Source organism: Streptomyces sp. NPDC005811 (assembly GCF_040630405.1).
Classification (GTDB): Bacteria; Actinomycetota; Actinomycetes; order Streptomycetales; family Streptomycetaceae; genus Streptomyces.
Genome location: NZ_JBEXXK010000002.1, coordinates 256,966 through 312,301, shown reverse-complemented (window position 1 = coordinate 312,301; position 55,336 = coordinate 256,966). Strand labels below are relative to the sequence as shown.

The 55,336-nt window shown below is 73.1% G+C and carries 54 protein-coding genes and 1 pseudogene (1 of these 55 cut by a window edge); 34 read left to right on the top strand and 21 right to left on the bottom strand.

From position 1 onward, the window contains the following. Positions 1-197, top strand: the final stretch of a protein-coding gene (locus ABZ490_RS03415; RefSeq protein ID WP_340384220.1) for a geranylgeranyl reductase family protein. 1,054 nt of this gene lie to the left of the window's left edge; the window shows 197 of its 1,251 coding nt (coding positions 1,055-1,251); the start codon falls outside the window, past its left edge; its stop codon occupies positions 195-197. Positions 198-215: 18 nt separating this feature from the next. Here the strand turns inward: ABZ490_RS03415 and ABZ490_RS03410 are convergent, their stop codons facing one another. Further along, on the bottom strand, positions 216-668 hold the full coding sequence (locus ABZ490_RS03410; protein WP_358983493.1) for a nitroreductase/quinone reductase family protein: 453 nt from the start codon (positions 666-668) through the stop codon (positions 216-218). A 148-nt stretch (positions 669-816) separates the two neighbouring features. Between ABZ490_RS03410 and ABZ490_RS03405 the strand changes: the two genes are divergently transcribed. Further along, a complete protein-coding gene (locus tag ABZ490_RS03405; protein WP_358983491.1) occupies positions 817-1,509 on the top strand; it encodes a TetR/AcrR family transcriptional regulator in 693 nt (230 codons plus the stop codon). On the opposite strand, the gene ABZ490_RS03400 is transcribed toward ABZ490_RS03405, so the two are convergent. Continuing rightward, positions 1,506-2,018: a MarR family winged helix-turn-helix transcriptional regulator gene (locus ABZ490_RS03400; RefSeq protein ID WP_358983489.1), complete on the bottom strand. Its 513-nt coding sequence runs from the start codon at positions 2,016-2,018 to the stop codon at positions 1,506-1,508. The genes ABZ490_RS03405 and ABZ490_RS03400 overlap by 4 nt on opposite strands. 78 nt (positions 2,019-2,096) lie before the next feature. On the opposite strand from ABZ490_RS03400, the gene ABZ490_RS03395 reads away from it, so the two are divergent. The 3 genes from ABZ490_RS03395 to ABZ490_RS03385 all read left to right on the top strand — a co-directional run bounded on the left by ABZ490_RS03395 (position 2,097) and on the right by ABZ490_RS03385 (position 4,575). Next, positions 2,097-2,540: a MarR family transcriptional regulator gene (locus ABZ490_RS03395; RefSeq protein ID WP_358983487.1), complete on the top strand. Its 444-nt coding sequence runs from the start codon at positions 2,097-2,099 to the stop codon at positions 2,538-2,540. Positions 2,541-2,650: 110 nt separating this feature from the next. Continuing rightward, complete coding sequence (locus tag ABZ490_RS03390; protein ID WP_358983485.1) at positions 2,651-3,913, top strand: sensor histidine kinase; 1,263 nt, start codon at positions 2,651-2,653, stop codon at positions 3,911-3,913. Further along, positions 3,910-4,575: a response regulator transcription factor gene (locus tag ABZ490_RS03385; RefSeq protein WP_358983483.1), complete on the top strand. Its 666-nt coding sequence runs from the start codon at positions 3,910-3,912 to the stop codon at positions 4,573-4,575. Before ABZ490_RS03390 ends, ABZ490_RS03385 begins: the two co-directional genes overlap by 4 nt. Here the strand turns inward: ABZ490_RS03385 and ABZ490_RS03380 are convergent. Further along, complete coding sequence (locus tag ABZ490_RS03380; protein WP_358983481.1) at positions 4,536-4,820, bottom strand: DUF6332 family protein; 285 nt, start codon at positions 4,818-4,820, stop codon at positions 4,536-4,538. The genes ABZ490_RS03385 and ABZ490_RS03380 overlap by 40 nt on opposite strands. Positions 4,821-4,891: 71 nt before the next feature. Next, positions 4,892-6,382, bottom strand: coding sequence for an MFS transporter (locus ABZ490_RS03375; protein ID WP_358983479.1), 1,491 nt, complete (start codon positions 6,380-6,382; stop codon positions 4,892-4,894). 86 nt (positions 6,383-6,468) lie between these two features. Here ABZ490_RS03375 and ABZ490_RS03370 point away from each other — a divergent pair, with 86 nt between their 5' ends. Next, positions 6,469-6,885 carry a MarR family transcriptional regulator gene (locus tag ABZ490_RS03370; protein ID WP_358983477.1) on the top strand — a complete coding sequence of 139 codons (417 nt, stop codon included), beginning with the start codon at positions 6,469-6,471 and terminating at the stop codon, positions 6,883-6,885. Positions 6,886-6,887: 2 nt separating this feature from the next. Here the strand turns inward: ABZ490_RS03370 and ABZ490_RS03365 are convergent, their stop codons facing one another. The 4 genes from ABZ490_RS03365 to ABZ490_RS03350 form a co-directional block, all read right to left on the bottom strand. Then, positions 6,888-7,637, bottom strand: a complete 750-nt coding sequence (locus ABZ490_RS03365) for a maleylpyruvate isomerase family mycothiol-dependent enzyme (RefSeq protein WP_358983476.1) — start codon at positions 7,635-7,637, stop codon at positions 6,888-6,890. Between the two features lie 51 nt (positions 7,638-7,688). Beyond that, positions 7,689-9,053, bottom strand: coding sequence for an MFS transporter (locus tag ABZ490_RS03360; RefSeq protein WP_358983474.1), 1,365 nt, complete (start codon positions 9,051-9,053; stop codon positions 7,689-7,691). A gap of 82 nt (positions 9,054-9,135) precedes the next feature. Next, a complete protein-coding gene (locus tag ABZ490_RS03355; protein ID WP_358983472.1) occupies positions 9,136-9,711 on the bottom strand; it encodes a carboxymuconolactone decarboxylase family protein in 576 nt (191 codons plus the stop codon). After that, positions 9,708-11,081, bottom strand: coding sequence for a hypothetical protein (locus ABZ490_RS03350; RefSeq protein ID WP_358983470.1), 1,374 nt, complete (start codon positions 11,079-11,081; stop codon positions 9,708-9,710). The genes ABZ490_RS03355 and ABZ490_RS03350 overlap by 4 nt, the downstream gene beginning before the upstream one ends. A gap of 148 nt (positions 11,082-11,229) precedes the next feature. On the opposite strand from ABZ490_RS03350, the gene ABZ490_RS03345 reads away from it, so the two are divergent. The 8 genes from ABZ490_RS03345 to ABZ490_RS03310 all read left to right on the top strand — a co-directional run bounded on the left by ABZ490_RS03345 (position 11,230) and on the right by ABZ490_RS03310 (position 20,063). Next, positions 11,230-12,066 carry an SDR family NAD(P)-dependent oxidoreductase gene (locus ABZ490_RS03345; RefSeq protein WP_358983468.1) on the top strand — a complete coding sequence of 279 codons (837 nt, stop codon included), beginning with the start codon at positions 11,230-11,232 and terminating at the stop codon, positions 12,064-12,066. Then, positions 12,059-12,985, top strand: coding sequence for an amidohydrolase family protein (locus tag ABZ490_RS03340; protein WP_358983466.1), 927 nt, complete (start codon positions 12,059-12,061; stop codon positions 12,983-12,985). The genes ABZ490_RS03345 and ABZ490_RS03340 overlap by 8 nt, the downstream gene beginning before the upstream one ends. 100 nt (positions 12,986-13,085) lie before the next feature. Next, positions 13,086-14,453, top strand: coding sequence for an FAD-binding oxidoreductase (locus ABZ490_RS03335; protein ID WP_358983464.1), 1,368 nt, complete (start codon positions 13,086-13,088; stop codon positions 14,451-14,453). Positions 14,454-14,516: 63 nt separating this feature from the next. Then, complete coding sequence (locus ABZ490_RS03330; RefSeq protein WP_358983462.1) at positions 14,517-15,524, top strand: ABC transporter substrate-binding protein; 1,008 nt, start codon at positions 14,517-14,519, stop codon at positions 15,522-15,524. A gap of 2 nt (positions 15,525-15,526) precedes the next feature. Further along, entirely contained in the window at positions 15,527-16,294 is a 768-nt protein-coding gene (locus ABZ490_RS03325) for an ABC transporter permease (RefSeq protein ID WP_358983460.1), read from the top strand. Between the two features lie 5 nt (positions 16,295-16,299). After that, positions 16,300-17,133 (top strand): ABC transporter permease, encoded by an 834-nt coding sequence (locus ABZ490_RS03320; RefSeq protein ID WP_358983458.1) that lies wholly within the window; start codon positions 16,300-16,302, stop codon positions 17,131-17,133. Continuing rightward, positions 17,130-17,927 (top strand): ABC transporter ATP-binding protein, encoded by a 798-nt coding sequence (locus tag ABZ490_RS03315; RefSeq protein WP_358983456.1) that lies wholly within the window; start codon positions 17,130-17,132, stop codon positions 17,925-17,927. The genes ABZ490_RS03320 and ABZ490_RS03315 overlap by 4 nt, the downstream gene beginning before the upstream one ends. Positions 17,928-18,080: 153 nt before the next feature. Continuing rightward, a complete protein-coding gene (locus ABZ490_RS03310; RefSeq protein ID WP_358983454.1) occupies positions 18,081-20,063 on the top strand; it encodes a hypothetical protein in 1,983 nt (660 codons plus the stop codon). A 61-nt stretch (positions 20,064-20,124) separates the two neighbouring features. Here the strand turns inward: ABZ490_RS03310 and ABZ490_RS03305 are convergent, their stop codons facing one another. Together ABZ490_RS03305 and ABZ490_RS03300 are read right to left on the bottom strand one after the other, a co-directional pair. Beyond that, entirely contained in the window at positions 20,125-20,907 is a 783-nt protein-coding gene (locus tag ABZ490_RS03305; RefSeq protein WP_358983452.1) for an SDR family oxidoreductase, read from the bottom strand. 56 nt (positions 20,908-20,963) lie between these two features. After that, positions 20,964-21,704, bottom strand: coding sequence for an SDR family oxidoreductase (locus tag ABZ490_RS03300; RefSeq protein WP_358983450.1), 741 nt, complete (start codon positions 21,702-21,704; stop codon positions 20,964-20,966). A 106-nt stretch (positions 21,705-21,810) separates the two neighbouring features. On the opposite strand from ABZ490_RS03300, the gene ABZ490_RS03295 reads away from it, so the two are divergent. Genes ABZ490_RS03295 through ABZ490_RS03275 form a run of 5 tightly spaced genes read left to right on the top strand, consistent with a single transcriptional unit; the run spans position 21,811 to position 26,723 of the window. Then, on the top strand, positions 21,811-22,695 hold the full coding sequence (locus ABZ490_RS03295; RefSeq protein ID WP_358983448.1) for a fumarylacetoacetate hydrolase family protein: 885 nt from the start codon (positions 21,811-21,813) through the stop codon (positions 22,693-22,695). A gap of 7 nt (positions 22,696-22,702) precedes the next feature. Beyond that, on the top strand, positions 22,703-23,524 hold the full coding sequence (locus ABZ490_RS03290; protein WP_358983445.1) for a fumarylacetoacetate hydrolase family protein: 822 nt from the start codon (positions 22,703-22,705) through the stop codon (positions 23,522-23,524). After that, positions 23,521-24,741 carry an amidohydrolase family protein gene (locus ABZ490_RS03285; protein ID WP_358983443.1) on the top strand — a complete coding sequence of 407 codons (1,221 nt, stop codon included), beginning with the start codon at positions 23,521-23,523 and terminating at the stop codon, positions 24,739-24,741. Before ABZ490_RS03290 ends, ABZ490_RS03285 begins: the two co-directional genes overlap by 4 nt. Continuing rightward, the gene (locus ABZ490_RS03280) at positions 24,738-26,201 is read left to right on the top strand and encodes a carboxylesterase family protein (RefSeq protein ID WP_358983441.1); all 1,464 of its coding nucleotides are present in this window, start codon (positions 24,738-24,740) and stop codon (positions 26,199-26,201) included. The genes ABZ490_RS03285 and ABZ490_RS03280 overlap by 4 nt, the downstream gene beginning before the upstream one ends. A gap of 18 nt (positions 26,202-26,219) precedes the next feature. Then, a complete protein-coding gene (locus ABZ490_RS03275; RefSeq protein WP_358983439.1) occupies positions 26,220-26,723 on the top strand; it encodes a carboxymuconolactone decarboxylase family protein in 504 nt (167 codons plus the stop codon). Here the strand turns inward: ABZ490_RS03275 and ABZ490_RS03270 are convergent. Then, positions 26,720-27,676 carry an alpha/beta hydrolase gene (locus tag ABZ490_RS03270; RefSeq protein WP_358983437.1) on the bottom strand — a complete coding sequence of 319 codons (957 nt, stop codon included), beginning with the start codon at positions 27,674-27,676 and terminating at the stop codon, positions 26,720-26,722. The genes ABZ490_RS03275 and ABZ490_RS03270 overlap by 4 nt on opposite strands. Positions 27,677-27,830: 154 nt before the next feature. Here ABZ490_RS03270 and ABZ490_RS03265 point away from each other — a divergent pair, with 154 nt between their 5' ends. Continuing rightward, positions 27,831-28,574, top strand: a complete 744-nt coding sequence (locus ABZ490_RS03265; RefSeq protein ID WP_358983435.1) for a GntR family transcriptional regulator — start codon at positions 27,831-27,833, stop codon at positions 28,572-28,574. 17 nt (positions 28,575-28,591) lie between these two features. Here the strand turns inward: ABZ490_RS03265 and ABZ490_RS03260 are convergent, their stop codons facing one another. Beyond that, the gene (locus ABZ490_RS03260) at positions 28,592-29,365 is read right to left on the bottom strand and encodes an SDR family oxidoreductase (protein ID WP_358983433.1); all 774 of its coding nucleotides are present in this window, start codon (positions 29,363-29,365) and stop codon (positions 28,592-28,594) included. A 244-nt stretch (positions 29,366-29,609) separates the two neighbouring features. Between ABZ490_RS03260 and htpG the strand changes: the two genes are divergently transcribed. Together htpG and ABZ490_RS03250 are read left to right on the top strand one after the other, a co-directional pair. After that, positions 29,610-31,508 carry a molecular chaperone HtpG gene (htpG, locus tag ABZ490_RS03255; protein ID WP_358983431.1) on the top strand — a complete coding sequence of 633 codons (1,899 nt, stop codon included), beginning with the start codon at positions 29,610-29,612 and terminating at the stop codon, positions 31,506-31,508. Between the two features lie 197 nt (positions 31,509-31,705). Continuing rightward, entirely contained in the window at positions 31,706-34,054 is a 2,349-nt protein-coding gene (locus ABZ490_RS03250; RefSeq protein WP_358983429.1) for an MFS transporter, read from the top strand. 409 nt (positions 34,055-34,463) lie between these two features. Here ABZ490_RS03250 and ABZ490_RS03245 read toward each other — a convergent pair whose 3' ends face one another. Continuing rightward, positions 34,464-35,243, bottom strand: a complete 780-nt coding sequence (locus ABZ490_RS03245; protein ID WP_358983427.1) for a DeoR/GlpR family DNA-binding transcription regulator — start codon at positions 35,241-35,243, stop codon at positions 34,464-34,466. A gap of 84 nt (positions 35,244-35,327) precedes the next feature. Between ABZ490_RS03245 and ABZ490_RS03240 the strand changes: the two genes are divergently transcribed. Together ABZ490_RS03240 and ABZ490_RS03235 are read left to right on the top strand one after the other, a co-directional pair. After that, on the top strand, positions 35,328-36,203 hold the full coding sequence (locus ABZ490_RS03240) for a sugar isomerase (RefSeq protein ID WP_358983425.1): 876 nt from the start codon (positions 35,328-35,330) through the stop codon (positions 36,201-36,203). A 30-nt stretch (positions 36,204-36,233) separates the two neighbouring features. After that, on the top strand, positions 36,234-37,070 hold the full coding sequence (locus ABZ490_RS03235) for a class II fructose-bisphosphate aldolase (RefSeq protein ID WP_358983423.1): 837 nt from the start codon (positions 36,234-36,236) through the stop codon (positions 37,068-37,070). On the opposite strand, the gene ABZ490_RS03230 is transcribed toward ABZ490_RS03235, so the two are convergent. Then, complete coding sequence (locus ABZ490_RS03230; RefSeq protein ID WP_358983612.1) at positions 37,057-38,199, bottom strand: methyltransferase; 1,143 nt, start codon at positions 38,197-38,199, stop codon at positions 37,057-37,059. The two genes, ABZ490_RS03235 and ABZ490_RS03230, sit on opposite strands and share 14 nt — an antisense overlap. Before the next feature lie 78 nt (positions 38,200-38,277). Between ABZ490_RS03230 and ABZ490_RS03225 the strand changes: the two genes are divergently transcribed. Both ABZ490_RS03225 and ABZ490_RS03220 read left to right on the top strand, forming a co-directional pair. Next, complete coding sequence (locus tag ABZ490_RS03225; RefSeq protein WP_358983421.1) at positions 38,278-38,949, top strand: alpha-ketoglutarate-dependent dioxygenase AlkB; 672 nt, start codon at positions 38,278-38,280, stop codon at positions 38,947-38,949. A gap of 27 nt (positions 38,950-38,976) precedes the next feature. Further along, a complete protein-coding gene (locus tag ABZ490_RS03220; protein ID WP_358983419.1) occupies positions 38,977-40,221 on the top strand; it encodes an ROK family protein in 1,245 nt (414 codons plus the stop codon). Between the two features lie 298 nt (positions 40,222-40,519). Here ABZ490_RS03220 and ilvY read toward each other — a convergent pair whose 3' ends face one another. After that, positions 40,520-41,374 (bottom strand): HTH-type transcriptional activator IlvY, encoded by an 855-nt coding sequence (gene ilvY, locus ABZ490_RS03215; RefSeq protein ID WP_358983417.1) that lies wholly within the window; start codon positions 41,372-41,374, stop codon positions 40,520-40,522. 83 nt (positions 41,375-41,457) lie between these two features. Between ilvY and ABZ490_RS03210 the strand changes: the two genes are divergently transcribed. Continuing rightward, a complete protein-coding gene (locus ABZ490_RS03210) occupies positions 41,458-42,927 on the top strand; it encodes a ketol-acid reductoisomerase (RefSeq protein ID WP_358983415.1) in 1,470 nt (489 codons plus the stop codon). A 36-nt stretch (positions 42,928-42,963) separates the two neighbouring features. On the opposite strand, the gene ABZ490_RS03205 is transcribed toward ABZ490_RS03210, so the two are convergent. Next, positions 42,964-43,932 (bottom strand): LysR family transcriptional regulator, encoded by a 969-nt coding sequence (locus ABZ490_RS03205; protein WP_358983413.1) that lies wholly within the window; start codon positions 43,930-43,932, stop codon positions 42,964-42,966. A gap of 160 nt (positions 43,933-44,092) precedes the next feature. On the opposite strand from ABZ490_RS03205, the gene ABZ490_RS03200 reads away from it, so the two are divergent. After that, positions 44,093-44,608 carry an SRPBCC domain-containing protein gene (locus ABZ490_RS03200; RefSeq protein WP_358983411.1) on the top strand — a complete coding sequence of 172 codons (516 nt, stop codon included), beginning with the start codon at positions 44,093-44,095 and terminating at the stop codon, positions 44,606-44,608. Between the two features lie 9 nt (positions 44,609-44,617). Continuing rightward, positions 44,618-45,508: an NAD(P)-dependent oxidoreductase gene (locus ABZ490_RS03195; protein WP_358983409.1), complete on the top strand. Its 891-nt coding sequence runs from the start codon at positions 44,618-44,620 to the stop codon at positions 45,506-45,508. A gap of 36 nt (positions 45,509-45,544) precedes the next feature. Here the strand turns inward: ABZ490_RS03195 and ABZ490_RS03190 are convergent, their stop codons facing one another. Continuing rightward, positions 45,545-45,730 carry a DUF1272 domain-containing protein gene (locus ABZ490_RS03190; RefSeq protein ID WP_358983407.1) on the bottom strand — a complete coding sequence of 62 codons (186 nt, stop codon included), beginning with the start codon at positions 45,728-45,730 and terminating at the stop codon, positions 45,545-45,547. Between the two features lie 263 nt (positions 45,731-45,993). Between ABZ490_RS03190 and ABZ490_RS03185 the strand changes: the two genes are divergently transcribed. The 3 genes from ABZ490_RS03185 to ABZ490_RS03175 are packed head-to-tail and all read left to right on the top strand — an operon-like array spanning position 45,994 to position 49,579. After that, complete coding sequence (locus ABZ490_RS03185; protein ID WP_358983405.1) at positions 45,994-46,275, top strand: SHOCT domain-containing protein; 282 nt, start codon at positions 45,994-45,996, stop codon at positions 46,273-46,275. After that, a complete protein-coding gene (locus tag ABZ490_RS03180) occupies positions 46,272-47,021 on the top strand; it encodes an ABC transporter ATP-binding protein (RefSeq protein ID WP_358983403.1) in 750 nt (249 codons plus the stop codon). Before ABZ490_RS03185 ends, ABZ490_RS03180 begins: the two co-directional genes overlap by 4 nt. After that, positions 47,018-49,579 carry an ABC transporter permease gene (locus ABZ490_RS03175; RefSeq protein ID WP_358983401.1) on the top strand — a complete coding sequence of 854 codons (2,562 nt, stop codon included), beginning with the start codon at positions 47,018-47,020 and terminating at the stop codon, positions 49,577-49,579. Before ABZ490_RS03180 ends, ABZ490_RS03175 begins: the two co-directional genes overlap by 4 nt. A 74-nt stretch (positions 49,580-49,653) precedes the next feature. Here ABZ490_RS03175 and ABZ490_RS03170 read toward each other — a convergent pair whose 3' ends face one another. Continuing rightward, positions 49,654-50,193, bottom strand: coding sequence for an ATP-binding protein (locus ABZ490_RS03170; protein ID WP_206189699.1), 540 nt, complete (start codon positions 50,191-50,193; stop codon positions 49,654-49,656). Between the two features lie 208 nt (positions 50,194-50,401). Then, a complete protein-coding gene (locus tag ABZ490_RS03165) occupies positions 50,402-50,725 on the bottom strand; it encodes a hypothetical protein (RefSeq protein WP_055634135.1) in 324 nt (107 codons plus the stop codon). 366 nt (positions 50,726-51,091) lie between these two features. On the opposite strand from ABZ490_RS03165, the gene ABZ490_RS03160 reads away from it, so the two are divergent. After that, positions 51,092-52,216 (top strand): PLP-dependent cysteine synthase family protein, encoded by a 1,125-nt coding sequence (locus tag ABZ490_RS03160; RefSeq protein WP_358983398.1) that lies wholly within the window; start codon positions 51,092-51,094, stop codon positions 52,214-52,216. A gap of 75 nt (positions 52,217-52,291) precedes the next feature. On the opposite strand, the gene ABZ490_RS03155 is transcribed toward ABZ490_RS03160, so the two are convergent. After that, positions 52,292-52,768, bottom strand: coding sequence for an SRPBCC family protein (locus ABZ490_RS03155; protein WP_358983610.1), 477 nt, complete (start codon positions 52,766-52,768; stop codon positions 52,292-52,294). Positions 52,769-52,820: 52 nt separating this feature from the next. Further along, entirely contained in the window at positions 52,821-53,651 is an 831-nt protein-coding gene (locus ABZ490_RS03150; protein WP_358983396.1) for a DeoR/GlpR family DNA-binding transcription regulator, read from the bottom strand. Positions 53,652-54,006: 355 nt separating this feature from the next. Between ABZ490_RS03150 and ABZ490_RS03145 the strand changes: the two are divergent. After that, positions 54,007-55,336: pseudogene (locus tag ABZ490_RS03145) on the top strand (hypothetical protein); the annotation flags it as partial.

Genomic DNA, 55,336 nt, shown 5'->3' with positions numbered 1-55,336 from the left:
AGCGCCGTCCCGGCCTCTTCCACGCCGCCCTCACCGGCTTCCGCCCGGCGTGGCGGGCGTTCGCCGACATCACCCGGGGCCGTACGACCCTCGGTGAGCTGGTCCGTTCGCATCCGATGGCCCAGCGCGCGCTGACCCTGATGGACCGCAGGCAGGAGCCGGCCGCGACACCGGCCGAGGAGCCCGAGGAGGCCTGAGCCGGGGCCGGGCGGTGGTCAGCCCTCGACCGTGATCCGGAACACCGGGTGGTCGGGGGCCGCCGCCACGATCTCCTCGTCGGTGGACTTCGCCGTGACCCCGTTGAAGTACTGGTTGACCTCCCAGCCCCACTTCTCCAGGTAGGTCCGCAGGATCGCGGGCTTCTCCTCGTCCGGGACCTCCACCGCGGTGAACGTGCGCACCTTGCGCCCCACCCGCAGCTCCCCGCCGCCGGCCACCCGCATGTTGCGCACCCACTGGGAGTGCCCGCGCGCCGAGACCAGGAACTGCACCCCTTTGTACGTGTGCGGGTTGACGGGAATGCGCTGCATCTGCCCGCTCTTGCGGCCCCGCACGGACATCTCCGCCGAGCCCATGAGGCTCACCCCGTGCCGGGCCAGCCAGCCGATGACACTGTTGAAGCGGACGTTGATCGGGCTGCCCTTGAGGTAGTACGGCTGCGACGACATCGGTGACCCCAGTCATGTGGGAGAGCGGTGCTCTCGCTTGCTTCGAGTGTGCCGGAGATTGGCGATCCAATGCAAGAGCGGTGCTCTCGAATTTTTGCGTCGCTCTCGAATGTGTGCACTGATCTGCCCGCGTGGGAGACTGAGGAGCATGAGCACCAACGCCGCCCAGGGGGCCCGCGCCCGCGCCCGGATCGAAGTCACCGCCGCCATCAAGGAGGAGGCGCGCAGACAGCTGGCCGCCGAGGGTGCCGCCAAGCTCTCGCTGCGGGCGGTGGCGCGCGAGCTGGGCATGGTCTCCTCCGCCCTGTACCGGTACTTCCCGAGCCGCGACGACCTGCTCACCGCACTCATCATCGACGCGTACGACTCCCTCGGCGAGCGCGCGGAGGCCGCGCACGCCGCCGTCGCCGGGGCGGACCCGGTGCGGCGCTGGGTGGCGGTGTGCGAGGCGGTGCGCGGCTGGGCGCAGGCGCATCCGCACGAGTACGCGCTGATCTACGGCACGCCCGTCCCCGGATACAGCGCCCCGCAGACCACCGTGCCGGCCGCGTCCCGGGTCGGCCTGCTGCTCATCGGCATCGTCCGGGACGCGCACCGGTCGCAGGCCCTGGAGGTGCCGCTGCTCAGCGACGAACTCGTGCCGGAGGCCGTGCGCATGGCCGGCGACTTCGCCCCCGACCTGCCCCCGGGGGCGGTCGCGGCGCTCGTCGCGTCCTGGGCGCAGCTGTTCGGACTGGTCGGCTTCGAGCTGTTCGGCCAGTTCAACCGGATGGTGGAGGAGCGTGAGCCGTTCTTCCGGCACGCGGTGACCCGGCTGGCGTACGGGGTGGGGCTGCGCTAGTCGCCTTCGGGGCGCTCGGTCAGATGGGTGAAGTCCCGCACGAACCGGGTCAGCAGCCGGGCCAGCGCCTCGCGGTCCCCGGCCGGCCAGTCGGCGACGGTCTCGGCGACCACCCGGTGCCGGAAGTCATGCATGCGGGCGAGGGTGGCGTGCCCGTCGGGGGTGAGGGTCAGCAGGGACCGGCGGCCGTCGCGCTGATCGGCCTGGCGGCGCAGCAGTCCGGCCAGCAGTGCCTGGGCGGCTAGGCGGCTGGCGCGGGGCTGGTCCACGGCCAGCGCGGCCGCTGCCTCGGTCACCGTCAGGGTCTCGCCCCGCTCGGTCGCGGACTCGACCGTGTCCAGCAGATCGAAGACGCCGTCGGGCAGGGCGGCGTGCGCGCCGCCGCGCTCGCCGCGCCGCTCCGCGAGCCGGGCCAGGTTCCGGCGCCGTTGCGCCCGTCGCAGCGCCACGACGGCCCGCTCGATCGCCGCCGTCTCCCGGTCCGACCCCGCAGCCGCCTTGCCGCTCACGAGCCCTCCTGTGCATAGTGAAAGACAATTGCATGTCACGTTACATGGAAATTGGTGCGCTCTCTTCCGGAGGTCTCCGTGTCCGCGACCGTCCCCGCCGCCCGCCCCATCGGCTACTGGCTCAAGCACCTCGACAACCTTCTGGAACAGCACTTCGATGCCACGCTCTCGGGCCTCGGCGTGAACCGTCGCTCTTGGCAGGTGCTCAACACCCTCGCCCTGCACGGCCCCCTCGGCAGCGCCGGGCTCACCGACGCCCTCGCCCCGTTCTGGACGGAGGGCGGCCCCACCTCGGACGAGGTGCTCGCGTGGCTCACCGCCCGGCACTGGATCCACGCCGACGCCGACGGGCGGCGCGCCCTCACGGACGCGGGCCGCGCGGCGCACACGCAGGTGCGGGCAGGCGTCGAGAGCACCCGGGCCAACCTTGTCACCGGCCTGACCGGCGAGCAGTACACGGAGACGGTCCGCGTGCTGTCCGTGATGGCGGGCAACGTGGAGGCGGCACTCGCGGCCCGCTGACGAGACCGCCCGCACGGGGGGCCGGGCGCGGGCCTACTTCCTGGGGAGTACGGCTGATCACCTCGCCCGGCGGACGTCCGGCGCGGCTCCCGGCGTCTAGCGTGGCCGACATGGACGGAGAGCGGGAGCGCGGGGGCGGGCCGGGGTGGTGGCAGGGGCACGGACCGCTCCGGCCGCGCCGGTGGGCGGGGGAGGGCGCGGACGGCGACGGCGGTCGTTGGCCGTGGCGGTCCACGCTGCTGCTGACCGCCTTCGTCCTCGCGGGCTCGACCTTCGCCGCCCATGTGCAGGAGGGCGAGCGGGCCGCACTGGACGTCTTCGCCCGTGTCCTCCTGTTCCTCTCCTGCGCACTCCTGCTGTGGCGGCGACGGCATCCGGTGGGCGTCGTGTTCGGCACCGCGGTGGTGGTCGCGCTCTATCTGGGCGCGGGCTATCCGTACGGCCCGGTGTTCTTCACGGTGGCCGTGGCCTGCTTCTCCGCCGTCGTCGCCGGGCACCGGCGGGCCGCGTGGACCGCGCTCGGGCTGCTGTGCGCCGTCCATCTGCTGGTCGCGTACTGGCTGTACCGGTGGCTGCCGCCGGCCGGGGACCGGCCGGCGTCCCTCGGGCAGGAGATCGTGGTCACCGGCTGGGTCGTCGCCATCGTGGCGGTCGCGGAACTGGCCCGGGCCCGGCGAGAGCAGTGGTCACGGGAGCGGGCCGAACGCGCCCAGGCCGCCCGGCGCCGCGCCGACGAGGAACGGCTGCGGATCGCCCGTGAACTGCACGACGTCCTCGCGCACAGCCTCTCCGTCATCAACGTCCAGGCGGGCGTAGGTCTCGCCCTCCTCGACGCCGACCCGGATCAGGCGCGCACGGCGCTCACCACCATCAAGTCCGCCAGCAAGGAGGCGCTCGGCGAGGTGCGCCAGGTGCTCGACACCCTCCGTACGCCGGGAGACGCGCCGCGCGCCCCGGCACCCGGCCTGGACCGGCTCCCCGAACTGGTCGAGCAGGCGGCACGCGCGGGGCTCACCGTCGAGGTGACCGGGGAGCCGCCCCGGCTGTCGCCCGGCACCGATCTGGCCGCGTTCCGCGTCCTTCAGGAGGCCCTCACCAACGTCGTGCGCCACTCCGGTTCACGGCACGCGCGCGTACGGCTCGACGGGCACGGTGGGACGCTACGGCTGCGGATCGACGACGACGGGCCGGCGACCGGTGCGGATGCGGGCGGCAGTGGCAACGGTCTCGCCGGGATGCGGGAGCGTGCCGCGGCGCTGGGTGGCACGATCGAGGCGGGGCCGCGCGCCGACGGCGGCTTCCGTGTGCTCGCCGTCCTGCCGGTGCAGGCGCCGGCGGGGGCGACGAGGGCCGAGGGTGGGGAGGGCGAGTGATCCGGGTACTGCTCGCGGACGACCAGTCCCTGGTTCGGGCCGGGTTCCGGGCGCTGCTCGACGCACAGCCGGACATCGAGGTGTGCGCGGAGGCGGCCGACGGCGAGGAGGCCGTGCGGATGGTCCGTGAACGGGGCCCGGACGTCGTCCTGATGGACATCCGCATGCCCCGGCTGGACGGCCTCGCGGCCACCCGCCGTATCACCGGGGACGAGGCGCTCGCCCGGGTCAGGGTGGTCATGCTGACCACGTTCGAACTCGACGAGTACGTCTTCGAGGCGATCCGGTCGGGTGCCTCCGGCTTCCTGGTCAAGGACACCGAACCCGAGGAACTCCTGCGCGCCGTGCGGGCGGTGGTGGCCGGTGACGCGCTGCTCTCGCCCGGTGTGACGCGCCGGCTCATCGCCGAGTTCGCCGCCCGCTCCAAGGAGCCCGCCGCGGCGGAGGAGCTGGGCCGGCTCACGGAACGCGAGCGGGAGGTGATGGCGCTGGTCGGCATCGGCCTGTCCAACGAGGAGATCGCCCGCCGCCTGGTCGTCAGCCCCCTGACCGCCAAGACCCACGTCAGCCGCACCATGGTGAAACTGGGCGTCCGGGACCGCGCCCAACTGGTCGTGCTGGCCTATGAGTCGGGCCTGGTGCGACCGGGCTGGCTGGGCTGAGCCGCCCGGGGGAAGCGCCACAGCACGCCCACCACACGGACCACGAACAGCACGGCGGCCGACACCAGCCCCGCGCCCAGTATCAACCGGTCGACGAACGGGGGCAGTTCGAACAGCAGCACCGGACCGGCGACCGCGCAGAACGTGACCCCCGCCGCGAACGCGGCGCTGAACAGGGCGTATCCGATCTCCACGGTGATCGCATCCCGCTCGGCAGGGCTTCGCCGTCCCCCGTGACCGCTCATCCCGTGATTCTCACCGCCCCGCGCCCGGCGGGGCAACCACCCCCGCCGGGCGCACGCTCGAGGTGAATCCCTCAGTCGCCGACCGGCACGCGGTCCGGTCGTGCCGCCTCCACCGTGGAGCCCGCGACGACGACCGATCCGCGGGCGCGGCGGCTGCGCAGGCCGGGGAGGGTGATGAGGAGACCCGCGGCGGCGATCGCCGTCACCACCGCGAGGCCGGGGCGGTAGCTGTCCAGGACGGCCTGCGGGGTGGGGTCGGCCGGGGCGCCTGCGGTCACCACCGCCGTCACCACGGCGAGGAAGATCGCGCCGCCGACCTGCACGGACGTGTTGAGCAGACCGGACACCATGCCCTGCTCATGGTCCGCCACACCATTGGTGGCCTGGATGTTGAGCGAGGGGAAGACCAGCGCGCAGGCCGCGCCGATCAGCAGCATGGTCGGCAGGATGACGACCGCGTACACCGGGTCGAGGTCGACGCGCAGGAACAGCGCGTACCCGGCGACCATCAGGGCGAAGCCGGCCGCGATCAGCCGGGGTGTGCCGAACCGGTCCACGATCGCGCCGACGTTGGTGGAGGACACGGCCACCAGCGCACCCGCCGGCAGGAACGCGAGCGCCGTGTGCAGCGCCGACCAGCCGAGCAGCGACTGCATGTAGAGCGTGGCCAGGAACTGGAAGCCGACGTACGACCCGAAGAAGGCCATGGCGCCGAGCTGGGCGCGGATCTGGTTGCCGGAGCGCAGCACACCGAGCCGGATGAGCGGTCCGGCGGAGCGCCGCTCGACCCGCACGAACACCGTCAGCAGGACGGCGACCGCGAGGAACGAGAGCAGTGTGCGCGCGGACGTCCAGCCCGCCTCCGGTGCCTGGACGACCGTGAACACCAGCAGCAGCATCGACAGGGTGCCGAGGACGGCACCGGGGACGTCGTACCCGTTGTGGTCCCGTTCGCGCCCGCTGCGCGGCAGCAGCCGCATTCCCGCGAACAGCGCGATCAGGGCGATCGGCGCGGGCAGCAGCATGGTCAGTCGCCAACTGGCCTCCGTGAGCAGGCCGGAGAGGACCAGGCCCATGGAGAAGCCGGTGGCGGCGCAGGTGGTGTAGATGGACAGGGCCCGGTTGCGCAGCGGTCCCTCGGGGAACGTCGTCGTGATGATCGACAGTCCGGCCGGCGCGGTGAACGCCGCGCTCAGGCCCTTGATGAAGCGGCTGGCGATCAGCAGCGGGCCGGAGTCGACGAGCCCGCCCAGCAGCGAGGCGAGCGCGAAGACACCGAGGGCGACCAGGAAGACCTGGCGCCGGCCCAGGAGATCGGCGGTCCGGCCGCCCAGGAGCAGCAGTCCGCCGTAGCCGAGGATGTAGCCGCTGACGATCCATTGCAGCGTCGAGGTGGAGAGGCCCAGGTCGGAGCCTATGGACGGCAGGGCGACGCCGACCATCGACACATCGAGTGCGTCCAGGAACATCGCGGCGCACAGCACCAGCAGGGTGCCCCACAACCGGGAGGTCCAGCGTCCCTCGGGCACGCCGGGGACAGGTGAGGTGAGCGGAGAGGTCATGGCGACGACAGTACATGTGCACGCATTGAATGCAAGTGCATTTAATTCCGATGCAACAAAAGTGTCTCTCTGCTACGGTGCGGGCCATGGCGGCGAAGAACGGCGAGGTGGACAGAGCCGAGCGGGCGCTGGTCGAGCAGTGGCGGGACATGCTGGCCCTGCATGCCCGGACCCAGTGCGAACTCGACCGGGTGCTGCACCGGCACGGTCTGTGCGCCAGCGACTTCGAGGTGCTGGACGTCCTCGCCGAGTCGGCGGAGAACGCGGCGTGCAGCTACCGCCTCCAGGAGATCGCCGAGCGCGTCCATCTCACCCAGAGCGCGCTCTCCCGGCTGATCGCCCGCCTGGAGAAGGACGGCCTCGTCGAACGCGGCCTGTGCGCGGAGGACCGGCGAGGCGTCCGGGTCGCCCTCACGGGCAAGGGGCGGGCGCTGCACGGCGATGTCCTCCCGGCACAGCGAGCAGTGCTCACCCGCATGCTGGCGCCGTCGGACGCCTCCTAGTTTCAGGTGATGGCGGACTTCTCCCGCCACAGGGCCGTGAGTTCCGTGTCGCCGGTGACGGCGGGGAACGGCAGACGGTTCCACAGGGCCAGATAGAGCTGCGCCGCCGGTCCGGTGATCTCGCAGTCCGCGTCACCGTCGGCGGTGCGCTCCGTCACGGGAGGTTCGGGGGACAGCCGTACGGTCCACACGGCGTCCTCCGCGAGATCCGTCGCCCGTAGCCGCAGCACCCGGGGCTTCTTGGTGCGCACCCTGCTCCGGTCGCGGGCGTGGAATCCGCTCAGCAGCTCGTCGATGCCGTCGGCGGCGAAGGCGGCGGGCAGACTTCGCGCGCTCTCCTGAGGGGTGCGGCCCAGCGCCGAGTCGGCGTCCGCGCGGTGGACGGCCGTCTCGTGCGCCTGCCGCCGGGCCCAGAACGCCAGCGGCGACGGAGCGGGCAGGAAATGCCAGCACGTGACGTCGGGCGGTGCGCTGCTCAGGGTGTCGACGAGCATGCGGTGTCCCTCGCGGAACCAGTCCAGCAGTTCGGGCCCGTCGAGGTCCGGCTCGCCCTCGCCGGGGTGGTACTCCGTCCTGGCCTCGGCGACGCACGACCGCGCCCACCGGTGCACCATGCCCGTGTGCCGCAGCAGGTCCCCGACCTGCCAGCCCGGGCAGGCGGGCACGGCGGCACCGGTGCCCGCCCCGGCCGCCGCTTCGGCCAGCGCACGGCCCTCCCGGTCGAGCGTGCTGATGAACTCGGCAGTCTCCATGAGGGTGAGTGTGCCGGACGGAGCGCGGCCCGGGCCGGGTGTTTCGTGGGCTCAGGTCGCCCGGCGGGTGGTGAAGCCGATCAGCGCGGCCACTCCGGCGAGGGCGGCCACGCTGGTCAGGGCGAGGGACAGGGAGAGCCACTCGGCCAGGAAGCCGATGGCGGGCGGGCCGAGGAGCATGCCGCCGTAGCCGAGGGTGGAGGCGGTGGCGACCCCGCTGGGCCCGGCCAGGGCGCCCGCGCGTTCCACGGCCACCGGGAACAGGTTGGCGAGGCCGAGGCCCGCGATCAGATAGCCCAGCAGGGCCGCCCACAGCGCGGGGGCGAGGGCGCCGAGCAGCATCCCGGCGGCCGCGACGGAACCCCCGGCCACCACGGTGCGGGTGCGGCCCAGCCGTTCGAGGAGCGTGGTGCCGGTCAGCCGGCCGACGGTCATGGCCAGTGCGAAACACGAGTACCCGATCGCGGCGGCTCCGGCGGAGGTACCGAGGTCCTGCCGCAGGTGCAGCGCGCCCCAGTCGGCCAGGGCGCCCTCGCCGTACGCCGTGCACAGGGCGATCAGACCGAAGACGAGGACGAGTCGGCGGGTGCGGGGGGCTGCCGCCGAGTCGGGGGAAGGCTGCGGCAGTCGCACGGGGGCACCGGCTTCCTGCGGCGCGGGCGCGGGCGCAGGCGAGGGCAGCGGGGAAGGGGGGAGCGTCGTGCTCACGGCCGTTTCCCGCGAGGGCTGTGACAGCGTTGTCGGGGCGGTCGGTTCCGGCGTGGGGCGTGGCGGACGTGGCCGTCCCGTCGGCGTGGGGCGTCCCGCCGGGGCGGACTCGGCGGTGATCGCCGTCGGTGACCCCGCGGCCGAGGCCGGGGCCTGGCGCAGCAGTGCCGGTCCGGCGACGGCCGTCACCGCCAGGCCGACGAGCCCGAGCCCGACCAGGTGGACGGTGGGCGACAGCGCCCCGGCGACGAGCGCGCCGAGCCCCGCGCCCAGCATGCCGCCCAGGCTGAACGCGGCGTGGAAGGTCGGCATGATCGGCCGGCGCAGGGCCGCCACCAGGTCGACGGCGGCACTGTTGAAGGCGACGTTGATGCCGCCGTACGCACTGCCGAACACGAGGAGGACGAGGCCGAGGGTGAGGGCGGAGTGGGTGAGCGGGGGCAGCATCACGCCGAGGCAGAGCAGCACGGCGCACACGACCGTGACCGGATGGCTGCCGTAGCGGCGGCACAGGCGCCCGGTCAGGGTCATGGTGACGACCGCTCCGGCGGAGACCCCGAGCAGGGCCAGGCCGAGGGTGCCGGCGGTGGCGTCGGTCTGCTCCTTGATGGCGGGGATGCGGACGACCCACCCGGCGAAGACGAAGCCGTCGAGTGCGAAGAAGGCGGTGAGGATGATCCGGAGACGGGTGAGGGTGTGGCCCGGCACGACACTGTGCGTTCGGGGTTTGTTTATTAGCGGCACAAACTCAGGCTAGGGGTGCGCCGGGCTTCGGACAAGGTGCGGATTCTCAGGGTGGCGGGGCCGGAACGGCGAAGACGCGCAGCTGGAGGGCCAGCGTGCCGTAGTAGCCGGCCAGTGTCGACAGTTCGAAGAGGGTGCGTTCGCCGAGGACGGCGCGGGCTGCCGCGTACTCCTTCTCGCCGAGCGCGCCGGACCGGTCGGTGAGCGCGCGGATGAACGTCCAGGCGGCCCGTTCCACCGGGTCGGACAGCTCCGGGTCCGCGCCCTGCCGCAGGGTCAGCAGCTCGGCCTCGGTCAGGCCCGCCGCGGCGCCGACGCGTTCGTGGGCGTGCCGTTCGAACGCGCTGTCCCAGGCCTGGGCCACCACGAGGATCGCGATCTCGCGGACCCGGGCCGTGAGTCCGGTCCGGTAGCGGAGGGCGGCGCCCAGCTCCTGGAGCGAGCGCCCGAGAGCGGGGCTCAGCAGCATGGCGTTGAACGGACCCAGCAGGCGCCCCCCGTCATCGGTGAGGGCGAAGTGCTGCGGCCCTGCGGCGCGCGGACCGCCGGTGATCTCCTCGTACAACTTCCGCTGCTCCGGGTCCATTTCGACGGGTGGGAGCAGCCGCAGGCGCGGGTTCATCGCACCTCCTCGGCCAGCGCCGCGAGTTCCTCGTCCGTGGGCAACCGGCCTTCGCGCGCCATGAGTTCACGGGCCCGGTCGAGGACGTCGTCCACCTGGGCGCGGCCGAGGGCGAGGCCCCGCGCGGCCAGCTTGTCGGCGAGGGTGTAGGGGCCGCTGTCGAGGGTGAACGGGACGCGGCGGGCATTGCCGACCAGGGCGGGCTCCACGCAGTTGTGGAGGAGGGGGTCGATCTCCGTCTCCTGGGTGATGAAGTCCAGTCCGCCCCAGCAGAAGGCGTGGCTGCCGGTGACCGGGTGGTTCCAGGCGGTGTGATAACCCGTCAGTTTCTCGCCCATCCGGGCCAGTTCGGTGAGCCGTTCCGTCCGGACGCCGGTGCGCACCCCGTACAGCGCCTCGAAGGCGAGCGCCGTGGCCGCGAGGTCGGCGTTGCCGGGGCCGCCGCAGTAGCCGTTGACCGAGAGCTCGACGGTGCCGGCGCCCGCGCGCACGGCGGCGACCGCGCAGGCGACCGCCAGGCCGAAGGTGTTGTGCGGATGGAGGCCGACCTCCACCGCGGGGGCGAGGGCGCGGGTCAGCCGGACCAGATGCGCGTACGCCTCGGGGCTCATCGCCCCCGGCCCGTCGAACAGGGTGAACTCGCCCGCGCCGGCGGCGGTGAGCACGGTGACCGACTCCTCGTGGCTCTCCTCGGTCGCGTACGACACCATCAGCAGCGGCACGATCACGGTGAGGCCGCGTTCGCGGGCGTACGACACGAGCCGCGCGGCCCGGGCCAGTACGGCCGCCCGGTCGCGCGGGGTGTCCCCGGTGCGCCACTCCTCGCCGCGCCAGGCCCGGGCGTACGCCTGCGGCTGGTAGAGCAGCGCCGCCTCGCCGAACGCCTGCACCCACACCTGTACGGCGTCGTAGCCGGCCGCGGCCGCGCGGTCGACGTCCTCCGTGGACCGCATCAGCGGGCAGATCACCCGGCACGCGTCGTCGGCGCCCTTGACCAGCTCCACCTCGCCCTTGAGTGCCGCGTCGGTTCGGTCGCCGAGCCCCGCCGTGACGACCTCGGCCACTCCGCCGGCCACGAGCCCGCGCAGGAACGCCTCCTTCGCCGCGGCGGACGCCACGACCCCGGGCAGGGTCTCCACCGAGCGCAGGGTCGCGTCCCGCAGCCGCACCGACGCGGGCAGCGGACCCGCCACGTCCGGGCGGCGGTTGAGCGGGCTCACCGACCAGCGGCCGGGTTCGTGGGCGCCGGGCGTGCGCCGTGCCGCCAGCTCCGCGCGGAAGCGGGCGATCTCCTCGGGGGTGAAGACGGGTGGCTTGCCGGTCCGCTCGTCGGTCTTCCTGTCGGTCCTCTTGTCGGTCCTCTTGTCCATGGGCCTCCTTCGGGATTCCTGTCCCTGCCATGCAGATGACCTGTCGACACTATTGGCATTGCCTTCGCATTGGAGCCTTAGATGTTTACTTCGTGTCGACACTTGGTTAGAACTGTCGACAGTTTAGCCCTTCGAGCGAGGAGCATCCATGACGCAAGACCTGTCCGACGATCTGCCCGGGCCACGGCTCGGCCGTCTCGCGGGACGGATCGCCGTGATCGGCGGAGCCGGCAGTGTGGGTCCGGGCTGGGGCAACGGCCGTGCCACCGCGGTGATCTTCGCCCGTGAGGGCGCCACCGTCTTCCTGGCCGACCGGGACAAGGAGTCCCTGGAGGTCACCGCGCGGCAGATCCGCGAGGAGGGCGGCACCGCGCACACGGCGGTCCTCGACGTGACCGAACCCGAGGCCCTCCAGGACTACTTCGCCGAGTGCGAGCGCCTCGCGGGACGCATCGACGTCCTCGTCAACAATGTCGGCGGCTCGCGGGCCGGCGGTGCGGTCGACCTCAGTCTGGAGGACTGGGAGAGCCAGCTGCGCACCAACCTCACCAGTGCCTTCCTCGCCTGCAAGTACGCCGTGCCCGCCATGCGGCGCGCGGGCGGCGGCGCCATCGTCAACACCGCCTCCGCCTCCGGTCTGCGCTGGACCGGCGCGGCCCAGGTCGGTTACGCGGCGGCCAAGGCGGCGGTCATCCAGCTCTCCCGGGTCACCGCCGTGGAGGTCGCGCCGGACAACATCCGGGTGAACACCGTCGTGCCCGGACAGCTGCACACCCCGATGGTGGAGGCGCGGCTCGCGCACCAGCGCGCGGGCGGCGACGTGGAGAAGCTGCTCGCCCAGCGGCAGGCCCGGATCCCGCTCGGCTTCATGGGCGACGGCCGCGACACGGCGTACGCGGCGCTGTTCCTGGCCTCCGCCGAGGCCCGCTTCGTCACCGGCACGGAGATCGTCGTCGACGGTGGAATGACGGCGCGCTGTGACTGAACATGCCGTCCACGAGCCGGAGTTGGTGCCGTCCCTGGGCTGCCCCCCGCCGCATCCCGCCCCGCGCACCCCGTCCCTGGCGCTCCCCAGGGACAGCTGCGACGCCCATTGCCACATCCTCGGGCCCGCCGACGTCTTCCCCTACGCCCCGGACCGCACCTTCACCCCCCTGGACGCCCCTAAGGAGCAACTGCGGGCTCTGCACGCCCACTTGGGTCTCGACCGGGCGGTGGTCGTGCAGTCCTCCTGCCACGGCTACGACCACGCCGTGCTGCTGGACGCCCTGCGGGCCGGCGAAGGGCGGTTGCGCGGGGTGGCGCTGATCGGTGAGCGGACCTCCCGGGCCGAGATCGAGGAGCTGCACCAGGCCGGTGTGCGCGGCTTCCGGCTCAACTTCCTGCCGCATCTGCGCACCCCGCCCACCCGCGACGAGATCGACGCGGTGCTGGAGCGGGTGGACGGCCTCGGCTGGGCCGCCCAACTGCACGTCAGGGGTGAGGAGATCGCCGTCCTCGAAGACCTCGTCCGGGCCCTTCCGGGCCGCGTGGTCGTCGACCACATCGGACGCGTCGACCTCGCGGCCGGCCGCGACGGCCCGGCGCTGCGCAGTCTGCGGGCGCTGCTCGACACCGGGAACGTGTGGGTCAAGGTCAGCGGCGTCGACCGGGTCTCCCGGCAGGGTCCGCCGTACACCGACGCGGTGGAGCTGGCCGCCTCCCTGGTGGCGCACGCCCCGGAGCGGGTCGTCTGGGGCACCGACTATCCGCACGTCAACATCACCGGCGAGGCCCCCGACGACGGGCTGCTCGTCGACCTCGTCGAGCAGCTGGCACCCGACCCGGCCCATCTGCGGCGGCTGATGGTCGACAACCCCGCGGAACTCTTCGACTTTCCGGCCGTTCACCGGACCGTTTCATAGTGTCGGCAGAAACCCACAGGTTTTTCCCTGTCACCTCCCTTGAACGCCCAAAGTGTCGACAGTAGTGTCCCGACTCGAACCCCTTGAGAGGAGGACCGCCATGGCTGTGCCGCCCCCCGCCAGGCTGCTCAGGCGCGGCGAGGCCGCGTACGAACAGGCCCGGCTCGACGCCGTCTGGAACGAGCGCAAGCCCCACCGGTATCCCGAGGTCATCGTGCTCGCCGCCGACGAGCAGGACGTGGTGGCCGCCGTACGGCTCGCCCGCAGCGAGGGGCTCACCATCGGGATCCGCTCCGGCGGACACAGCTGGGTGGGCAACGGGGTGCGGGACGGCGGCATGCTGCTCGACCTCTCCCGGCTCCAGGACATCACGGTCGACCCCGCCGCGCGCACGGCCTCGGTCCAGCCCGCGGTCAAGGGGCCCGCCCTGCTCGAACAGCTCGCTCCACACGGCTTGTTCTTCCCCGCGGGACACGCGCCCACCGTCGGCGTCGGAGGTTTCCTCCTCGGCGGCGGCTACGGCTGGAACTCCCGCCGGCTCGGCCCCGCCTGCCTGAGCATCCGGGCCGTCGACGTCGTCCTCGCCGACGGCACCCTGGTGCACGCCACCGACGCCACCCACCCCGAGCTGCTGTGGGCGGCCCGGGGGAGCGGCCCCGGCTTCTTCGGCGTGGTCACCCGCTTCCACCTCACCGCGCACGACCTGCCCCGCCGGTTCCTGCGGACCGTGCACAGCTACCCGCTGGAGCTGCGCGACCAGGTGCTCGCCTGGTCGTACGACACCCTCGAACGCCTCGCGCCCGAGGTGGAGTTCTCCGCCAAGGTCGGTTTCACCCCCGGCCTCGACCGGCAGACGGTCTCCGTCACCGCCACCGCGTTCTGCGAGGGCGACGACAACCCCCTCGCCCCGCTGGAGGACGCCCCCTTCCGCGACCGTGCGGTCCGCGCGCTGGTCGCGCGGGAGACCACCATAGCCGCGCTGTACGAGCACGCCGACCGGCTGACCCCGCCCGGCATGCGCTGGGCGCTCGACGGGATCTGGACCGACGAGCCCGTGGACAAGGTCCTGGCGGCCGCCCGGCCGCTGTTCGACACCATCCCCGACACCACCAGCCATGTCCTGTGGATGCTCTGGGGCGGCTTCCCCGAGCGTCCGGACGCCTGCTGGTCCAGCCAGGCCAAGCTGTACCTCTCGCCCAACGCGGGCTGGACCGACCCCGCCGAGGACCTCGCCCACGAGCGGTGGGCGCACGGCCGGCTCGCCGAACTCCCGCACCTGTCCGCCGGGTTGCAGTTCTCCGACAACAACCTCGCCGACCGCTTCGACCACGGGCTCAGCCCCGCCCACGCCGCGCGCCTGGAGGAGATCCGGGCCGTGTACGACCCCGAGGGCCGCTTCCGCACCTATATGACCCCCGGGGAATCCACCACCGCCTACGCCGCCGCGGGACACGCGCGGACGCAGTAGCTCGCCACCAGCCGACCTGAACCCGGCTGGTTCGTACGTGAGTCATCAAGGAGAGCCGTTTTCATGGAAACCTCGAGAACCCCGCGGCGTCGTGGTCTCATCGTCCTGTCCGCACTCGCCGTCACCGCCTCCCTCACCCTCACCGCCTGCGGAGGCGACTCCGCCGGTGACACCACCGCCGACGGCAAGGCCAAGGTCACCGTCCTGCGCTCCAACGGCGCCATCTTCGAGCCGCTCTACATAGCCCAGCAGCAGGGCTACTTCACCTCCGCAGGCCTCGACGTCACCATCAAGGCCGGCGCCCAGGACACCTCGCAGAACGCGCCCTCCGTCCTCAACGGCGAGGCCCAGTTCGCGATGACGGACAGCTCCGGCTTCCTCAAGGGCGCCGCCCAGGACATGCCGATCCGGATCGTGACCGGGCTCCAGTCCGCGACGACGAAGACGGACCCCACCGACGGGCTGCTGGTCAAGAAGGACAGCAAGATCGAGTCCTTCGCGGACCTGGAGGGCAGGACCGTCGGCATCTCCGCGCTCGGCGGCACCATCCAGTTCATCTGCGAGTACCTGGTGCAGAAGGCCGGCGCCGACCCCTCCAAGGTCAAGTTCGTGGCCCTGCCCACGACGTCGCTGACCGACGCCGCCACCTCCGGCAAGACCGACGCGATCTTCTCCTTCGGCCCGTTCTACTTCGCCGGCAAGGACAGCGGACTGCGCTCCATCGGCAACGGCATGAACGACGTGCCCGGCATGGTCCAGGGCCTGCTGTTCTCCAGCCAGGAGTACCTCGCCAAGAACGCCGGCACCGCCAAGAAGTTCATCGACGCCGTCGCCAAGGCCATCGACTACGCCAACGCGCACCCCGAGGCCGTCAAGGCCATCGACAAGAAGTACACCCAGGTGCCCGCCGACTTCATCGACAAGCACGACACCAACCACTACGACAAGAACCTCAACACCACCGTGATGCGCACGGTGATCACGAAGATGCACGAGTTCGACCTGCTCGACAAGGAGCCCAAGGACGACGCCCTCTACTGGGACCAGGCCCCGACCTCGGCCGGGGAGTAGCGGTGCTCAAGGTCCGTCTGCTCCAACTGGGCGCGCTCGCCGCCGTGCTGGCGCTGTGGGCGCTGATCACGGCGGCCGGCGTGGTCAGTTCGACCGCGCTGCCGGGGCCACGAGCCGTCCTGGTCGCCTTCGGGGACCTCCTCGGCAGCGGCGGCTTCTGGCAGGCGGTGGGGGAGACCCTGCGCGGCGCGGTCACCGGACTGCTCCTGGCGATCGCCGTGGGCATCCCGGTCGGCCTGCTCACCGGCGTGTACCGGGCAGCCGAGGAATCCTCCCGGCTGCTCCTGGAGATCCTCCGGTCCTTCCCCGTGATCGCCCTGCTCCCGGTGTTCCTGCTGGTCCTCGGCTCCACCCCGGGCATGAAGGCCACGGTCGTCTTCATCGCCTGCGTCTTCCCGGTGCTGCTCCAGGCCCAGTACGGGGCGCGCGCGGTGAGCCAGGCCGTCCACGAGACCGTGCGCGGTTACCGCATTCCGAGGCTGCTGCGGCTGCGCCGGGTGGTCCTGCCGGCCGCGGTCCCGTCCATCACGACGGGCCTGCGGCTGGCAGCGACCACCTCGGTCCTGGTCGCCATCGGCGTCGAGGTGCTCACCACACTCCCCGGCATCGGCCACATGATCATGGAGTCGCAGCAGGCGGGCGCCTCCGCCCGGGCCTACGCCTACATCCTCACCGCCGGGGCCATCGGATACACGATCACCCTGCTCGCGCAGTTCGCCGAGCACCGGCTGCTGCGCTGGCGGCCGCCGACCCGGGCCGGAGAGGAGTGAGCCGCATGCCCTGGAAACCGATCGTCCGTCAACTCTGGCTGCCCGCCCTGGTGTTCCTCGTCCTCCTGGTGTCGACGGCCGGCAGCACCAGCTTCTACTTCCCCCCGCTCACCGAGGTGCTCGCCGCGCTGTGGCGCGAGCTGGTGCACGGCGACCTCCTCGGCGACCTGCTGTTCAGCCTCCGCAACATCCTCTGCGGCCTCGCGCTCGCCACCGTCGTCGGCGTCGGCGCCGGGCTGGTCATCGGCGAGATCCGCACCCTGCGCCTGGCGACCGGCCCGCTCCTGGACTTCGCCCGTGCCACCCCGACCGTCGGATTCGTGCCCGTCATCATCCTCACCCTGGGCATCGGCTCCGGACCGAAGATCTTCCTGATCTTCCTCGGCTCGGTCTGGCCGATCCTCCTGAACACGGTCAGCGGCGTCCAGGCCATCGGCCCGGCCGTCCACGAGACCGCCCGCAGCTACCGCGTCCCCTGGCCGCTCCGGCTGCGCCGCGTCATCCTGCCCGGCGCGCTGCCGCAGATCCTCGCGGGCATCCGGGTCGCCCTGTCCGTCGCCGTCGTCCTCATGGTCGTCAGCGAGATCTACGGCTCCCCGATCGGCCTCGGCAACTTCATCCTGCAGAGCGGCTCCAGCTTCCACGTCGCCGAGACCTGGGCCGGCACCATCCTGATCGGCGTCCTCGGCTACGGCCTGAGCGTGCTGCTCCTGCTGGTCGAGCACCGCCTCCTGGGCTGGTACCACCAGCGCGCTCCCCGAGTGCGCTCACCACGCCCCGTCCCGGCCGGGGCCACCGACAGCACCGACAGCGTCAAGAGCAACGGAGTCGTCGTATGACACGCGGATCGAGCCTGCACGTCGAGGACCTCGGCATGTGCTTCGGCCAGGGACCGCAAGCGCACCGGGTCCTCGACGGACTGTCCCTGCGCGTGGACCCGGGGGAGTCGGTGTGCCTGGTCGGGCCGTCCGGCGCGGGCAAGACGACCCTGCTGCGCTGTCTCGCCGGACTCACCAGGCCGACCTCCGGCCGGGTCCGGTACGGCGACCAGCCGCTGACCGAGCCGCACGCCGACATCGCCGTGGTCTCGCAGGACTACCGGGGCTCCCTGCTGCCCTGGCTGCGCGTCTGGGACAACGTCGCCTTCCCGCTCCAGGGCCGGGGTGTGAAGAAGGCCGTCCGCAAGCAGCGCGCCCTGGAGTGCCTGGACGCCGTCGGCCTGTCCGGCGTCGGCGACAAGTACCCCTGGCAGCTCTCCGGCGGGATGCAGCAGCGGGTGGCGATCGCGCGCGGACTGGCGTACGACGCCCCCGTGCTCCTCATGGACGAGCCGTTCGGCTCGGTGGACGCCCAGTCCCGGTTCGAACTCGAGGACCTCACGCTGGAGTTGCGCCGCCGGCTCGGCATCACCGTGGTCGTCGTCACCCATGACATCGACGAGGCGGTCTACCTCGGCGACCGGGTCGTCGTCCTCGGCGGGAAACCCACGGCCGTGCTCGACACGCTCACCATCCCCCTCGGCACCGAACGCGACCAGCTCACCACCCGCTCCGACCCCCGCTTCGCCGAACTGCGCACCCGCGTCCTGGCGTTGATCCGGGGCGAGATCGAGCTGGCGCCCCGCGCGGTCTGACCCACCGCGCGCACCCCACAGACCCACCCCCCTCCACCGGCCGACGCGCCACGCGTCGGTCCGGCCTGCCCGAAAACAGGCCCCACCCCCGTCCGAATCCCCCGGACACCCCCCTGCACCCCCGACCGAACACTGAGAACAAGGGAGTTCACCGTGACACACACCACCAGCAGGCAGGGTCCCGAGATCAGCTACCGGAACCGCCCCCGTGCCCTGCTCGTGGCGGTGGCCGCCGCCTTCGCGCCCACCCTCGCGGCCCCGGCCGTCGCCCGGGCGGCGACGACCAAGGCCGGCAAGCGGATCACCGTGGCCTCCGGCGAGACCCTGACGCTGACCGAGACCACCACCGCCACCCGGCTCACCATCGCCGAGGGCGGCGTCATCGCCGTCCCCGACGGCTACAGCCTCAGCCTCACCGTCAACGGCGTGGAGACCGGCAGCGAACTCGCCGCGCTGACCGACGGCTACGGCGGAGCGGCCACCGCCATCGCGGCCGGCACCTACCGCGGGACGATCGTCCTCACCGTCGCCGAGGCCACCGAGGTCGCCTACAGCACCCTCACCTTCCCCTTCCGCCAGGCCATCTACGTCGACGCGGACGGCGTGGACGAGGCCAAGTCGGTCCCCTCCGACGTCAGCGGCGGCACCGTCACCGACACCGGGGCGAGCGGCATCACCCTCGCCTCCAACGGCGAGGCGTTCAACGGCGTCTACGTCACCGGCGGCGGCAGCTACACCCTCACCGACCCGAAGATCCTCTTCGACGGCAACGGCCGCTGCGACTTCATCGGGTACGGCGCCTCCGTCGTCGGCACCGGTGCGGGCACCACCCTCGTCCTGGACGGCGCGACCATCAGCAACGTGGGCGTGGTCCGTACGGCGGTCATCGCCGACGCCACCGCCAACGTGATCGTCAAGAACTCCACCCTGCACTGCGCCGACGGAGTCGTGCCCGACGAGTACCCGACGGCCGGCACCGGTGACACCCGGTACATGATCACCGTGCCGTGGATGCTGGGCCTGTCCGGCAACGTCCGCACCACCAACCTGCTCGGCGCGAACACCAAGGCGTCGTACATCAACTCCACCATCTCCTCGGAGAAGTGGGGCGCGCTCTCGGTCGACGGCGGCAGCTACTGCACCCTGACCGCCATCAACAGCACCATCGCCAACACCGGCGGCCAGGGCTACGGTTCGTACGCCATCGGCAACGTCACCGAGCACTTCCTGGGCTGCACCTTCGACGTCGGCGACTACGCCCTCATCCACTGGGGCGCCTCGGCCCACTACGGAGACAGCACCGCGGATGCCGTCGCCGCCCTGAACGACTCTCTGGAACTCGGCCTGACCAGCGCCGAGTTGGCCGACCTCCCGGTCAAGTCCACCGTGATCGACGCCGGCCGTTTCATGGTCATGTGGTACGCGGCCGGCTCGGTCACGATCGACGGCGGCACCCAGGTCAACACCGGCGAGACCACCTTCATGAGCAAGGCCGTCGCGGGGACGGTCACCGTCGACGGCTCCGACGGCGCCACGATCAACCCCGGCAACGGCGTCATCTTCCAGCTGATGGACACCGACCGGCCGAGCAGCGTCTCGGTCTCCGGCAAGGCGTGGAGCAGCGAGACGACCGGTACGTACACCGAGCCCACCGGTTCGCCGACCAGGTCCTCGAGCTGGGTGACCACGTCGTCGCAGTCCACCGACTCCAAGGGCACCTTCACCGACATCGACCTGACGGGCGACTTCTACAACTCCGTCTGGGGCGGCGGCAACGCCAGCATCCAGGGCCAGAACCTCAGCCTGTCCTTCACCCGTTCGACCGTGGAGGGCGTGATCTCCGCGAGCACGGCCAAGCACGCCGTGTCCACCATCACCTCCGCCGAGTACCGGCAGATCAGTGAGGTCACCAACACCCCGGGCGCGGTCGTCAACAACGGCGTCCTGGTCACCCTGGGCACCGGCTCCACCTGGACGGTCACCGGAACGTCGTACCTGAGCGCCCTCACCCTGGCCTCGGACGCCACGGTGACGGCCCCCTCCGGCAAGACGGTCACCTTCACGGTCAACGGCACCACCACCACCCTCAAGGCGGGCACCAGCTACACCGGCGCCCTCACCCTGACGGTGGCGTAACCACACAGATACCGGCCCCCGGGACGCGAACCAAGTCCCGGGGGCCGGTATCTGCGGAGCGCTACGCCCCGAGCATGTTGTAACCACCGTCCGCCACCAGGAACCCACCCGTGATGTGGTTCGCGTCCTCGGTCGCGAGAAAGAGCGCCGCTCCGGCAAGCTCCTCCGGACCGGGAATCCGCCCCATCGGCGTCGCCCGGCGCAGGGTGTCACCACGACCGTCCTGCCAGTCCCGGCGCCCCAGCGTGGCGGCCGTCTCGATGAACCCCGGCGCGAACACGTTCACCCGCACCGCCGGAGCGAACGCGTGCGCGTACGACTTGGTCAGCCCGATGATGCCGTACTTGGCGGCCGCGTACTGCGGAGCCCGCGCACTGCCCCGGACGACGACCGTGGAGCCGATGTTGACGATGGCGCCGCCACCCTCCTGCTCCAGCATCCGCGCCCCGAACTCATGGGTGCACAGCAGCGTGCCCTTGACGTCCACGGCGAGGACGTGGTCGATGGACTCCTCGGTGATGTCCCGCCAGGACATCTGCTCTCGGGCCACGTCGCCGACGTTGTTGACCGCCACGTCGAGGCGCCCGAAGTGCCCCCACACCTCGTCGGCGAGGCGCTTGATCTGGTCGTGCTCGGCGATGTCGGCCTGGACGAGGACCGCCTTGCGGCCCAGCGCCGTGACCCGCTCGGCCGTCGCCTCGGCGCCCGCGCGTGAACCGCGGTAGTGGACGGCGATGTCGGCGCCCTCCCTCGCGGCGCGTACGGCGATCTCGGCGCCGAATCCGGTGCCCGCGCCGGTGACGAGGACGGTCTTGCCGGCGAACCGTTCGGGTACGGGGTTCATGGGGTGGTCTCCGTTCATGAAGTCTGGGGTGTCGCGGGGGTGTTCGGCGGGCGAGGTCATACGAGGGTCCGCCCGCCGTCGGCGTAGAGCACCTGTCCGGTGACGAACGCGGACTCGGCGGAGGCGAGGAAGAGCACCGGTCCGGTGAGGTCCTCGGGGCGGCCCAGGCGCCCGGCGGGCACCAGGGACTCCAGGGAGTCGCGGACGCCGGGGCGGGCGAGGTAGGCGCGGGTCAGGTCGGTCTCGGTGTAGCCGGGGGCGACCGCGTTGACGGTGACCCCGTCGGCCGCCCACTCACGGGCCATCACCCGCATCAGCTGGTTCACCCCGCCCTTGGTCGCCGCGTACGGCGCGTGGTCGCGGTGGGCGAGCAGCCCGGAGACGGAGGAGAGATAGACGATCCGCCCGTACCCGCGCGGCACCATCACGGCTCCGGCCGCCTTGCCCAGCCAGAACGCGCTGTCGAGGTTGACCGAGCGCAGCCGCTCCCAGACCTCGTCCGGTGTCTCCAGGACGGGTCTGCGGTCGTTGACGCCCACCGCGTGGACGAACACGTCCAGTCCGCCGAGGAGCCGTACCGCCTCCTCGACCGCCGCCCGGCAGGCGTCGGCCGAGGTGAGGTCGGCCACCAGGCCCGTCACCCCGTCCTGGGCGATCTCGTCGAGCCGGTCCTTGTCCACATCGAGGACGACCACGTCCGCGTACGCCTCGGCCAGTGCCCGGGCCACCGTCGCGCCGATCCCGCCGACTCCGGCGATCAGGGCGCGGGTACCCGCGAAGTCCCACGTTGTCCGCATGTCCGGACCGTAAGCCACGCTCCGCTTTTGTGTCCACACTTTGCACGCCTCTTGACGGTCTACGGTGTGATCGGCAGGCTGAGTGTCGACAGTTAGGGAGGTTCGGATGAAGCTGGTGACGTTCGACGCGGGACCGGAGGCGGGTCTGGTGGGCCGGCTCGACGGGGACACCGTGGTGGAGCTGGAGGTGCCCTCCACGCGCGTGTTCTTCGAGTGGGAGGGACGGGTCCCGGAGACGGGACGGACGTTCGCCCTGGCCGCCGTACGGCTGCGGGCGCCGATCGTGCCCAAGAAGTTCTTCCACACGGCCGGCAACTTCCGTGAGCACCACGAGGACCTGGTCCGCGTCGACTGGTCCCACCCCGTCAACAAGGGCATCGTGTTCTTCCAGAACGTCGATGCGATCATCGGCCCCGACGAGCCGATCGTGTACCCGGCGAACCTGACCCGTGAACTCGACTACGAGCTCGAACTCGCCGTCGTCATCGGCAAGCCGGGCCGCTTCTTCTCCGCCGAGCAGGCCGCCGAGCACATCGCGGGCTATCTGGTCTTCAACGACATCACCGCCCGCGACATCCAGCGCAAGGAGATGGAGTCGGGGGTCTTCTCCTTCTCCAAGGCGATCGAGACGTTCTGCCCGATCGGCCCGTACATCGTGACCGCCGACGAGATCGGCGACCCGCACGACCTCGACATGGAGCTGAGGGTCAACGGCGACGTCCGGCAGAAGTCCAACACCGCCCGGATGTCGGTGTCGATCCCGCAGCTGGTCGCCTACCACTCCCCGCAGACCTACAGCGCCGGCGACCTCGTCACCACCGGCACCATCGCGGGCGTGGCGGCGAGCACCGAGGACCCGTTCGCGAACTACCTCAAGCCCGGCGACGTGGTCGAGGCGGAGATCGAGGGCCTCGGGGTGCTGCGCAACCAGGTGATCTCCTGGCGCGACGCCTACGGCACCGAAGAGCCGCCCGCGGAAAACTGGGTGTGAGCGGCCGATGCGTATCGCACGACTCGCGGGCCGTACCGTGCTGCTGACCGAGGACGGCGCCCTCGACATCCCGGCAGACTTCGAGGGGCGGCTCTTCGACCGCTGGGACGCACTGCTCGACTGGTCCCGGGGTGCCACAGGGGGGCGTCCCTACGACGAGTCCGAGCTGGAGGCACCCGTCCCCGCCCCCCGGCAGGTCTTCGCCGTCGCCCTCAACTACCGCCCCCACACCGCCGAGGCGGGCTACGAGGAACCCGAGGTCCCCCTCGTCTTCACCAAGTTCCCGACCTGTCTCACCGGTCCGTGCACGACCGTCGAGCTGCCGCCCGGACATGTCGACTGGGAGCTGGAGCTGGTCGCCGTCATCGGCCGGGAGGCGCGCCGGGTGCCGGTGGAGAAGGGCTGGGAGCCGGTCGCGGCGCTCACCGTGGGCCAGGACCTCTCCGAGCGTCTCGCCCAACTCGCGGGCCGCCCGGCGCAGTTCTCCCTCGCCAAGTCGCATCCGGGCTTCGGTCCGGTGGGCCCCGCGCTGGTGAGCCTCGACGAGATCCCGGGCCGTGACGACCTCGAACTGACCTGCGCGCTGAACGGCGACACCGTGCAGCACGACCGCACCGGCAACATGATCTTCCCGATTCCCCGACTGGTCGCGTACCTCAGCGAGTTCTGCACCCTGCTCCCCGGCGACCTGATCTTCACGGGCACCCCGGCGGGTGTCGGCAACCGGCGCACACCGCAGCGGTTCCTGACCCCCGGCGACGAACTGGTCAGCCGGATCGGGGGAGTCGGCGAGATGCGGCACCGCTTCCGGAAGGCGACGACGGCATGACCCGCACCCTCTTCACCGACGTCCAGGTCTTCGACGGCACCGGACGCGACCCCTTCCCCGCCCAGGTCCTGGTCGAGGACGGCCGGATCACCGAGGTCTCCGACCGGCTCCCGCGCGACCTGCGGACCGACGCCCGGGTGATCGACGGAGGCGGCGGCACCCTGCTCCCCGGTCTCGTCGACGCCCACGCCCACCTCGGCTTCGGCTCCACCGTCGAGCACCTCTCGCGCCGCCGCGACGAGCCGGAGGAGGAGAAGGCGCTGCTCGTCGCCCACGCCGGCCGGGTCCTGCTGGACCACGGCATCACCAGCGCCTACTCCGGCGGCAACCGGCTCCCCGGGACCGAGACCGCGGCCCGCAAGGCCTTCGCCGAGGGCTGGATGCCGGGACCGCGGCTGAAGGCCGCCTCCTGGGAGGGCACGGCCGGCATGGTCGAACCCGGTGTCTACGACTTCCCGGGCGTCGAAGGGCGGCCCTCCGACCCGGAGTCGGTCGCCCGCTTCGTCGGCGACATGGCCGGACTCGGCGTCGACATCGTCAAGGTGTCCCTCTCCGGGGAGAGCGCGGTCGTCCAGGGCACCTCACGGATCGTCCAGTTCACCGACGAGGAAGTGGCCGCGGCCGCCGCCACCGCCCAGAAGCACGGCGTATGGCTCACCGCCCACGCCCACGCGGCCGAGTCGGTCAAGATGGCGGTCCGGCACGGCATCCGGGCCGTCTACCACTGCACCTTCGCCGACGAGGAGGCCCTCGACCTCCTCGAAGCCGCCCGCGACCGGATCTTCGTCGCCCCGACCCCCGGCATCATCCACGCCAACCTCCACGAGGCGGGCGGCGAACCCGAGCCGGGCATGGAGGTGGAGGCGACGGCGGCGGCCGTGCGCGAGGTGGTGCCGGAGCTGGTGCGGCGGGGCGTACGGGTCCTGCCCGGCGGCGACTACGGCTTCGCCTGGAACCCGGTCGGCCGCAACCTGCGCGACCTGGAGCTGTTCGTCGACTGGTTCGGCTTCACCCCCGCCGAGGCCCTGCGCGCCGCCACCCGGTACGGCGGGCAGATCATGGGCATGGAGAACGAACTCGGCCTCGTGCGGCCCGGGTTCCTCGCCGACCTGGTCCTCGTCGACGGCGATCCGCTGGCGGACATCACGCTCCTCCAGGACCGCGACCGACTGACGGCGATCATGAAGGACGGCCGGCTCCACAAGGCGCCCGCGTGATCCGGGCCAGGACGGACGGCGGACGCCTGGCGGGGGAGTGGCAGGCCGGGGTCGCCGTCTTCCGGGGCGTCCCGTTCGCCGAGCCGCCCGTCGGCGACCTGCGCTGGCGGCCGCCGCGGCGCGCCGCGCGCTGGGACGGCGAGCGGCGCGCCGACGCCTTCGGCCCGGCCCCCCTCCAGCCGCAGCCGCCCCGCGACTCGATCATGTACCACACCAACTTCGCCGACCGGCGGGCGCTGGTGATGAGCGAGGACTGCCTCTACCTCAACGTCTGGACCCCCGACCCGGCGCCCGGCGCCGCGCTGCCGGTGATGGTCTGGATCCACGGCGGCGGCAACCGCTACGGCCACGGCGGCCAGGAGATCCACGACGGAGCCGCCCTGGCCGGCCGGGGCCTCGTCGTGGTCACCCTGAACCACCGGCTCGGCGCCCTCGGCTTCCTCGCCCACCCCGAGCTGGCCGCCGAGGACGACCTGGACGCCACCGGCAACTACGGGCTCCTCGACATCGTCGCCGCGCTGACCTGGGTGCGGGAGAACATCACGGCGTTCGGCGGCGACCCGGACCGGGTCACCGTCGCCGGCAACTCCGCCGGAGCGGCCCATGTCTGCCACCTCATGGCGGCGCCGGCGGCCCGGACCCTGTTCCGGGCCGCCCTCGGCCAGAGCGCCTCGGGCGTCGGCCGCGCCGAAGGCCCCCTCACCGACCGCGACGAGGCCCAGAAGCAGGGGCTGCGCTGGGCGGAGGCGTTCGGCGACCGCGATCTCGCGGGCCTGCGGCGGCTGGACGGGGTGGAACTGGTCCTGCGGGGCCACTTCGGCCCGGTCGTGGACGGCCGGGTCCTCACCGAGCCCACCGACACGGTCTTCGCGGCCGGCCGCCAGCACCCGGTCCCGCTGCTCGTCGGCAGCAACACCGACGAGGGCTCCGTGTACACGACCCTGGACGTGCTGCGCCGGCTCCCCGTGGAGCCGGGCACCGACGAGGTGTACCCCGTACGGGACGCGGACGAGGCCCGCCGGACGGCCCGGCGGTTCACCGGGGAGAGCCGCTTCACCTACCCCGTCTGGCACTGGGCCACCACCCACCGCCGGACCGCGCCGACCTGGCTGTACCGCTTCACGCGCAGGCCCCCGCTGCCCGACGACCTGGTCCTCGCACCCCCGCGGGACGGCCTGCCGGGATACGGCGTCCATCACACCGCCGAACTCCCGTACGCCCTCGACACCTTGGACTGCCGGCCCTGGCCCTGGACCGAGGCCGACCGCGCGCTGGCCCGGACCATGGCCGACACCTGGGCGCGGTTCGTCGAGACGGCCGACCCCAACGGCGGCGGTCTGCCCGCCTGGCCCGCCCTCACCGGGGACGAGGTCATGGTCCTCGGCGAGCGGGTCGCCCTCGGAGGCGTCGAACGCCCGGACGCGATGCGGCTGTTGGCCGACTGCCCCCGCCCCCTGTGAAAGGACCCCGCCCTCCCCATGGCACGACTTCCCGACACCGAAGGCACCGGTGAGATCGCCGCCCGCATCCGCGACCGCCGGGGCGGGGCACTGCGCCCCCTCGACCGGATGCTGCTGCACAGCCCCCAGCTCGCCGACGGCTGGAACAGCCTCCTGGGCGCCATCCGGGGCAGGCTCCGGCTCGGCGCGGACCTCCGCGAGTCGGTGATCCTGCGGATCGCCGTCCTCAACCGCGCCCCGTACGAGTGGACCGCCCATGAACCCGAGGCGCGGCGGGCCGGGCTCGGCGACGCCGCACTGGCCGAGCTGCGCCGCGAGAAGCCCGAGCTCGACGCCCGGATGTCCCGGGTCATCGCCTACACCGACGCGATGACCCGTGACCTCCACGTCCCCGACGACCTGTTCGACGCCCTCCGCGCCGACTTCACCGACGCGGAACTGGTCGAACTGACGGCGACCGTCGCGGCGTACAACATGGTGTCCCGCTTCCTGGTCGCCCTGGACGTCCGGCTCCCGGGCTAGGAGCCGCCGTGCCGCCGCAGGAAGTGGATCAGGAGGCGGTTCCAGGCGGCCGGCTGCTCCCAGTGCGGGTTGTGGCCCGCCTCCCGGACGACATGCGTCTCCACGTCCGCCAGATGGCCGGAGTTGAGGCGCATCACCGACGGCGGGCTGTACAGGTCGGCGTCCCCGGTGATCAGCTGGACCGGCAGCCTGAGCGTCTCCAGGGCCGCCCAGGTGATGCTGTGGCCGAGGGACTGGGCGAACGCGTCGGCGGTGCGGGCCCGTTCGTGGATCGCCAGCCAGGCCGCCACCCCGTCCGGGTCGCCGCCCCGGTAGGAGGGGCCCAGTTCCTTGAAGTCCACCGGCAGGTCGCCGAACGGGTCCGGCTGGAGTGCCGCGGTCAGCTCCTGGTACGCGGTGTCCTGGATGCCCATGATGCTGCCCGACACCGTGAGGCCGAGGAGCCGGTCCTCGTGGGAGAGGGCGTAGTCGACCGCCACCGGGCCGCCCGCCGCCGAGCCCGACAGATGGAAGCGGTCCAGGCCCAGACGGTCGGCCAGGGTGTCCAAGTCGCCCGAGGCGGTGTCGGCCTCGGCCCGGGTGCCGGCGACCGAGAGATAGGCCCCGCGCCGCGAGTAGCCGATCACCCGGAAGCCGGCCCCGGCCAGTACCGGCTGCTGGTACGGCCAGCTCTCGCCGCTGCCCGAGCCCGGATGCAGCAGCACGACGGCCTCCCCGTCGCCGCCGGTGTCCCAGCACCACAGACTGCCGCCGCCGGAGACCGGCACCCGGTACTCGGTGACCGGCACCTGCGCGGGCACCGGCACGGGCTCCCACGGCTCGGACGACCGACCGGCGGTGTCCGCGAAGGCCGTACCCTGCGGGACACCGGTCGTCGCGAGAGCGGCCAGGGCGGCGCCGCCGACCACCGTCCGTCTGCTGGGCCCCGAGGGGCCGCTGCGTACGCGCTTCATTCTTCCTCCGGTGGATAATGGGCGTCGGATGTTGACAGGAATGTTGGAAGTCGACAGGAAGCGGGGGATCCCGTATCGGGTGCGATACGGGGTGAGATAGTGTCGACACCGTTGAACCGGCTGTGAGCCCGGACCAGGCAGGGAGAAGTGCCGCATGACCGATCAGGACACGCACCTCGTGCTGGAGCGCCTCCTGCGGCTGCGGGACCGGCGCGAGCCGCTGGTCGCGCAGATCGCCGAATGGGTCGGCGCGGGCATCATCGAGGGGCGGCTCGAACCCGGGCAGGACCTCAACAGCGTCGAACTGTCACGCCGGTTCGACACCAGCCGCACCCCGGTGCGCGAGGCGCTGATGCTCCTGGAGCAGGAGGGCCTGGTCGAGATGAAGGCCCGCCGCAGGCCCCGGGTCGCCGCGCCCTCCCCGCAGGACATCCGGGACATCTACCAGGTGCGCAAGAACCTCCTGTCGATGCTCGCGGGCCTCCTCGTCGACCGGGCGGGCGACGAGGAGATCGCCGAGCTGCGCACCCGGGTCGAGCGGATGCGGAAACTGGCCGACGACGGTGACGTGGACGCGTACTTCTGGAGCCATGTGACGCTCCAGGAGCGGATGACGGAGATCGTCGGCAACGCCACGCTCAAGCAGATCCTGGACTCCCTCGCGCTGCGCACCCTGATGCTGCGGCACCTCAGCCTCACCCGAGCCGGCCGGCTCGCCTACAGCGTGGACGACCAGGAGCGGCTGCTCCAGGCCGTCGAGGAGCGCGACGGGGAACTGGCCTCCGCGCTGATCGCGGGCGCGACGGTACGGGCGCAGCGGGCGGTGGAGGAGCAGCTGGAACAGGACGAGGCGGGACGCGGCCGGGGGCCCGCACGGCGGCGGCGCACGGCCTCCTGACGGCCGGTGGGGGCCCTTCACTTGGCGAGCACTCCGCCGTCCACGGGGAAGTTCCCGCCGGTCACCCACGCCGACTCGTCCGACGCCAGATACACCGCGCACCAGGCGATGTCCCGCGGGGTCCCGACCCGGCCCAGCGGGATCCGGGCGAGCAGGGTCGCGCGGGCCGCTCCGTCGTGCGCGCCGGCGGACTCCGTGGCGGGGGTGCGCACCATGCCCGGTGAGACGGTGTTCGCGCGGATGCCCGACGGGCCGCCCTCGACGGCGAGTTGACGGGTCAGGCCGAGCACCGCCGACTTGCCCGCGCAGTGCGCGACCATCCCGAAGGTCCCGCTGCCCCGGAAGGCGTTCACCGAGGCGAAGTTGACGATCGAGCCGCCGCCCGACGCCTCCAGATGCGGCCACGCGGCCTGCACGGGCAGGAAGACGACGTCGATCTCGCCCCGGATGGTCGGCGTCCACTGCGCGCCGAAATCCATCTCGGCGGTCGTCGCCATGTGCGGGGCGATCGCCCCGGCGGTCACCAGGACGTCGATCCGTCCGTGCCGCTCGTACGCCTCGTCGGCGAAGCTGCGGGCGTCGGCCGGGTCCGTCATGTCCAGCGGGGCGAGCACCTCGACGCCCAGCCCCCGGTCCGCGGCCTCCTTGCGGGTGCGTTCGGCCGCGGCCGCGTCGAGGTCGCAGCCGACGACGGTCGCGCCCTGCTCCGCGAAGAGCAGGGCGCAGCCCTGGCCGATCCCGGCCCCCGCACCGGTGACGAGAGCGACTTTCCCGGAGAGCCTGCCGGTCACGTGGACCCCCTTCTCGCAATGTCCGCGCGAGACGCGGCGCGACTCGCTCTCCCTTCTTAGTGTCGACAGTACGAGCGGGTCAAGGGGTGTGGAGCGCTCAAGGGGTCATTCTGTCGACAGTTGATGGATTTCTTGGAGGGCATGACCCCGGCCGACACGGAACGCCGTCCGACCTGTCCTTTGTAAAGTGGCCCTCGCCAGTCCGTTCCCGGAGTCCCCGCAACCCGTGAGGTACACCCGAATCATGACGACCGAAACGTTTGAGTTCCAGGTAGAGGCCCGTCAACTCCTCCAGTTGATGATCCACTCGGTCTACTCGAACAAGGACGTCTTCCTGCGCGAACTCGTCTCCAACGCCTCCGACGCGCTGGACAAGCTGCGCCTCGCCAAGCTGCGGGACGACGCGCTCGACGCCGACGTCTCCGACCTGCACATCGAGATCGACACCGACGCCGAGGCCCGTACGCTCACCGTGCGGGACAACGGGATCGGGATGTCGTACGACGAGGTCGGCCAACTCATCGGCACCATCGCCCACTCGGGCACCGCGCAGTTCGCCAGGGAACTGCGCGAGGCCAAGGACGCGGACAGTGCCGAGGGGCTCATCGGCCAGTTCGGCGTCGGCTTCTACTCCGGCTTCATGGTCGCCGACGAGATGACCCTCCTGACCCGGCACGCCGGCGAGAGCCACGGCACCCGCTGGTCCTCGCGCGGCGAGGGGACGTACACCCTGGAGACCGTCGACGACGCGCCGCAGGGCACCTCGGTCACCCTGCACCTCAAGCCCGCCGACGACGAGGACAAGCTGCACGACTACACCTCCGCCTGGACGGTCAAGGACATCGTCAAGCGGTACTCGGACTTCATCACCTGGCCGATCCGCACCGTCCCGCGGCCGGCCGAGGACGGCACCACGCCCGAGGCCGAGACGCTCAACTCGATGAAGGCGCTGTGGGCGCGCTCGCGCGAGGAGGTGTCCGACGACGAGTACCACGAGCTGTACAAGCACATCAGCCACGACTGGCGCGAGCCGCTGGAGACCATCAGGCTCCAGGCCGAGGGCACCTTCGAGTACCAGGCCCTGCTGTTCGTGCCCTCGCACGCCCCGCACGACCTCTACACCCAGGGCTACAAGCGCGGGGTCCAGCTCTACGTCAAGCGCGTCTTCATCATGGACGACTGCGAGGCGCTGCTGCCGCCCTATCTGCGCTTCGTCAAGGGCGTCGTCGACGCGGCGGACCTCTCGCTGAACGTCTCCCGCGAGATCCTCCAGCAGGACCGGCACATCCGGATGATGCAGCGCCGGCTGACCAAGAAGCTCCTGTCCACGGTCAAGGAGATGCGGGAGAACGCCCCGGAGCGGTACGCCACGTTCTGGCGGGAGTTCGGCTCCGTCCTCAAGGAGGGCCTGCTCAGCGACTCCGACAACCGCGAGACCCTGCTCGCCGCCGCGTCGTTCGCCAGCACCCACGCCGAGGACGGACTCACCACGCTCGCGGCGTACGTGGAGCGGATGAAGGACGGTCAGGAGGACGTCTACTACCTGACCGGCGAGTCCCGCGAGAGCATCGAGAACTCCCCGCACATGGAGGCGTTCCGTGCCAAGGGCATCGAGGTCCTGCTGCTCACCGACGCCGTCGACGAGGTCTGGGTCGACGTGGTGGGCGAGTTCGAGGGCAAGCGGCTCACGTCCGTCGCCAAGGGCGAGGTCGACCTCGACGGCGACGGCGACGAGCAGGGCGACGAGAAGCGGGAGAAGCAGGGCGAGGAGTACGCCGCCCTCCTCGGCTGGATGAAGGAGCAACTGGGCGACGACATCAAGGAGGTGCGTCTCTCCGCGCGCCTCACCGTCTCCCCGTCCTGCCTCGTCTCCGACACCGGCGACCTCACCCCCGCGCTGGAGAACATGTACCGCGCGATGGGCCAGGAGGTGCCCAAGGCCCAGCGGATCCTCGAACTCAACCCCGGACACCAGCTGGTGCAGGGGCTGAACAAGGCCTACCAGGAGCGCGAGGACCGCTCCGGGCTCGCCGGGACCGCCGAACTGCTGCACGGCCTCGCGGTGCTCGCCGAGGGCGGCCGGCCGACGGATCCCGGCCGGTTCGTGAAGCTCGTCGCGGAACGGCTGGAGCGCGCGCTCTAGCGGTCGCCGGTGATTCCGGGGGATTCCCGGGGATTCCCGGGGATTCCCGGGGATTCCGGGCGGGGACGGCGTAGCGGCCCCGCCCGGAATCTTCACCGCCCGCACACCGAACATTCTGATTGGTTGAGTCAATCAACTGGGCCTACGATGCTGGGCAGTTCGTGCTGGAACGCATCCCCCCACGGAGGCCCCCCACCATGTCCCACGCGCATCCCACGCCCGCCCGAGCGGGGGCCTCCACGCCCGCGAGGACGGGGGAGCCCGCCGCCCCGCGGCCGGGGCTCGTCGTCGCGGTGCTGGCCTTCGGCGGGATCGTCGTCTCGCTCATGCAGACCCTGGTCATCCCGATCATCCCCGAACTGCCCGGGCTGCTGGACGCGTCGGCCTCGGACGCGACCTGGGCGGTCACCGCCACCCTGCTCGCCGCCGCCGTCGCCACCCCCGTCATGGGCCGGCTCGGCGACATGTACGGCAAGCGCCGCATGCTGCTGGCCGGTCTGGTCATGCTGGTCGCCGGATCCGTCACGGCCGCCCTCAGCGACACCCTCGCCCCGATGATCGTCGGCCGGGCGCTCCAGGGCCTCGCCTCCGGTGTCATCCCGCTCGGCATCAGCATCATGCGCGACGAACTCCCCGCCGAGCGGCTCGGCTCGGCCACCGCGCTGATGAGCGCCTCCCTCGGTGTCGGCGGCGCCCTCGGGCTGCCCGCCGCCGCGCTGATCGCGGACCACTTCGACTGGCACGCGCTGTTCTGGACGTCCGCCGCGCTGGGCGTGGTCGCCGCCGTGCTCGTCGCGCTGTGCGTGCCGGAGTCGCGGGTGCGGGCCGGCGGCCGCTTCGACGTCGTGGGCGCCCTCGGCATGGCGGCCGCGCTGGTCTGTCTGCTGCTGGGCATCTCCAAGGGCGCGGACTGGGGCTGGGGCGGCGCCACCACGCTCGCCCTGTTCGGCGCGGCGGCCGTGGTGCTCCTCCTGTGGGGCCTGTTCGAACTCCGCGTCCGGGAGCCCCTGGTGGACCTGCGGACCACCGCCCGCCGTCAGGTGCTGGTGACCAACCTCGCCTCCCTGGCCTTCGGTTTCTCCATGTTCGCCATGTCCCTGGTCCTTCCCCAGCTGCTCCAGTTGCCTGAGGCGACGGGCTATGGTCTGGGCCGGTCGCTGCTGACCGCCGGACTCGTCATGGCCCCCACCGGCCTGGTCATGATGGCCACCGCGCCGCTGTCCGCGCTGGTGTCCGGGGCGCGCGGTCCGAAGACGACCCTGATGATCGGCGCCGTGATCGTGGCCGCCGGGTACGGGCTGGGCATCGTGCTCACGCACGCCGTGTGGCAGCTCGTCCTGGTCTCCTGCGTCGTCGGCGCCGGCATCGGCTTCGCCTACGGCGCCATGCCCGCGCTCGTCATGGGTGCGGTGGACCCGTCCGAGACGGCCGCCGCGAACAGCCTCAACACGCTGATGCGGTCCATCGGCACCTCCACCGCGAGCGCCGTCGCCGGAGTGATCCTGGCCCGGATGACCACCCCGTTCGGCACCGTCGCCCTGCCCTCCGAGAACGGCTTCAAGGTGGTCATGGCGGTGGGCTCGGGGGCGGCGGTGCTGGCGCTGCTGGTCGCCGCGTTCCTCCCCGCGCAGCGGCGCGCGGCGCAGGAGCCCGCCGCGGTGACGGCGGATGGTGCCGGGCCGGACGAACGGGCCGTCGGCGCGGCGGTCGCCGTCCCGCTGGCCCGCGCCGTCGCCGAGCTGGTCGCCACCGTGCCGGGGCTCGACGACGGCGAGCCGGGCGCCGGCGCGCACCCCGTGCGCGGGCGGGTGCGGGGCGCGGAGGGCACGCCGGTCGCCGGGGCGGCGCTCACCCTGATCTCCCTGGGCGGACGCCAGCTGGGCCGCGCGGTCACCGCGGCCGACGGCTCCTACACCCTCCGGGCGCCGGGGGAGGGCACCTATGTGCTGATCACCGCGGCCGACGGCCATCAGCCGCAGGCGACGACCGTCCTGGCGGGGTCGGCGCCGGTGACGTACGACGTCCTCCTCGTCGGCAGCAGCGGCCTCGCCGGAGCGGTGCGCTCGGCCGAGAGCGGTGCTCCGGTCGCGGGGGCGGTCGTGATCGTCACGGATGTACGTGGGGACGTGCTGGCCAGTGTGCGGACCGACGGCATGGGCGAGTTCGCCGTGGCGGACCTGGTGCCGGGACCGGTGACCGTCGCCGTCAGCTCGCCCAAGCACCGGCCCCTGGCGCTGCCCGTGGAGATCGGCGCCACCGGTCTCACCCGGGTCGGCGTCGAGCTGCGGTTCGGCGCACAGGTCCGGGGCACGGTGCGCGGCGCGGGCGCTCCGCTCGGCGACGCCCGGGTGACACTGGTGGACGCCGCCGGGAACGTCGTCGCCTCCACGACGACCGGCGGCGACGGCGCGTACGCCTTCGGCGATCTGGACGGCGGCCAGTACACGGTGATCGCGACCGGCTACCCGGCCCGGGCGACCGGGGTCAGCCTCGGCGGCGGTGACGTGGACGACCACGACATCGAACTCGCCCACGCGGGCGAGTAGTCCCCGCGCCGCCTCACGAGCGGACCGGCATCCGCCCCACTCGGGTGCCGGTCCTTCACCCCGGTTGCCCCGGCTATCCCGGCCACTGCGGCCTGTGCGTACGGGCGTCCCGGCGACTGCGGCCTGTGTGTACGGGCGTCCCGGCGACTGCGGCCTGTGTGTACGGCCGTCTCGGCGACTGCGGCCTGTGTGTACGGCCGTCTCGGCGACTGCGGCCTGTGTGTACGGGCGTCCCGGCGACTGCGGCCCGTGGAGACGGTCGTCCCGGCGACTGTGGCCCGTGCGGACGGCCGTCCCGGCCCCTCCGCCCGCCCGGACCCCCCGGGCCCTTCCGCCCCCCGGGCCCTTCCGCCCCTCGGCCCTTCCGCCCCTCGGCCCCTCCGTCCGCTCGGACCGCCCTCCGCCCGGCTCACACCACGACGACCCGGATCCCCGCCTCCTCGCACCGGCCGAGCGTCTCCGCGTCCGCCCCCGTGTCCGTGACCAGGGTGTCCACCGCGTCCGCCGCGCAGATCCGGGCGAACGCCCGCCGCCCCAGCTTGCCGGAGTCGGCGGCCACCACGACCCGCCCGGCGCGTTCGCACAGCATCCGGTTCACGGCCGCCTCGGCCTCGTCGTCGGCGGCGGCCCCCTCCCGCGGGTCGAAGGCCACCACCCCGAGTACGGCCACATCCAGGGTGATCTGCCCCAGCACACCGTCCGCCAGCGGTCCGATCAGTTCGTACGACTGGGCCCGCGCCACCCCGCCCGTCACCACGATCTTGAACTGGGGCCGCACCGCCAGCTCGGTCGCGATGTTCAGGGCGTTGGTGACCACCGTCAGCGCCGGGGTGCCGGACGCGAGATCGGCGCGTACCGCCAGTGCGCGCGCCACCTCCGTAGTCGTCGTGCCCCCGGTCAGCCCGACCGTCTCGCCCGGCCCGACCAGATCCGCGACCGCCCGCGCGATCCGCTGCTTCTCGGAGGCGCGCCGGGCCGTCTTGTAGCGCAACGGCAGCTCGTACGACACCCCGTGCGCCACGGCGCCGCCCCGGGTACGGACCAGCAGCCGCTGCTCGGCGAGCTGGTCGAGGTCCCGCCGGACGGTCGCCGCCGACACCCCCAGCTCCGCCGCGGCCTCCTCCACGTCCAGCCGGCCCCGTTCGACCAGCAGCTCCAGCAGCGCCTTCCAGCGGGCGTCGCGTGACATCGGCCGTCTCCGTTCGCATGCTTGAAGTTGTTCGAAAGACGGCTCAATCTTGCAGGAACAATCACCGTCAGCGGGAGGTGGGGCATGACCCACGTCGAGGACGAGCTGAGCAGCCAGCCGGAGTGCTGGACCCGGGCCGCGGCCGAGGCGGGCCGCTGGGCGCGGGAACTGCCACGGCCGGGGGAGCGGGTGGCGATCGTCGGCTGCGGAACCTCCTTCTTCATGGCCCAGGCGGCCGCCGCCCTCCGGGAGGGCGCCGGACAGGGCGAGACCGATGCCTTCGCCGCCTCCGAGTTCCCCCGTCACCGGCCCTACGACCGGGTCCTCGCCCTCACCCGCTCCGGCACCACCACCGAGGTGCTCGACCTCCTCGCCCGCCTCCGGGGCCGTACGCCCACCACCGCCGTCACCGCCGACCCGCGCACCCCGGCCGGAGAGACCGCCGACCGGGTCGTCCTGCTCGACCACGCCGACGAACGCTCCGTCGTGCAGACCCGGTTCGCCACCACCGCCCTCACCCTCCTGCGCGCCCACCTCGGACTGCACCCCGACACCGCCGTCGCCGACTGCCGCACCGCGCTCGCCGAGCCGCTGCCCGAAGGGCTGCTGGAATGCGGCCAGTTCACCTTCCTCGGACGCGGCTGGACGGTGGGCCTGGCGCACGAGGCGGCCCTGAAGACGCGCGAGGCCTCCCTCGCCTGGGCGGAGGCCTACCCCGCCATGGAGTACCGGCACGGCCCGATCAGCGTCAGCACCTCCGGCACGGCCACCTGGATGATCGGCGAGGCGCCCGACGGGCTGGCCCGCCAGACCGCCGACACCGGCGCGCTGTGGGTACAGGGGGCCCTGGACCCCCTGGCCGAGCTGGTCCGCGCCCAGCGGCTCGCCCTGGCCCTCGCCGCCGCCCGGGGACTCGACCCGGACCGGCCCCGCCACCTCACCCGGTCCGTCGTCCTCTGACCTCCTCCGACCGGCCGATCAGGAGCTGCCGTGCCCCTCACCACCACCGGCGAGCTGGTCGCCCGCGCCCGCGCGGCCCGTACCGCCGTCCTCGCCTTCAACATCATCACGCTGGAGCACGCCGAGGCCGTGGCCGCCGGTGCCGAGGCCGCGGGTGCGCCCGTCGTCCTCCAAGTCAGCGAGAACGCCGTCGCGTTCCGCCGGGACCGGCTGCTCCCGCTGGCCCGGGCCGCCGTCAGCATCGCCGAACAGACCGCCGTACCCGTCGCGTTGCACCTCGACCACATCCAGAGCGACGCCCTGCTGCACCAGGCCGCCGACGCCGGGTTCAGCTCGGTGATGTACGACGCCTCCCGCCTGCCGTACGCCGCGAACCTCGCCTCGACCCGTGCCGCCGTCCACTGGGCGCACTCCCGAGGGCTGTGGATCGAGGGCGAGTTGGGGGAGATCGGCGGCAAGGGCGCGCACGCGCCCGGGGCCCGCACCGATCCCGGCGAGGCGCGCGCCTTCGTCGACGGTTCCGGCGTGGACGCCCTGGCCGTCGCCGTCGGCAGCGTGCACGCGATGACCACCCGCACGGCAGCCCTCGACCACGCCCTGCTGGCACGGCTCACCGGGGCCGTCGACGTGCCCCTGGTCCTGCACGGGTCGTCCGGTGTCCCCGACGACCAGCTCACCGCCGCGGTCGCGGGCGGGATCACCAAGGTCAACGTCGGCACCGCGCTCAACCAGGCCCTGACGGGCGCGATCCGGGAGTTCCTGGACGCCGATCCGGCCGTCGTCGACCCGCGCCGCTATCTGACGGCGGGACGGGAGGCGATGGCCCGCACCGTGGAGCGGACGCTCCGCCTGTTCAACCGCGTCTGACCGCCCTCAGCACCACGAACTTCGGGTCCCCGGCCACCAGCCGGCAGTTCCCGAACAGCCGCTTCAGCGTCACGTGGTAGCCCAGATGACGGTTGCCCACCACCCACAGCTCCCCGCCCGGCCGCAGCACCCGCCGGGCGTCGGTGAACATCCGCCGGGCCGTCGCGTCCGTGGTCGCCTGGTGGGAGTGGAACGGAGGATTGTTCAGGACGACGTCCACGCTGCCGTCCGGCACCCCGGTCAGCCCGTCGCCGACCCGGAACTCGGCGTGCCCCGGCACCCCGTTGGCCTTGAAGGTCGCCTCCGCCGAGGCCACCGCCTGGAACGACTCGTCGGTGAACAGCACCTCGGCCCGCGGGTCGGCCAGCGCCACCGCCGTCCCCACGATCCCGTTGCCGCAGCCCAGGTCCACGACCCTGCGTGTCCCGTCCGTCTCCGGCAGGTGCTTCAGGAAGAACCGGGTGCCGATGTCCAGCCGGTCGGCGCAGAAGACCCCCGCGTGGTTGACGACCGGGCGGCCCGAGAGCGGTCCGAGGTCGCCCGGAAGGTCGTAGTGGTACGGCCACGGGTTCGCGGGGCGGGACAGCGACGCGTCCGGGGTGCAGAGGATCAGCCGTGCCTTCTGCTCGGCCAGCGAGGTCCTCGTCGGGCCGAGGATCCGCTCGAACAGGTTCAGGGTGGAGGTGTGGATCTCCTTGACCATGCCCGTGCCGATCACGACCGTGCCCGGGTGGACGGCGGGCGCGAGCCGCAGCAGCTGGTCCTCCAGCAGCGCCAGGCTCTTCGGCACCCTGACCAGGAGCAGGTCGACGCGCTCGGGCACCGGGTCCTGGGTGGTGAGCAGCCGCACCGCGCCGGGTCCGACACCGGCCCGCGCGAGGTTGGCGCGGGTCGCCTCCTGGCCCAGCCAGGAGTCGGTGATCTGCACCGGGTGGTGCGCCGCGAGCGCCGTGACCAGCGCGCCCCAGCGGTCGCCCAGCACCACGACGGTGCCGGTCAGGGGCAGGTCCCGCTCCCGCTCCGCGAGGTGCCGCAGCAGATAGGCGTCGGAGGCGTCCCAGGCACGCAGCCGGTCGCGCGGATCCTCGGGGAAGCGGGCCAGGGCGACCTCGCCCCACGGCGTCGTCATACGGTCGTTCATGGTGCCCCAAGGCTAGCCCAGCCGCAGCTCAGACCCGGTTCCGGTGCGGTGCGGGAGGATGGGCGCATGGACGGCGAGCTGTTTCCCCGGGAGCGGGCCCGGATCGCGCCCGGCGCGGTGCACGTGCCCGGCTGGCTCGACGCGGACCGGCAGGCCGGGCTTCTGGAGGCCTGTCGCGCCTGGGCGAGACCCCCGGCCGGTCTGCGCACGGTCCGCACGCCCGGCGGCGGCACGATGACCGCCCGCCAGGTCTGTCTGGGCTGGCACTGGTACCCGTACGCCTACGCCCGCACGGTCGTCGACGGCGACGGCACACCGGTGAAGCCGTTCCCGGAGTGGCTCGGCGAGCTGGGGCGGCGGGCGGTGGCCGACGCGCTGGGACCCCGGGCGGTGGCCGCGACGCCGTACGACATCGCGCTGATCAACTTCTACGACGGCGACGCCCGCATGGGGCTGCACCGGGACGCCGACGAACGCTCCGACGCGCCCGTGGTGTCGCTGAGCCTCGGTGACACCTGTGTGTTCCGCTTCGGCAACACCGAGACCCGCACCCGGCCCTGGACCGACGTGGAACTGCGCAGCGGCGATCTGTTCGTGTTCGGCGGAGCGTCCCGGCTCGCCTACCACGGGGTGCCGCGCGTCCTGCCGGGCACGGCTCCGCCGGGGCTGGGCCTGACGGGCCGGCTGAACCTCACGCTCCGGGTGAGCGGTTTCCCGCGGGCGCCCGGCACCGGCTGACGAACGGATCATGGGAGACTCCCCCTCATGAGCGGCGACGCGGACCCCCGGCCGGCGGGGGAAGGAACCACCTCGAGGGCGCGGTTGGACCGGGGGCGCGGTGCGCTCGGGCCCGCGCTGGAGCTCGTGCACACCGGGCGGGCGCCCACCCGGGCCGTGCTCACCGCGGAACTCGGCGTCACCCGCGCCACGGCCGGCGCGGTCGCCGCCGAACTGGAGGCGCTCGGGCTGATCCGGGTCGACGCACGGCCCGGTGCCGCCGCGGGATCCCAGGGCCGGCCCTCGCACCGGCTCGAACTCGCCGAGGAGGGCCCGGTCGCCCTGGCCGCGCAGGTGCACGCCGACGGGTTCCGGGCCGCGCTGGTCGGCCTCGGCGGCCGGATCGTCGCCACCACCCCGAGCTGCGAGACCGTGGACGCCGACCCGGCGAAGGTGCTCGGGGCGGCCATGGACGCCGGTGCCGACCTGCTGCGACGGACCGGCCGCCGGTGCGTGGGCGCCGGGCTCGCCGTGCCGTCGGCGGTCACCGAACCCGAGGGCCTGGCGCTCAACCCCCTGCACCTGGCCTGGCCGGTGGGGGCGCCGGTGCGGGAGGTCTTCGCCGAACGCGTCCGGGCCGCCGGGATCACCGGCCCCGCCTTCGTCGGCAACGACGTCAACCTCGCCGCCCTCGCCGAACACCGGCACGGCGCCGGACGCGGTGCCCGCGACCTGCTGTGCGTGGCCACCGGGCACCGGGGTGTCGGCGGCGCGCTCGTCCTCGACGGCCGTCTGCACACGGGCAGTTCGGGACTCGCCCTGGAGGTCGGACACCTCACCGTCAACCCCGAGGGCCGCCCCTGCCACTGCGGCGGCCGCGGCTGCCTCGACGTCGAGGCCGACCCGCTGGCGCTGCTGACGACCGCCGGCCGCGAGCCCGGTCCCGAGGGCTCGCTGCTGCACCAGGCCAACGAGCTGATCCGCGAGGAGTACGGCGATCCGGTCGTCCGTACGGCCGCCGAGGTCCTCATCGACCGGCTCGGCCTCGGACTCGCGGGCCTGGTCAACATCCTCAACCCCGACCGGATCATCCTCGGCGGACTGCACCGCACCCTCCTCGACGCCGACCCCGACCGGCTGCGCGCCGTCGTCGCCGACCGCAGCCTGTGGGGCCGCAGCGGCGGCGTCCCGATCCTCGCCTGCACCCTCGACCACAACAGCCTGGTCGGAGCGGCCGAACTGGCCTGGCAGCCGGTCCTCGACGACCCCCTCGGAGCACTGAACGCGGCCTGAACACCGGCGCCCCCACGACCGGGCACGGCTGACGCCGCTCGGGCGGGTCGTCGCGGCGGGGTGGGGTTCTGTGGCGTCGCTCGGGTGGGTTTTCGCGGCGGGGTGGGGGCGGTGGCGTTGTCCCGGTGGTTTTTGCGGCGGGGTGGGGTTGTGTGGCGTGGCTCGGGTGGGTTTTTGCGGCGGGGTGGGGTTCTGTGGCGTGGCTCGGGTGGGTTCTTGCGGCGGGGTGGGGGCCGTGGCGTTGTCCCGGTGGGTCTTCGCGGCCGGGTGGGGCCCACGGCGTCGCCCCGGTCGGTTCTCACGGCCCGGTGAGGCTCCACAGTGCCGCCACCGCCGGGCGGCGCAGATCCGCCCGGCGGACGCACAGCCCGATCGGGAACGGCTCCGGTGGCGGGCCGGCCGCCGGTACCACCGCCAGCCGCTCCCGCACCGCGCTGTGCTCCAGGACCAGCGCGGGCACGACGCCGGTGCCGCAGCCCAGGGCCACGAGCGCCAGCAGCCCCTCGTGGCCGTCCGGCTCGCCCGCCACCTCGGGGGTCCGGCCGCGCGCCCGGAACCAGCGGTCGGCCGCCTCGCGCACCAGCCCCCGCTGCGGCAGCACGAACGGCCCGTCGAGCCCGTCGTCCGGCCGTTCCCGCGCGGTCACGAACACCAGCTCGGTGACCGCCACCGTCCGGCTCACCAGCGCCTCCGGCAGCCGCGCCGGGATCCCCGCCACCGCCACGTCGACCTCGCCCTCGTCCAGCCGGGCCAGCGCGGCCGCCGCGTCCCCGGTCCGCAGATCGAGCCGCACCTGCGGATGCGCGGCCCGCAGCGGCGCCAACAGGTCCGGCAGCAGCGCCTGACACGCGGTCACCGTCGCGAACACCGCCAGCCGGCCGGTGAGTTCGGCGGGATCCGGATGCTCCTCACGGTAGGAGCGCCACAACTCCAGTGCCTGGACCGCGTAGGCACGGAACCGGTGCCCCTCCACCGTGAGCGCCACCCCGCGCGGCCCCCGGTCCAGCAGCCGGTGCCCGAGATCCGCCTCCAGCCGCTGCACGGTCCGGGTGAGCGTCGCCGGACTGACGTGACAGTCCAGGCTCGTCCGCCCGAAGTTCAGCGTCTGCGCCAGATGCAGGAACAGCCGCAGCTCCCGATGGTCGTCCCGCATGACCTAGACCTTTCATTTCGCGCAACGCGGCGCTGCAAGAGTTGCGCTTGTCGCAACACCGGCCCGGAGCCTACAACTCGACCATGACCTCGACGACGTACACCTCCCACGTGTTCCCCCTGGAGACGATGGCCGTGCCCGGCGGCATCGAGACCGTCCTGCGCGGCGGCCGGCACCTCTTCCCGCTGCTGCCGCGGGCCTTCGCCGGAGTGCGCCGGATCGGCGTGCTCGGCTGGGGGCCGCAGGGCCGCGCGCAGGCCCTCAACCTGCGCGACTCCCTCGCCGGCACGGACATCGCCGTGTCCGTCGGACTGCGCCCGGGCTCCCGCTCGGCCGAGGACGCCCGCGCCCACGGCTTCACCGAGGCCGACGGCACGCTCGGCGACTGGCTCGCCGTGGCCGCCACGGCCGACCTGGTGATCCTCCTCATCGCCGACGCCGCGCTCGCCGCCCACCACGAGGAGATCTTCCGGGTGCTGAGGCCCGGCGCCGTGATCGGACTGTCCCACGGCTTCCTGCTCGGCCATCTCCGGGCGAGCGGCGGCGACTTCCCGCCGGGCCACTCCGTGATCGCCGTCTGCCCCAAGGGCATGGGCGACTCCGTCCGCCGCCTCTACCGGCAGGGCGCGCAGACCAACGGCGCCGGGATCAACAGCAGTTACGCCGTCCATGCCGACCCCGACGGCCGGGCGACCGACCTCGCGCTCGGCTGGTCGGTCGCGCTGGGGGCGCCGTACACCTTCCGCACCACCCTCGACGGCGAGTACCGCTCGGACGTCGTCGGCGAACGGGCCGTGCTGCTCGGCGCGGTGCACGCCATCGTCGAGAGCCTGTACGGGCGTTACCGGCTCGCGGGCGACGACGAGATCACCGCGTACGAGAAGTCCTGCGAGAACGTCACCGGCCCGATCGCCCGCACCATCTCCAGGTCCGGGCTGCGGGCGGTGCGCGAGGAACTGGACCCGGCCGGGCGGGAGGTCTTCGACCGCGCCTACACGGCGACGTACGCACCGGCCCGCGAGCTCGTCGCCGAGATCTACGACGAGGTCGCCGACGGCACCGAGCTGCGCAGCGTCGTCCTGGCCGAACGGCGGCTCGCGCGGCGCCCGATGAGCGGGATCGGCGGTGCGCCGATGTGGGCCGTGGCCCCGCGCGTCCACGCCCGCCGTGGGCAACGGCCGCTGCCCGTCGAGCCGTTCACGGCGGGGGTGTTCGTCGCGACGACGACCGCCCAGATCGACGAGTTCGCCGAACGCGGCCACCCCTGGTCGGAGATCGTCAACGAGTCCGTCATTGAGGCCGTGGACTCCCTGCTGCCGTACATGCACGCCCGGGACGTCGCGTTCATGGTCGACAACTGCTCGCGCACGGCCCGGCTCGGCGCCCGCCGCTGGGGTCCGCGCTTCCGGGCGGCCTACGAGCAGATCGCCTACCCCGCCGCCGAACTCCCGGCGGACGGCGCGCTGGTGAAGGCCTTCGACACCCACCCCGTGCACCGGGCGCTGGCCGCGGCGGCCCGGCTGCGGCCCGCCGTGGACATCTCCGTCGCCTGAGCCGGCGTACGGCCTGCTGAGCCGGCGTACGGCCGTTCACCAGGCGGAGGCGGCGGCCCGCAGCCGGTCGCGGACCCGCAGTACCTCGGGGTCGGCGTCCGCCCCGGGCCGCTGGACCAGGAACAGGGTGTTCAGCGGCGGCTCCTCGGGGTCGTGGAGCCGGACGAGACGGCCCGCGTCCAGGTGCTCCTGGCACAGGGAGTGCGGCAGGACGCTGTACCCGGCGCCCGCGTTGACCGCCGACAGCACCGCGTACAGGTTGGGCACGGTGACCGCCGCGCTCGCGGTGAGCTGTCTGCCGAGGACGGTGCGCCAGTAGCGGCGGGCGATCGGCAGGTCCTCGGCGTAGGTGATCAGGGGGACGTCCCGCAGCGCGGCGCACAGGTCGCCGGCCCGGGCGCCCGCGCCGACGCGGTCCGCCCAGGCGGGGGAGGCCACCAGGACGTACTCCTCGTCGGCCAGCGGCACCGACTCCAGGGCCCGGCCGCGCGGCCGGCGGGTGGTGATCACCAGGTCGTGCCGCCCGGTCCGCAGCTCCTCCAGCAGCGGCTCGGTCAGCCCCTGCGCGACCCGCAGCCGGAGCCCGCCCGCGACGAGCGGCGCCAGCGCCGGCAGGACCCGGACGCACAGCAGCTCCGACGGCCCCGCGAGGTGCACCGGCGCCGTCCGCCCGGCCGACGGGTCCCCGCCCTCCAGCGCGGCCAGCGCGTCGAGCGGCGCCGACACCCGCGCCGCCAGCTCGTGCGCCGGCGGGGTGGGCTCGACGCCCCGGGGCAGCCGGGTGAACAGCTCCCGCCCGCCCTGCTGCTCCAGCGTGCGGATCTGGGCGGTCACCGTGGGCTGCGACAGCCCCAGCTGCGGGGCCGCGGCCGTGAACGAGCCGGAGCGGTACACGGCCAGGAAGGTGCGCAGCAGATTCAGATCGGCGTGCGCCGGGAGCCGCCCGGCACCGCCGGGCACGGTCCCGGTCTCGGTCTCGGTGACCTTGGGCGTCCGATTCCTCATACCGACCAGCCTAGCGGCCATGGGCATCGGCGACCCGATGGCGGACATCGGCCTTCCTATTGGTTTCCCGATGGATGACGGGCCTACCTTCGAGGACGTCGCCGACTCGTGGCGGCGCCCCGGGATCCCCCGGATCCCCGGATTCTTCGGAAGGACCGAGATGACCACGCAGCACGCGATCCACTGGCCCGAGAGGTACCTGCCCGGCACCGGCGACAACTTCGTCTCCAACGAGGTGATCGTCCAGGGCCTCACGGCCGCCCGCGTCTGGCACTTCCTGACCGACACCTCCGAGTGGGAGGGCTACTACGACAACGTCGCCGACATCTCCTTCCCCCACGGCGGCGGCCCGCGCCTGACGGACGACCTGGCCTTCCGCTTCGGCACCTTCGGCTTCCCGCCCCTCGACGCGCACGTCGTGGAGTTCCGGGCCCCCGGCGACGGAGTCCCCGGCCGGCTGTCCTGGACCGCGCGGCAGGACGGCGGCCCCGAGGAGCGGCTGGACGTCCTGCACGCCTGGCTGGTCGAGGACCTGCCCGGCGGCCGGGTCCGCGTCCTCACCCAGGAGACCCAGCACGGCCGGCCCGCCGCGGCGCTGGCGCAGGAGCGGCCCGACCCGATGCTCAACGGTCACCAGGCCTGGCTGGACGGCCTCGTGAGCGCCGCGTCGAAGTAGGTTGACGGCATGACCGACAAGACCACCGTGAGTGTCCTCGGCACCGGCATCATGGGTGCCGCCATGGCCCGCAACCTCGTCCGCGCCGGACACCCCGTCCGCGCCTGGAACCGCACCCGCGCCAAGGCCGAGCCGCTGGCCGCCGACGGCGTCACCGTCACCGACACCCCCGCCGAGGCGGTCCGGGGCGCGGACGTCGTCCTGACCATGCTCTACGACGGTCCCGCCGCCCTGGACGTCCTGCGCGAGGCCGCTCCCGCCCTGCGCCCCGGCGCCGCCTGGGTGCAGTCGACCACCGCCGGCACCGAGGCGATCGGCGACCTGGCCGCCTTCGCCCGGGAGCACGGGCTCGTCTTCTTCGACGCGCCGGTGCTGGGCACCCGCCAGCCCGCCGAGGCCGGGCAGCTGACGGTCCTCGCGGCCGGTCCGCCCGAGCACCGGGACGCGGTCGTTCCCGTCTTCGACGCGGTCGGCGCGCGGACGGTGTGGACCGGCGAGGACGGCGGCGCGGGCAGCGCCACCCGGCTGAAGCTGGTGGCCAACAGCTGGGTGATCGCCGCGACCGCCGCGACGGGCGAGGTGCTGGCGCTGGCCCGGTCGCTGGAGGTGGACCCGGCGGCGTTCTTCGGGCTCATCGAGGGCGGCCCGCTGGACATGGGCTATCTGCGGGCCAAGGCCGGGATGATCCTCGACGGCCGGCTCTCCCCGCCCCAGTTCGCGGTGGACACCGCGGCCAAGGACGCCCGGCTGATCGTCGAGGCCGGCCGCGCGGGCGGCGTGCGCCTCGACGTGGCGGCCGCGAGCGCGGAACGCCTGGAGCGGGCGGCCGCGCAGGGGCACGCCGGCGAGGACATGGCGGCGGCCTACTTCGCGAGCTTCGACGAGAAGCCGTCCGCCTGACGCACACGCGGCGCCTCCGGGCCGTGGCCCGAGCCGTCAGACCCCGGCGGCCCGGCGCGGCCGGGGCACCAGCTCGCCGCCGCAGTTGGGGCAGACACCGCTCAGGGCCTCGGCGCACGGCCCGCAGAACGTGCACTCGTAGGAGCAGATCAGCGCCGGCCCGTCGGGCGGCAGAGCGGCCGTCGTACAGCGCTCGCAGCGCTCACGCATCTCCAGGGCCATGGCCGCACCACTCCTCACCCGCGGGGAATCTCCGTCACCGGCCATGCTCGCGGACCGTACGGCGGCCGACAGCGCCCGGACGGGACAGGGACCGACACGATCGGGCCACCCGCGCACTCGGCCCGGAGCAGTCCCGGGACCCCGCGCGTACTCCCCGGGAGGTACCCGCACTGCCGCCGGCCGCACGACGACCCGGGCCCCCTCCCGGCGGGATTCTCGAGGCATCGCAGCACCGAGGAACCCCACCGAGGAGATGACCCGAGATGAACACCCTGGCGAACTGGGACGGCGGCGGCCCCGGCCCCTGGATCCTGTTCCTCCCGCTGATCTGGGCGGCCGTCGTGGTCGGCGTCGTCGCCGTGCTGCGCCGCACGGTGTGGCGCGGCCGGCGCGGCCCCTGGCACCCGGTCGACCGGCCCGCCGGCGACTCGCCGCTGGCCGTCCTCGGCCGGCGCTTCGCCTCCGGCGAGATCGACGAGGACGAGTACTGGCGCCGGATGTCCGTCCTGGACGAGCAGTTCGGCCGGAAGGGGGGCGCGCTGTGACCACCGCGACCGCCCTCACGACGGCCGCCCGGGTCGCCGACGCCGTGAAGGTGTACGGCGTCGGCGACACCGCCGTACGGGCCCTGGACGGGGTGAGCGTGGCCTTCCCGGCCGGACGCTTCACCGCGATCATGGGCCCGTCGGGCTCGGGCAAGTCCACCCTGATGCACTGCGCGGCGGGCCTGGACACGCTCACCTCCGGCGCCGCCTGGATCGGTGACACCGAACTGGGCTCCCTGGACGACCGCCGCCTCACCCTCCTGCGCCGGGACCGGATCGGGTTCGTGTTCCAGTCGTTCAACCTGGTCCCCACCCTGACCGTCGAGGAGAACATCCGGCTGCCGCTGGATCTGGCGGGCGCCGCGGGCGAGGCCGAGTGGATCGACGCGCTGGTCGACACCGTCGGGCTGCGCGACCGGCTGCACCACCGGCCCGCGCAGCTCTCCGGCGGACAGCAGCAACGCGTCGCCGTGGCACGGGCGTTCGCCGGCCGTCCCGAGGTCGTCTTCGCCGACGAGCCCACCGGCAACCTCGACTCCCGCACCGGGGGAGAGGTCCTCGGGCTCCTCGCCGGGACCGTGCGCCGCACCGGCCGTACCGTCGTCATGGTCACCCACGACCCGGTGGCCGCCGCCCACGCCGACGAGGTGGTCTTCCTCGCCGACGGACGGCTCGTCGACCGGATGGAGTCCCCGACCGCCGACCGCGTCCTGGACCGCATGAAGGCCTTCGAGGTGCCGTCATGAACGCCTCCCTGCGCCTCAGCCTCACCTCCCTGCGCGCCCACAAGCGGCGGTTCGCGGGCACCTTCCTCGCGGTCTTCCTCGGCGTGGCCTTCCTCGCCGGGACGCTCGTCATGGGCGACACCCTGCGCGCGAGCTTCGACTCGATGTTCGGCAGCGCCACCGCCGGCACCGACGCCGTCGTCCGCGGCGCCGACGCCCTCACCACCCCCGGCGAGAGCCAGGGCGTACGGCGGCCGGTCGGCACCTCCCTCGTCGCGGCCGTGGAGAAGGTGCCGGGCGTGGCGGCCGCCGCCCCGGACATCCAGGGCGCGGGCCAGCTCGTCGGCGCCGACGGCAAGGCGATCGGGGGCCAGGGCCCGCCCACCCTCGCCGGCAACTGGATCACCGACCCGCGGCTCAATCCGTACCGGCTCGCCGAGGGCCGCGTCCCCGCCCGGTCCGGCGAGGTCGTCGTCAACCGCGGTACCGCAGAGAGGGGCGGACTGAGGATCGGCGACACGACCGTCCTGCGTACCCCCGACCCGGTACGGGTGACGATCGTCGGGCTCGCCACCTTCGGCGGCGAGGACGGCATGGCCCAGGTCACCTTCACCGGCATGACCCGGGCCGACGCCGAGAAGTACCTCACCGCCCGGCCCGGCGAGGCCTCGCGCATCGTGGTCCGTGCCGACCCCGGAGTGAGCCAGACCGAACTGGTCCACCGGCTGACTCCCGTCCTGCCCCGGGGCATCGAGGCGATCACCGGGCAGCAGGCGGCACGTGAGAACACGGACATGATCGCCAGTCGGTTCCTCACGGTCTTCACGACGTTGCTGCTGGTGTTCTCCGGAGTCGCCCTGCTCGTCGCGACCTTCTCCATCCACAACACCTTCGCCATCGTCATCGCCCAACGCACCCGTGAGAACGCCCTGTTGCGCGCCCTCGGCGCCTCCCGCCGTCAGGTCACGGCGGCCACCCTCACCGAGGCGGGCGCCGTCGCCGTGACCGCCTCCGCGGCCGGACTGGCCGGCGGCATCGGGATCGCGGCCGGACTCCAGGCCCTGTTCCCGGCCATCGGATTCCCCTTCCCCGAAGGCGACCTGGTGATCAGCGGCCTGTCGCTGGGCCTCCCCCTCGCGGTCGGCTTCCTGGTCTGTATGGGCTCGGCCCTGCTGCCCGCCGTGCGCGCCGGACGCACCGCCCCGCTGGCCGCGCTCCGCGAGAGCGCCGTCGACACCTCCGGCGCCTCCCGGCCGCGTGCCGTCCTCGGCGCCGGACTGCTCGTCCTGGCCCTCGCGGTGACCCTGACCGGAGTCCTCGTCTCCCCGTCCGTCCGGTCGGCCGGCCTGGGCGCCGTCCTCGCCCTCGTCGCCTTCGTCGTCCTCGGCCCGGCCGCCTCCGGCACGGCGGTACGCGTCCTCGGCAGCCCCCTCGCCCGGCTGCGCGGCGTCACCGGCGGCCTCGCCCGGCGCAACGCCCTGCGCAGTCCCGGGCGGACCGCCGCCACCGCGAGCGCCCTGATGATCGGCGTGGCCGTGGTGTCCCTGTTCACCGTGTTCGGGGCCTCGCTGAAGGCCACCATGGACCAGACCGTCTCCCGGTCCTTCGCGGGCGACGTCGCCGTCAGCACCCCGTCCTTCGGCGCGGGCGGCAGCGGCCTGAGCCCGCGGCTGGCCCCCGCGATCGACGCGCTGCCCGAGGTCGACACCGCCGTCGGGCTCGGCCGAGGGGTCGCCGAAGTCGACGGCGAGGGGCGCGCGTTGACCGTGACCGACCCGGTGGCCCTGGCCCGCACCTTCGACCTCGGCACCGTACGCGGCGACCTGCGCGGCCTCGGCACCGACGGACTCGCCGTCACCCGCGCGGAGGCCGACCGCCGGGGCCTGCGCCTCGGCGGCCCGGCCCGGCTCGCCTTCACCGACGGGGAGCGGCGGACCTTCACCGTCCGCGCCGTCTACGGGCAGTCCGAACTCGCCGGCGACTACGTCATCACCCGCGCCGCCTGGGCCCCGCACCGCATCCAGGACGCCGACACCCTGATCGCCGTCTCCTTCGAGGACGGTGTGAGCACCGCGCGGGGCAAGGCGGCCGTCGAGAAGGTCGCCGCGCACTACGGCAACCCCGAGGTGCAGACCCGCGACGCGTACGCGGCCTCGTCGGCCGGCGGCATCGACATGATGCTGACCCTCGTCTACGCCCTGCTCGCCCTCGCGGTGCTGATCGCGCTCCTCGGCATCGCCAACACCCTGACGCTGGCGATCCACGAACGCACCCGCGAACTCGGCCTGTTGCGGGCCGTCGGCCAGACCCGGTCCCAGCTACGGGCCATGGTCCGCTGGGAGTCGGTCCTGGTCGCCGCCTTCGGCACGGCGGGCGGCCTGGCGCTCGGCACCTTCCTCGGCTGGGTGCTGGTGCGGGCCTCCGACGGGGCGGGCGACAGCGCCTTCGCCTTCGCGCTGCCGCCCGCCCGGCTCGCCGTCGTCGCCCTCGTGGGCCTCGCCGCCGGAGCCCTCGCCGGACTGCGCCCGGCCCGGCGCGCGGCCCGCCTGGACGTGCTGCGGGCCGTCGCCACCGAATGAGCCCACCGAATGGGCCCACCGAAGGCGCCCACGGGGAGGCCCCCGGTCCCCGGTGAGGGAAGGTCACCGCCCGGTCAGCCGACGACGGCGGACCGGGCGGGAGCGTGGGAGGCACGGTGGACGTCCACCGCGACCACCTCCGGGAACGGGGACACGACCTGCTCCCGGGGCGTACGGCGCGGCGGACGCGCCGACCGCTCCGGCACCACGGCCGACGCGGGGAGCGTGAACCAGACCACCTTGCCGGACTCCCCGTCCGGCCGCGCGCCCCAGCTCTCGCTCATCGCGGCCACCATGGCGAGCCCGCGGCCGCAGGTGGTGAGGGTCCCGGTCTCGGGGACGTCCGCCGGGACCGGCAGCCGCGGATCGTGGTCGCGCACGGAGACGGTGAGCCGGTCCAGCAGCAGCTCCATCTCCACGACACATGTCTTGTCGGGCCGGGCATGCAGGTGGACGTTGGTCAACAGCTCCGTCACACCGAGCGCGGCCCGGTCTATGAGGGGATCCAGATGCCAGTAGCGCAACTGCGCCGATACGATTCTGCGGACCTGGCCGATCCGCGACGGCAGGGCTTGGAGCTCCACCGTGCAGTGCCTGCTTGGGTTGCTGATCACGGCTGCGACTCCCCGACTGAGGTCCGGAAGAACACGGAGTTCGGATCGATCGAGCAGAGCTGCTGCGCGAGGCGGCCGCCTGCTGCGGTGGCCGGCGGGCTGGTTCGCAGCGTTATCGCCGGTAAACCCAGAGTGACGTGAGAACAGCGTGACTCAGGGGATCCCGCGGCGCAACTCGCACGGCCCGGGGCTGCTCGGCTGCTTCGCCTCAGCGGGAGTGACCCGCCGCCTTCCGCACGGCCTCGATGAACCGGCGGGCGGCGGGCGGCCCCGGCTCGCCCGGCGCGGGGTCGTGCTCGCCGAGGGTCAGCAGGTACCGGTTGCCGTTGAGGTCCGCCAGCGCCCGGTCCTCCGGGGCGAACCACGGCCTGGAGGCGCGGACCGCCTGCACCGGCGCACTGTCGATCTCGCTTCCGTAGCTGGTGAGCAGCTCCAGCCTGCCGCCGCTGATCCGGACCTGCCCGGCCCGGGTGAGTGAGCGCAGTCTCTTGCCGATCCGCACGCCCGTCGCCGTGAACTCCGGCTCCGCCATGCCTTCCCGCCCCCTTGCGGTCGTCCTCGCGCGAGCGAACTCGTCGCCTCCGTGATCCAGTGTGCGCCCCCGTCCGGGACCCACGGCCGCCCAGGGGCGTACGCCCTGACCGGGAGCCGCGTCCCGCCCGGTGCAGTCTGCCCGCGCCCGGCGTCGAGCACCAGTGCGTACGGCCCGCCGACCACGCCCTGCAGGAGCACTCGCGTGAATGCGCCCCCCGTGCGCCCGTACTGCGTCCCCAGGACCGCCTTTGGGGCCCCCAAAGGTGTGTTTATGCAGGTGAGCAGCGGTACGGAAGGTGCTTATGATCGGTGTGCCGGCCGCCTCGGGCGCCCGTCGGCGCGATGTGTGTAAGGAGCTCCTGCCGTGACCACCCCCCAGCAGACCAGGACCGGCGCCACCCTCGACGTCGACCACAGCGACGGCGTCTACCGCGACTGGCTGAAAGAGGCCGTCCGCAAGGTCCAGGCGGACGCCAACCGCTCGGCGGACACCCACCTGCTCCGCTTCCCGCTCCCCGACGCCTGGGGCGTCGACCTGTACCTGAAGGACGAGTCGACCCACCCCACCGGCAGCCTCAAGCACCGTCTCGCCCGCTCGCTGTTCCTGTACGGCCTGTGCAACGGCTGGATCCGGCCGGACCGCCCGGTGATCGAGGCGTCCAGCGGCTCCACCGCCGTGTCCGAGGCCTACTTCGCCAAGCTGATCGGCGTGCCCTTCATCGCCGTCATGCCCCGCACCACGAGCGCTGAGAAGATCCGCCTCATCGAGTTCCACGGCGGCGGCTGCCACTTCGTCGACGACCCGCGCACCATGTACGAGGAGTCGGCCCGCCTCGCGGCGGACACCGGCGGCCACTACATGGACCAGTTCACCTACGCCGAGCGGGCCACCGACTGGCGCGGGAACAACAACATCGCCGAATCCGTCTTCCGCCAGCTGGAGTCGGAGCGGTTCCCGGAGCCCGCCTGGATCGTCGCCACGGCCGGCACCGGCGGCACCTCCGCGACCATCGCCCGGTACGTCCACTACACCCAGCGCGACACCCGCATCTGTGTCGCCGACCCCGAGAACTCCTGTTTCTTCGAGGGCTGGACCACCGGCGATCCGGACGTCACCTACGACTGCGGCTCCCGCATCGAGGGCATCGGCCGGCCCCGGATGGAGCCGAGCTTCGTCCCGGGTGCCATCGACCGCATGATGAAGGTCCCGGACGCGGCCAGCGTCGCCGCCGTACGGGCCCTGGAGCAGGCCATCGGCCGCAAGGCGGGCGGCTCCACGGGCACCGGACTGTGGAGCGCGCTCAAGATCGTCGCCGAGATGGTCGCGGACGGCCGACGCGGCAGCGTGGTCACCCTGCTGTGCGACCCCGGCGACCGCTACCTCGACAAGTACTACTCCGACGCCTGGCTGACCGAACAGGGCCTGGACATCGCGCCCTACACGGCGGCCATCGAGGCGATGCTGGCGACCGGCGTCTGGCCGGAATGACCGGCATGAGGCGGGCTTGTCGGGCGGGGCGGGCTTGTCGGGCGGAGGCGGGTTTGTCGCGCGGGTCGGGCCGGGCTACGAGCCCGTCGCGAGCCGCCGTTCGAGGCGGCCCATCGCATCCCGGAACGAGAACCCGAGCCCCGGCCCCGCCAGCCGCAGCGCACCCCGCACCACCGCGGGCCCGTCCGCGGCGAACGTCCACCGCACCCGGGTCCCCGCCCCGGCCGGCGCGAGCCGCCACTCCTCGACCAGCGCCCGTATCCCCGGCGCGTTGGTGACGTCCACCCGGTAGGCGTACAGCTCGGGCTCCTTCGCCGCGAGGACCGTCTCCCGGAACCGTGTACCGCCCCGCAGCCGTACGTCCCGCCCCGCCCCTTCGTCGAGCGGCTCGGCCGAGGAGACCGCCGGGAACCACGCGGCCCAGCCGGAGACGTCCGAGGCCAGCGCATGGAAGACCCGCTCCGGGGAGGCGGACAGCTCACGGGTGAAACCGAGCCGGACGGGAGCGGCCCCGACGAAGTCGAGGCTCTCGGGGCGCAGACGACGGACCATGGCGACACGGACCCCCTCGGTCGACGGAGCCGTCACCCTAGCCGTCACCCCGTCAGATGTCTTCCCCCGCACCGTTCTCGCCGGCCACCACCAGCCGCCGCAGATGCTCGGAGATCTCCGCGCGGGCCGCGCCCGGCAACCCGGCGTCCGTGACCAGGGTGTCGACCTGCTCCAAGGCCGCGAACGAACTCAGGCCCACCACGCCCCACTTGGTGTGGTCGGCGACCACCACGACCCGGCGCGCCGACTGTACGAGACGCCGGTTGGTCTCGGCCTCCGCAAGGTTCGGCGTGGACAGCCCCGCCTCGGTGGATATCCCGTGCACACCGAGGAACAGCAGATCGAAGTGGAGCGCCGCGATGGCCTGGTCGGCGACCGGTCCCACCAGCGAGTCCGACGGGGTGCGCACCCCACCGGTCAGCACGACCGTCGCCGCGCCCTGCCGGGGCCCCGAGGTCCGCTGCGCCGCGTGAAAGACGTCGGCCACCCGCACCGAGTTCGTCACCACGGTGAGGTCCGGCACCTCCAGCAGCTGGTGCGCCAGCGCGTAGGTCGTCGTACCGCCCGACAGCGCGATCGCGCTCCCCGGCGCGACCAGCTCCGCGGCGGCCCGCGCGATGTCCTCCTTGGCGGTCAGCTCAAGACCCGACTTCGCCTCGAAGCCGGGCTCGTGCGTGCTCGCCTCCACCACCGGCACCGCACCGCCGTGCACCTTCTCCAGCACACCCTGCCGGGCCAGCGCGTCCAGGTCGCGGCGGACCGTCATGTCCGACACGCCGAGCTTGCGGGTCAGCTCGTTGACACGGACGCCGCCCCGGCGGCGCACCTCGTCCAGGATCAGGGAGCGGCGCTGCTCCGCGAGGAGGTTCTGATTCTCGCTCACGTACGCTCCGGTCCTTTCCTCGAACGGCTCGACAGGCCCGCTCACCTGCTGCGACGAGAGAATTCTCGCCCTTCCCCGGTGCGCGGGCGTCCCATCCTCGCACGACCGGGCCCCGACCGGGCCAGCACCCCGACGTGTGCATGCCAGCCAGGGCTGTGATGTTCCTGTGTCGCACGGATCGGGGAGATTCGGTGTGCCGGGGTGTGGACGCCCTCCGGAGCGGAGATCCTGGGCCCGGACGAGGACAGGGGAGCGGTGTGTCAGGGGGGAAGTGCGAACGGTGGAAGGTTCCCGGACGGGCGGAGCGGCCCTGGAACTCCTGGTCCACGGCGTGGGCGGCGCCACGCCCGAGAAGATGCTGAACGATCCGCGTACGGTGCGGATCACCGGCGACGAGACGGCCGCCGTCTACCGACGTGCCGAGGACGCCGACGCGGACGCGCTCTCCGGCGATCACACCGGGCGGCCGGTCCCGGAGGCGTACGTCTGGTCCAACCTGACCTCCGGGAACGGCACCCGCGCCCTGTGGCTGTTGCTGCTGCCGTTCATGGTGGTCAACCTCGCCCACTGGATGCGCCCGGCCGCCCCCGAGGGCACCCGCGCGGTCCGCCTCTACGGCCTGCTCGTCCGGCTCGCCGGCCTCAGCCTGACGGTGCTCCTCGTCGCGGCGGCCTGCGAGGTCGCTCTCGACCTCACCGCCTGGCAGTGCGCCGGCACCCGCGCGTGCGCCGCCCGCCACTCCTGGCTGGGCTTTCTGTCCCCCAGCGGCTCGCACGGCGGCTGGTGGAGCACGCCGGGCCGCCGCCTCGCCCTCGCGGCCCTGGTCCCGACCGCGCTGACCGGCCTCCTGTGGTACCTCTCCCACCGCACCTGGCGGGCGTACGAGTCCCAGGAACCCCTCGACCGCGCTCCCGAGCCGGAGCACGGCCCCGGCCACACCGCGCTGAGCCGCCCCGGGTTCTGGTACGGCCGCCGTCTCGTCGCCCGTCTGCGCGCCGCCCACACCGCGGCGGGCCTGCTCACGGTGGCCGCGGCGGTCGGTACGGCGGCGGCCCGCGAGGACCACCGCCCCGGTGGCCCGGCCGTCCTGGACTTGCTCGGCCGGCTGCTGGAGGTGTCACTGGCCGCCGGGGCGCTCGCCGTGGTCTGGGTGGTCTGCCGACGCGGCCGCAGCGAGCACCGCCTCGACCGCACCCTCGACGCCCACGTGGTCCACCGCCTCCCCCTCACCGCCCTCGCCCTCCTCGCCCTCACCCTCGTCTACGCCGCCTGGAGCCGCCCCCACTGGCACTCCTCCGGCCGCCTGGCGGGCGACACGACCTTCGGAGCCCTGGCCCTGGCCCAGGGCGCCCTCGTCCTCACCCTGGCCACGGTCGCCCGCGCCTTGCACCGGAGCCGGAAGGACGGCACGGGGCGGGGGAGGGGAGCCGCTGTCCCGGTACCTCCGCGGGCAGCGGCGGCGGCCGCCGCCGTACCCCGGCAGGAGGGGTCTGCCGAGGCGGTCGTGCGCCGACAGGAAGGGCCCGCCGACTCCGCCGTTCCCCAACACGGAGGGGCTGCCGATTCCGCCGTTCCCCGGCAGGGAGGGGCTTCCGAGGCCGTCGTATCCCGGCAGGAAGGGGCCGCCGAGCCCGTCGTGCGCAGGCAGGAAGGGGCTGTCGGCCCTGTCGTGCCGGCGCAGGGAG

Excerpts from the sequence above, each read along its gene's own strand:
- ABZ490_RS03410 (WP_358983493.1), bottom strand. The coding sequence starts at position 668 with ATGTCGTCGCAGCCGTACTACCTCAAGGGCAGCCCGATCAACGTCCGC.
- ABZ490_RS03405 (WP_358983491.1), top strand. The coding sequence starts at position 817 with ATGAGCACCAACGCCGCCCAGGGGGCCCGCGCCCGCGCCCGGATCGAA.
- ABZ490_RS03390 (WP_358983485.1), top strand. The coding sequence starts at position 2,651 with ATGGACGGAGAGCGGGAGCGCGGGGGCGGGCCGGGGTGGTGGCAGGGG.
- ABZ490_RS03380 (WP_358983481.1), bottom strand. The coding sequence starts at position 4,820 with ATGAGCGGTCACGGGGGACGGCGAAGCCCTGCCGAGCGGGATGCGATC.
- ABZ490_RS03375 (WP_358983479.1), bottom strand. The coding sequence starts at position 6,382 with ATGACCTCTCCGCTCACCTCACCTGTCCCCGGCGTGCCCGAGGGACGC.
- ABZ490_RS03370 (WP_358983477.1), top strand. The coding sequence starts at position 6,469 with ATGGCGGCGAAGAACGGCGAGGTGGACAGAGCCGAGCGGGCGCTGGTC.
- ABZ490_RS03365 (WP_358983476.1), bottom strand. The coding sequence starts at position 7,637 with ATGGAGACTGCCGAGTTCATCAGCACGCTCGACCGGGAGGGCCGTGCG.
- ABZ490_RS03355 (WP_358983472.1), bottom strand. The coding sequence starts at position 9,711 with ATGAACCCGCGCCTGCGGCTGCTCCCACCCGTCGAAATGGACCCGGAG.
- ABZ490_RS03350 (WP_358983470.1), bottom strand. The coding sequence starts at position 11,081 with ATGGACAAGAGGACCGACAAGAGGACCGACAGGAAGACCGACGAGCGG.
- ABZ490_RS03345 (WP_358983468.1), top strand. The coding sequence starts at position 11,230 with ATGACGCAAGACCTGTCCGACGATCTGCCCGGGCCACGGCTCGGCCGT.
- ABZ490_RS03335 (WP_358983464.1), top strand. The coding sequence starts at position 13,086 with ATGGCTGTGCCGCCCCCCGCCAGGCTGCTCAGGCGCGGCGAGGCCGCG.
- ABZ490_RS03330 (WP_358983462.1), top strand. The coding sequence starts at position 14,517 with ATGGAAACCTCGAGAACCCCGCGGCGTCGTGGTCTCATCGTCCTGTCC.
- ABZ490_RS03320 (WP_358983458.1), top strand. The coding sequence starts at position 16,300 with ATGCCCTGGAAACCGATCGTCCGTCAACTCTGGCTGCCCGCCCTGGTG.
- ABZ490_RS03315 (WP_358983456.1), top strand. The coding sequence starts at position 17,130 with ATGACACGCGGATCGAGCCTGCACGTCGAGGACCTCGGCATGTGCTTC.
- ABZ490_RS03305 (WP_358983452.1), bottom strand. The coding sequence starts at position 20,907 with ATGAACCCCGTACCCGAACGGTTCGCCGGCAAGACCGTCCTCGTCACC.
- ABZ490_RS03300 (WP_358983450.1), bottom strand. The coding sequence starts at position 21,704 with ATGCGGACAACGTGGGACTTCGCGGGTACCCGCGCCCTGATCGCCGGA.
- ABZ490_RS03295 (WP_358983448.1), top strand. The coding sequence starts at position 21,811 with ATGAAGCTGGTGACGTTCGACGCGGGACCGGAGGCGGGTCTGGTGGGC.
- ABZ490_RS03290 (WP_358983445.1), top strand. The coding sequence starts at position 22,703 with ATGCGTATCGCACGACTCGCGGGCCGTACCGTGCTGCTGACCGAGGAC.
- ABZ490_RS03285 (WP_358983443.1), top strand. The coding sequence starts at position 23,521 with ATGACCCGCACCCTCTTCACCGACGTCCAGGTCTTCGACGGCACCGGA.
- ABZ490_RS03275 (WP_358983439.1), top strand. The coding sequence starts at position 26,220 with ATGGCACGACTTCCCGACACCGAAGGCACCGGTGAGATCGCCGCCCGC.
- ABZ490_RS03270 (WP_358983437.1), bottom strand. The coding sequence starts at position 27,676 with ATGAAGCGCGTACGCAGCGGCCCCTCGGGGCCCAGCAGACGGACGGTG.
- ABZ490_RS03265 (WP_358983435.1), top strand. The coding sequence starts at position 27,831 with ATGACCGATCAGGACACGCACCTCGTGCTGGAGCGCCTCCTGCGGCTG.
- htpG (WP_358983431.1), top strand. The coding sequence starts at position 29,610 with ATGACGACCGAAACGTTTGAGTTCCAGGTAGAGGCCCGTCAACTCCTC.
- ABZ490_RS03250 (WP_358983429.1), top strand. The coding sequence starts at position 31,706 with ATGTCCCACGCGCATCCCACGCCCGCCCGAGCGGGGGCCTCCACGCCC.
- ABZ490_RS03245 (WP_358983427.1), bottom strand. The coding sequence starts at position 35,243 with ATGTCACGCGACGCCCGCTGGAAGGCGCTGCTGGAGCTGCTGGTCGAA.
- ABZ490_RS03240 (WP_358983425.1), top strand. The coding sequence starts at position 35,328 with ATGACCCACGTCGAGGACGAGCTGAGCAGCCAGCCGGAGTGCTGGACC.
- ABZ490_RS03230 (WP_358983612.1), bottom strand. The coding sequence starts at position 38,199 with ATGACGACGCCGTGGGGCGAGGTCGCCCTGGCCCGCTTCCCCGAGGAT.
- ABZ490_RS03225 (WP_358983421.1), top strand. The coding sequence starts at position 38,278 with ATGGACGGCGAGCTGTTTCCCCGGGAGCGGGCCCGGATCGCGCCCGGC.
- ABZ490_RS03220 (WP_358983419.1), top strand. The coding sequence starts at position 38,977 with ATGAGCGGCGACGCGGACCCCCGGCCGGCGGGGGAAGGAACCACCTCG.
- ilvY (WP_358983417.1), bottom strand. The coding sequence starts at position 41,374 with ATGCGGGACGACCATCGGGAGCTGCGGCTGTTCCTGCATCTGGCGCAG.
- ABZ490_RS03210 (WP_358983415.1), top strand. The coding sequence starts at position 41,458 with ATGACCTCGACGACGTACACCTCCCACGTGTTCCCCCTGGAGACGATG.
- ABZ490_RS03205 (WP_358983413.1), bottom strand. The coding sequence starts at position 43,932 with ATGAGGAATCGGACGCCCAAGGTCACCGAGACCGAGACCGGGACCGTG.
- ABZ490_RS03200 (WP_358983411.1), top strand. The coding sequence starts at position 44,093 with ATGACCACGCAGCACGCGATCCACTGGCCCGAGAGGTACCTGCCCGGC.
- ABZ490_RS03195 (WP_358983409.1), top strand. The coding sequence starts at position 44,618 with ATGACCGACAAGACCACCGTGAGTGTCCTCGGCACCGGCATCATGGGT.
- ABZ490_RS03190 (WP_358983407.1), bottom strand. The coding sequence starts at position 45,730 with ATGGCCCTGGAGATGCGTGAGCGCTGCGAGCGCTGTACGACGGCCGCT.
- ABZ490_RS03185 (WP_358983405.1), top strand. The coding sequence starts at position 45,994 with ATGAACACCCTGGCGAACTGGGACGGCGGCGGCCCCGGCCCCTGGATC.
- ABZ490_RS03175 (WP_358983401.1), top strand. The coding sequence starts at position 47,018 with ATGAACGCCTCCCTGCGCCTCAGCCTCACCTCCCTGCGCGCCCACAAG.
- ABZ490_RS03165 (WP_055634135.1), bottom strand. The coding sequence starts at position 50,725 with ATGGCGGAGCCGGAGTTCACGGCGACGGGCGTGCGGATCGGCAAGAGA.
- ABZ490_RS03155 (WP_358983610.1), bottom strand. The coding sequence starts at position 52,768 with ATGGTCCGTCGTCTGCGCCCCGAGAGCCTCGACTTCGTCGGGGCCGCT.